53 protein-coding genes and 1 pseudogene (1 of these 54 only partly in view) are annotated in these 56154 nt (G+C 71.8%); 35 read left to right on the plus strand and 19 right to left on the minus strand.

Annotated elements, in window-relative coordinates:
• Window positions 1-113 precede the first annotated feature (113 nt).
• The 9 genes from ACGFT2_RS27175 to ACGFT2_RS27215 all read left to right on the plus strand — a co-directional run bounded on the left by ACGFT2_RS27175 (window position 114) and on the right by ACGFT2_RS27215 (window position 8319).
• Complete coding sequence (locus ACGFT2_RS27175; RefSeq protein WP_393282881.1) at window positions 114-758, plus strand: HAD family hydrolase; 645 nt, start codon at window positions 114-116, stop codon at window positions 756-758.
• A gap of 91 nt (window positions 759-849) precedes the next feature.
• Window positions 850-1653, plus strand: a complete 804-nt coding sequence (locus ACGFT2_RS27180) for a VC0807 family protein (protein ID WP_393282883.1) — start codon at window positions 850-852, stop codon at window positions 1651-1653.
• A 268-nt stretch (window positions 1654-1921) separates the two neighbouring features.
• Window positions 1922-3139 (plus strand): MFS transporter, encoded by a 1218-nt coding sequence (locus ACGFT2_RS27185; protein WP_393282885.1) that lies wholly within the window; start codon window positions 1922-1924, stop codon window positions 3137-3139.
• Window positions 3090-4262 carry an acetoin utilization protein AcuC gene (locus tag ACGFT2_RS27190; protein WP_393282888.1) on the plus strand — a complete coding sequence of 391 codons (1173 nt, stop codon included), beginning with the start codon at window positions 3090-3092 and terminating at the stop codon, window positions 4260-4262. Before ACGFT2_RS27185 ends, ACGFT2_RS27190 begins: the two co-directional genes overlap by 50 nt.
• A 271-nt stretch (window positions 4263-4533) precedes the next feature.
• Window positions 4534-5349, plus strand: coding sequence for a phosphatase (locus tag ACGFT2_RS27195; RefSeq protein ID WP_393282889.1), 816 nt, complete (start codon window positions 4534-4536; stop codon window positions 5347-5349).
• 129 nt (window positions 5350-5478) lie between these two features.
• Window positions 5479-5691 (plus strand): helix-turn-helix domain-containing protein, encoded by a 213-nt coding sequence (locus ACGFT2_RS27200; RefSeq protein ID WP_046417307.1) that lies wholly within the window; start codon window positions 5479-5481, stop codon window positions 5689-5691.
• Window positions 5692-5824: 133 nt separating this feature from the next.
• Complete coding sequence (locus ACGFT2_RS27205) at window positions 5825-5923, plus strand: 30S ribosomal protein bS22 (RefSeq protein WP_003948845.1); 99 nt, start codon at window positions 5825-5827, stop codon at window positions 5921-5923.
• A 234-nt stretch (window positions 5924-6157) separates the two neighbouring features.
• The gene (locus tag ACGFT2_RS27210; RefSeq protein WP_393282892.1) at window positions 6158-7219 is read left to right on the plus strand and encodes an NAD-dependent epimerase/dehydratase family protein; all 1062 of its coding nucleotides are present in this window, start codon (window positions 6158-6160) and stop codon (window positions 7217-7219) included.
• Between the two features lie 14 nt (window positions 7220-7233).
• The gene (locus ACGFT2_RS27215) at window positions 7234-8319 is read left to right on the plus strand and encodes a lysophospholipid acyltransferase family protein (RefSeq protein WP_393282895.1); all 1086 of its coding nucleotides are present in this window, start codon (window positions 7234-7236) and stop codon (window positions 8317-8319) included.
• Window positions 8320-8434: 115 nt separating this feature from the next.
• On the opposite strand, the gene ACGFT2_RS27220 is transcribed toward ACGFT2_RS27215, so the two are convergent.
• The 3 genes from ACGFT2_RS27220 to ACGFT2_RS27230 form a co-directional block, all read right to left on the minus strand.
• On the minus strand, window positions 8435-9667 hold the full coding sequence (locus ACGFT2_RS27220; protein WP_393282898.1) for a DUF5667 domain-containing protein: 1233 nt from the start codon (window positions 9665-9667) through the stop codon (window positions 8435-8437).
• A 251-nt stretch (window positions 9668-9918) separates the two neighbouring features.
• Complete coding sequence (locus ACGFT2_RS27225) at window positions 9919-10698, minus strand: ECF subfamily RNA polymerase sigma factor, BldN family (RefSeq protein WP_393282900.1); 780 nt, start codon at window positions 10696-10698, stop codon at window positions 9919-9921.
• Between the two features lie 439 nt (window positions 10699-11137).
• Window positions 11138-12064 (minus strand): HAD family hydrolase, encoded by a 927-nt coding sequence (locus tag ACGFT2_RS27230; protein ID WP_393282903.1) that lies wholly within the window; start codon window positions 12062-12064, stop codon window positions 11138-11140.
• Between the two features lie 128 nt (window positions 12065-12192).
• Between ACGFT2_RS27230 and ACGFT2_RS27235 the strand changes: the two genes are divergently transcribed.
• The 6 genes from ACGFT2_RS27235 to hemB all read left to right on the plus strand — a co-directional run bounded on the left by ACGFT2_RS27235 (window position 12193) and on the right by hemB (window position 19150).
• Window positions 12193-12474, plus strand: a complete 282-nt coding sequence (locus tag ACGFT2_RS27235) for a glutaredoxin family protein (RefSeq protein ID WP_393282906.1) — start codon at window positions 12193-12195, stop codon at window positions 12472-12474.
• Window positions 12475-12755: 281 nt separating this feature from the next.
• Window positions 12756-13520, plus strand: coding sequence for a redox-sensing transcriptional repressor Rex (locus ACGFT2_RS27240; protein WP_393282909.1), 765 nt, complete (start codon window positions 12756-12758; stop codon window positions 13518-13520).
• On the plus strand, window positions 13517-15232 hold the full coding sequence (locus tag ACGFT2_RS27245; protein ID WP_393282911.1) for a glutamyl-tRNA reductase: 1716 nt from the start codon (window positions 13517-13519) through the stop codon (window positions 15230-15232). Before ACGFT2_RS27240 ends, ACGFT2_RS27245 begins: the two co-directional genes overlap by 4 nt.
• Window positions 15229-16200: a hydroxymethylbilane synthase gene (hemC, locus tag ACGFT2_RS27250; RefSeq protein ID WP_393282914.1), complete on the plus strand. Its 972-nt coding sequence runs from the start codon at window positions 15229-15231 to the stop codon at window positions 16198-16200. Before ACGFT2_RS27245 ends, hemC begins: the two co-directional genes overlap by 4 nt.
• Window positions 16197-17906: a uroporphyrinogen-III synthase gene (locus ACGFT2_RS27255; RefSeq protein WP_393282916.1), complete on the plus strand. Its 1710-nt coding sequence runs from the start codon at window positions 16197-16199 to the stop codon at window positions 17904-17906. The genes hemC and ACGFT2_RS27255 overlap by 4 nt, the downstream gene beginning before the upstream one ends.
• 251 nt (window positions 17907-18157) lie before the next feature.
• Window positions 18158-19150, plus strand: coding sequence for a porphobilinogen synthase (gene hemB, locus ACGFT2_RS27260; RefSeq protein ID WP_393282918.1), 993 nt, complete (start codon window positions 18158-18160; stop codon window positions 19148-19150).
• Between the two features lie 62 nt (window positions 19151-19212).
• Here the strand turns inward: hemB and ACGFT2_RS27265 are convergent, their stop codons facing one another.
• A complete protein-coding gene (locus tag ACGFT2_RS27265) occupies window positions 19213-20013 on the minus strand; it encodes a DUF4232 domain-containing protein (RefSeq protein ID WP_393282920.1) in 801 nt (266 codons plus the stop codon).
• A 192-nt stretch (window positions 20014-20205) separates the two neighbouring features.
• Between ACGFT2_RS27265 and ACGFT2_RS27270 the strand changes: the two genes are divergently transcribed.
• A complete protein-coding gene (locus ACGFT2_RS27270; RefSeq protein ID WP_393282922.1) occupies window positions 20206-21867 on the plus strand; it encodes a helix-turn-helix domain-containing protein in 1662 nt (553 codons plus the stop codon).
• A 195-nt stretch (window positions 21868-22062) separates the two neighbouring features.
• Here ACGFT2_RS27270 and ACGFT2_RS27275 read toward each other — a convergent pair whose 3' ends face one another.
• Window positions 22063-22881 (minus strand): DUF4253 domain-containing protein, encoded by an 819-nt coding sequence (locus ACGFT2_RS27275; RefSeq protein WP_393282924.1) that lies wholly within the window; start codon window positions 22879-22881, stop codon window positions 22063-22065.
• 276 nt (window positions 22882-23157) lie between these two features.
• Window positions 23158-23544: a VOC family protein gene (locus tag ACGFT2_RS27280; RefSeq protein WP_393282926.1), complete on the minus strand. Its 387-nt coding sequence runs from the start codon at window positions 23542-23544 to the stop codon at window positions 23158-23160.
• Window positions 23545-23616: 72 nt separating this feature from the next.
• Here ACGFT2_RS27280 and ACGFT2_RS27285 point away from each other — a divergent pair, with 72 nt between their 5' ends.
• Window positions 23617-24588 carry a helix-turn-helix transcriptional regulator gene (locus ACGFT2_RS27285; protein ID WP_393282929.1) on the plus strand — a complete coding sequence of 324 codons (972 nt, stop codon included), beginning with the start codon at window positions 23617-23619 and terminating at the stop codon, window positions 24586-24588.
• Window positions 24589-24669: 81 nt separating this feature from the next.
• On the opposite strand, the gene ACGFT2_RS27290 is transcribed toward ACGFT2_RS27285, so the two are convergent.
• Window positions 24670-25380, minus strand: a complete 711-nt coding sequence (locus ACGFT2_RS27290) for a chaplin (protein ID WP_393282931.1) — start codon at window positions 25378-25380, stop codon at window positions 24670-24672.
• A 190-nt stretch (window positions 25381-25570) separates the two neighbouring features.
• A complete protein-coding gene (gene argS / locus ACGFT2_RS27295) occupies window positions 25571-27343 on the minus strand; it encodes an arginine--tRNA ligase (protein WP_393282933.1) in 1773 nt (590 codons plus the stop codon).
• Between the two features lie 127 nt (window positions 27344-27470).
• Between argS and lysS the strand changes: the two genes are divergently transcribed.
• Entirely contained in the window at window positions 27471-29210 is a 1740-nt protein-coding gene (lysS, locus tag ACGFT2_RS27300; protein WP_393282935.1) for a lysine--tRNA ligase, read from the plus strand.
• An 87-nt stretch (window positions 29211-29297) separates the two neighbouring features.
• On the opposite strand, the gene ACGFT2_RS27305 is transcribed toward lysS, so the two are convergent.
• The 3 genes from ACGFT2_RS27305 to ACGFT2_RS27315 all read right to left on the minus strand — a co-directional run bounded on the left by ACGFT2_RS27305 (window position 29298) and on the right by ACGFT2_RS27315 (window position 32591).
• Entirely contained in the window at window positions 29298-30581 is a 1284-nt protein-coding gene (locus ACGFT2_RS27305; RefSeq protein WP_393282937.1) for a DUF2637 domain-containing protein, read from the minus strand.
• Between the two features lie 121 nt (window positions 30582-30702).
• Window positions 30703-31605, minus strand: coding sequence for a DUF3558 family protein (locus tag ACGFT2_RS27310; protein ID WP_393282939.1), 903 nt, complete (start codon window positions 31603-31605; stop codon window positions 30703-30705).
• Between the two features lie 128 nt (window positions 31606-31733).
• Entirely contained in the window at window positions 31734-32591 is an 858-nt protein-coding gene (locus ACGFT2_RS27315; protein ID WP_393282941.1) for a DUF3558 domain-containing protein, read from the minus strand.
• Window positions 32592-32821: 230 nt separating this feature from the next.
• Between ACGFT2_RS27315 and ACGFT2_RS27320 the strand changes: the two genes are divergently transcribed.
• The gene (locus ACGFT2_RS27320; protein ID WP_393282942.1) at window positions 32822-34015 is read left to right on the plus strand and encodes an RtcB family protein; all 1194 of its coding nucleotides are present in this window, start codon (window positions 32822-32824) and stop codon (window positions 34013-34015) included.
• A 30-nt stretch (window positions 34016-34045) separates the two neighbouring features.
• On the opposite strand, the gene ACGFT2_RS27325 is transcribed toward ACGFT2_RS27320, so the two are convergent.
• From ACGFT2_RS27325 to ACGFT2_RS27335, 3 genes are read right to left on the minus strand one after another with little or no spacing between them, the layout of a single operon-like run.
• Entirely contained in the window at window positions 34046-34225 is a 180-nt protein-coding gene (locus ACGFT2_RS27325; protein WP_393282944.1) for a hypothetical protein, read from the minus strand.
• Window positions 34222-34998, minus strand: a complete 777-nt coding sequence (locus ACGFT2_RS27330) for an SDR family NAD(P)-dependent oxidoreductase (RefSeq protein WP_393282945.1) — start codon at window positions 34996-34998, stop codon at window positions 34222-34224. Before ACGFT2_RS27330 ends, ACGFT2_RS27325 begins: the two co-directional genes overlap by 4 nt.
• Before the next feature lie 58 nt (window positions 34999-35056).
• Window positions 35057-35395 carry a YnfA family protein gene (locus tag ACGFT2_RS27335; RefSeq protein ID WP_393282947.1) on the minus strand — a complete coding sequence of 113 codons (339 nt, stop codon included), beginning with the start codon at window positions 35393-35395 and terminating at the stop codon, window positions 35057-35059.
• 123 nt (window positions 35396-35518) lie between these two features.
• Between ACGFT2_RS27335 and ACGFT2_RS27340 the strand changes: the two genes are divergently transcribed.
• The 6 genes and pseudogenes from ACGFT2_RS27340 (at window position 35519) to ACGFT2_RS27365 (ending at window position 40621) form a co-directional block, all read left to right on the plus strand.
• Complete coding sequence (locus ACGFT2_RS27340; protein WP_393282949.1) at window positions 35519-35995, plus strand: hypothetical protein; 477 nt, start codon at window positions 35519-35521, stop codon at window positions 35993-35995.
• 126 nt (window positions 35996-36121) lie between these two features.
• Window positions 36122-36334: pseudogene (locus tag ACGFT2_RS27345) on the plus strand (zinc-binding dehydrogenase); the annotation flags it as partial.
• A 141-nt stretch (window positions 36335-36475) separates the two neighbouring features.
• Window positions 36476-37561 carry an LLM class flavin-dependent oxidoreductase gene (locus tag ACGFT2_RS27350; protein ID WP_393282951.1) on the plus strand — a complete coding sequence of 362 codons (1086 nt, stop codon included), beginning with the start codon at window positions 36476-36478 and terminating at the stop codon, window positions 37559-37561.
• Complete coding sequence (locus tag ACGFT2_RS27355; RefSeq protein WP_393282953.1) at window positions 37558-38130, plus strand: FMN reductase; 573 nt, start codon at window positions 37558-37560, stop codon at window positions 38128-38130. Before ACGFT2_RS27350 ends, ACGFT2_RS27355 begins: the two co-directional genes overlap by 4 nt.
• A gap of 244 nt (window positions 38131-38374) precedes the next feature.
• On the plus strand, window positions 38375-39151 hold the full coding sequence (locus ACGFT2_RS27360) for a response regulator transcription factor (RefSeq protein ID WP_393282954.1): 777 nt from the start codon (window positions 38375-38377) through the stop codon (window positions 39149-39151).
• The gene (locus tag ACGFT2_RS27365) at window positions 39152-40621 is read left to right on the plus strand and encodes an ATP-binding protein (protein WP_393282955.1); all 1470 of its coding nucleotides are present in this window, start codon (window positions 39152-39154) and stop codon (window positions 40619-40621) included.
• 300 nt (window positions 40622-40921) lie between these two features.
• On the opposite strand, the gene ACGFT2_RS27370 is transcribed toward ACGFT2_RS27365, so the two are convergent.
• Both ACGFT2_RS27370 and ACGFT2_RS27375 read right to left on the minus strand, forming a co-directional pair.
• Complete coding sequence (locus tag ACGFT2_RS27370) at window positions 40922-41191, minus strand: hypothetical protein (RefSeq protein WP_393282957.1); 270 nt, start codon at window positions 41189-41191, stop codon at window positions 40922-40924.
• A gap of 353 nt (window positions 41192-41544) precedes the next feature.
• Window positions 41545-42438, minus strand: a complete 894-nt coding sequence (locus tag ACGFT2_RS27375) for a LysR family transcriptional regulator (RefSeq protein ID WP_393282958.1) — start codon at window positions 42436-42438, stop codon at window positions 41545-41547.
• Window positions 42439-42518: 80 nt separating this feature from the next.
• Here ACGFT2_RS27375 and ACGFT2_RS27380 point away from each other — a divergent pair, with 80 nt between their 5' ends.
• Both ACGFT2_RS27380 and ACGFT2_RS27385 read left to right on the plus strand, forming a co-directional pair.
• Window positions 42519-43532, plus strand: a complete 1014-nt coding sequence (locus ACGFT2_RS27380; RefSeq protein ID WP_393282960.1) for an EamA family transporter — start codon at window positions 42519-42521, stop codon at window positions 43530-43532.
• A 314-nt stretch (window positions 43533-43846) separates the two neighbouring features.
• Complete coding sequence (locus tag ACGFT2_RS27385) at window positions 43847-44551, plus strand: NAD(P)-dependent oxidoreductase (RefSeq protein WP_393282962.1); 705 nt, start codon at window positions 43847-43849, stop codon at window positions 44549-44551.
• A 171-nt stretch (window positions 44552-44722) separates the two neighbouring features.
• On the opposite strand, the gene ACGFT2_RS27390 is transcribed toward ACGFT2_RS27385, so the two are convergent.
• Window positions 44723-45436 (minus strand): hypothetical protein, encoded by a 714-nt coding sequence (locus ACGFT2_RS27390; RefSeq protein WP_393282965.1) that lies wholly within the window; start codon window positions 45434-45436, stop codon window positions 44723-44725.
• Window positions 45437-45741: 305 nt separating this feature from the next.
• Between ACGFT2_RS27390 and hemL the strand changes: the two genes are divergently transcribed.
• The 8 genes from hemL to ACGFT2_RS27430 all read left to right on the plus strand — a co-directional run bounded on the left by hemL (window position 45742) and on the right by ACGFT2_RS27430 (window position 54091).
• Window positions 45742-47058, plus strand: coding sequence for a glutamate-1-semialdehyde 2,1-aminomutase (hemL, locus tag ACGFT2_RS27395; protein ID WP_393283472.1), 1317 nt, complete (start codon window positions 45742-45744; stop codon window positions 47056-47058).
• Window positions 47059-47117: 59 nt separating this feature from the next.
• The gene (locus ACGFT2_RS27400) at window positions 47118-47777 is read left to right on the plus strand and encodes a histidine phosphatase family protein (protein ID WP_393283474.1); all 660 of its coding nucleotides are present in this window, start codon (window positions 47118-47120) and stop codon (window positions 47775-47777) included.
• Window positions 47778-47926: 149 nt separating this feature from the next.
• Window positions 47927-49219: a hypothetical protein gene (locus tag ACGFT2_RS27405; RefSeq protein WP_393282968.1), complete on the plus strand. Its 1293-nt coding sequence runs from the start codon at window positions 47927-47929 to the stop codon at window positions 49217-49219.
• A 115-nt stretch (window positions 49220-49334) separates the two neighbouring features.
• Window positions 49335-49925, plus strand: coding sequence for a TlpA family protein disulfide reductase (locus tag ACGFT2_RS27410; RefSeq protein WP_393282971.1), 591 nt, complete (start codon window positions 49335-49337; stop codon window positions 49923-49925).
• Between the two features lies 1 nt (window position 49926).
• The gene (locus ACGFT2_RS27415) at window positions 49927-50691 is read left to right on the plus strand and encodes a cytochrome c biogenesis CcdA family protein (RefSeq protein ID WP_393282974.1); all 765 of its coding nucleotides are present in this window, start codon (window positions 49927-49929) and stop codon (window positions 50689-50691) included.
• 4 nt (window positions 50692-50695) lie between these two features.
• On the plus strand, window positions 50696-52528 hold the full coding sequence (locus ACGFT2_RS27420) for a cytochrome c biogenesis protein ResB (protein WP_393282976.1): 1833 nt from the start codon (window positions 50696-50698) through the stop codon (window positions 52526-52528).
• Window positions 52525-53622, plus strand: coding sequence for a c-type cytochrome biogenesis protein CcsB (gene ccsB, locus ACGFT2_RS27425; protein WP_393282979.1), 1098 nt, complete (start codon window positions 52525-52527; stop codon window positions 53620-53622). The genes ACGFT2_RS27420 and ccsB overlap by 4 nt, the downstream gene beginning before the upstream one ends.
• A gap of 25 nt (window positions 53623-53647) precedes the next feature.
• On the plus strand, window positions 53648-54091 hold the full coding sequence (locus ACGFT2_RS27430; RefSeq protein WP_393282981.1) for an SRPBCC family protein: 444 nt from the start codon (window positions 53648-53650) through the stop codon (window positions 54089-54091).
• Here the strand turns inward: ACGFT2_RS27430 and ACGFT2_RS27435 are convergent.
• Both ACGFT2_RS27435 and ACGFT2_RS27440 read right to left on the minus strand, forming a co-directional pair.
• On the minus strand, window positions 54088-55635 hold the full coding sequence (locus ACGFT2_RS27435) for an ABC transporter substrate-binding protein (RefSeq protein WP_393282982.1): 1548 nt from the start codon (window positions 55633-55635) through the stop codon (window positions 54088-54090). The genes ACGFT2_RS27430 and ACGFT2_RS27435 overlap by 4 nt on opposite strands.
• On the minus strand, window positions 55635-56154 hold the 3' portion of the coding sequence (locus ACGFT2_RS27440; protein ID WP_393282985.1) for a hypothetical protein. Its footprint extends 1634 nt past the window's final position; 520 of the gene's 2154 nt are visible here — the last part of the coding sequence; its start codon lies beyond the right edge, outside the window — the gene reads right to left on this strand; it ends in the stop codon at window positions 55635-55637. Before ACGFT2_RS27440 ends, ACGFT2_RS27435 begins: the two co-directional genes overlap by 1 nt.

The raw sequence follows: 56154 nt of genomic DNA on the forward strand, positions 1-56154 counted from the left end.
ACTGCAGGGGGGACCCTGTGGGAGAGTAGGACACCGCCGAACAATTTTTAGGGAAACCCCCGCATCGAAAGATGCGGGGGTTTTCTGCGTTCTGGGTCCATTAAAGTCGGGGCATGCGCCACGACCTCATCATCTTCGACAACGACGGTGTCCTGGTGGACAGCGAGCCCATCTCCAACCGGCTCCTGGCCGCCCATCTGTCCGAACTGGGGCACCCGACGTCCTACGAGGAGTCCATACGGGACTACATGGGGTCGGCGATGCACCGGATCCACGAGCTCGTCCTGGAGCGGACCGGGCAACGGCTGCCCGACGACTTCGACGACGTCTTCCACGCACGCGTCTTCGCCGCCTTCGAACGGGAGTTGAAGCCCGTGGCCGGCGTCGGTGACGTGCTGGAGAGACTGGCCGCGGACGGGGTGCCGTACTGCGTGGCCTCATCGGGAAGCCATGAGCGGATCAGGGTGGGGCACCGGACGACCGGGCTCGACCGGTGGTTCGCCGAAGAGCGGATATTCAGCTCGCAGGATGTCGGACGGGGCAAGCCGGCACCCGATCTCTTCCTGCACGCGGCCGAGCGGATGGGGGTCGCCCCCCGGCGCTGCCTGGTGATCGAGGACTCGCCCCTGGGCGTCCAGGCGGCCGTGGCGGCCGGGATGGACGTGTACGGGTTCACCGCGATGACGCCGGCGGCCAGGCTCACCGGGGCGAACCAACTCTTCACCAGCATGGCGGAGTTGGCTGACCTGCTGGTATGACCCTGGCCACCGGCCGGGCCTGACAATTGTCATGCGGTCCTGCGGACGAACGTTTCTGTCGGCGGACCCCGCCGACGGCGAAGCTGGGGGCATGAAGAAGAACACGGGGGCCCAGGGCCGGCAGCAGAAGCAGAACCCGAGCGTGCTGGACAACTTCAAGCCGCTGCTCGTCGATGTCGCGGTACCGCTCGGCTCGTACTACGTCCTCAAGGGCGTCGGGATGAGCACCTTCGCCGCGCTCGCCTGGAGCAGCGTGGTGCCGGCGGTGCGGACCGTATGGGGGCTGGTCAAGGAGCGGAGGACCAACGCGCTGGCGGGACTCATCCTCGTCGTGAACGTGGTGTCGCTGCTCCTGAGCTTCGTCTCGGGTGACCCGCGGCTGATGCTGGCCAAGGACAGTGGCGTCAGCAGCACGGTCGCCATCGGCATCCTGGTCTCCGTCCTGCTCGGCAAGCCGATGATGACCGCCGGCATGAAGCCCTTCCTCATCAAGGGGGACACGGCGAAGGAGGCCGCCTGGGAGCGGCTGGCTTCCGGAGCGGCGGCCGGGTCGGCCGCCTTCCGCCGCAAGGAGAACGCGTTCTCCGTCGTCTGGGGGCTGGCGCTGTTCGCCGAGTGCGTGGCGAGGGTCGTGGGCGCGTACACCGTCCCGGTGGACACCATGGTGTGGCTCGGCACGGTCATCATGATCGGCACGATCGGGATCGCCATCGTGATCGGCGGCGGCCTGGCCGTCGGGCCGATGGAGAAGATGCTGGCGGCGGAGGCGGAAGCCGTGACCGCCGGTCAGGACGGAGCAACCGGTCAGGACGGAGCAACCGGTCAGGACGGAGCAACCGGTCAGGCCGGAACCGCCGGTCAGGTCGAGGGGCCCGCGGTCGCCGTCGCCGCTTGAGCCTCCCGCCCGGACGACGCCACGGCGCCCGACCGGCCCGGAAGTCTCCGGCCCACCTCAGAACACCCGGCCCACCTCAGAACACCCGGCCCACCTCAGAACACCCGGTCGACATCAGAGCGCCCGGCCCATCCCAGAGCGCCCCGGCCGAAGCCGGGGCGCTCGCCTGCGTCTCCCGCTCGCGCGGCGCCGAACTCAACTGAACCTGAGGGAAATTCATCTTTGGCTGATCTACCCACGGGTAGCCAGGGGCCCTACGCTCGCCGCCATGACTGATGTGCTGCGGCGCGGTAGGGCCTCGCTGGCGTTGAGCTTCTTCGCCCAGGGCGTCACCTTCGCCCTCCTGGTCACGCGCATCCCGGCCATCCAGGACCGGTACGGCATCTCCGACGCGCTGCTGCCGGTCTTCCTGGCCGCCGTACCGATCCTCGCCGGTGTCGGCAGCGTGACCACCGAGCAGCTGGTCAAGCGGGTACGGCCCAGCCGGCTGCTGCGCTGGTCCCAGCCGCTGGTGCTGCTGGCGCTGCTCGGGGCAGGCGCCGGCGGGCCGGGGGAGGTGGCCGCGCCGGCGGTGGCGCTCGGCGCCTTCGGGCTGGCCGTGGGGGTGCTGGACGCCTCCATGAACATGCTCGGGGTGAGCCTGCAGCGGGCGTACCGGCGCAGCATCATGCTCAGCTTCCATGCCGCCTTCAGCCTGGGCGGGATCGTGGGCGCCTCGCTGGCCTGGGCCGGGGCACACTGGCATCTCGCGCTCTGGGTGTCGTACCTGCCGGTGGTCGCCGTGCTGCTGCCGGCCGCGCTGGTGGGCAGCCGGTGGTACGTCGACGGGGATCCGGCGCCCGTGGCGCAGGACCGGGAGCCGGGCGGGAGCCTGGTGTTCAAGCTGCTGCTGCCGCTGTGCCTGGTGATGACCTTCGCGTACATCGGGGACTCGACCGTCTCCAACTGGAGCGCGAAGTACGTGAAGGACGTGCTGGGCGGCTCGGAGCAGCTGGCGACCGTTCCGTACAACGTGTACATGGTGACCACGCTGGTTGGCCGGGGCATCGGGGATCTCGGGGTCCGGCGGTTCGGGGCCGTGGCGGTCGTACGGCTCGGCACGCTGGTGGCGGCCGGGGGATTCGCCGTGGTGGCGGTGGCGCCGGACGCGTGGGTGGGGATGCTCGGGTTCACGCTGCTGGGCCTCGGCCTGTGTGTCCTGGTCCCGCAGACGTTCGCGGCGGCGGGGCGGCTGTTCCCCGGCGCGTCGGACGCCGCGATAGCCCGGCTCAACATCTTCAACTACGTCGGCTTCCTCGTCGGTTCGCCCTTGGTGGGGGCGCTCGGGGACGCGTGGAGCTACCGGGGGGCCATGCTCGTGCCGATGGTGCTGGTACTGGTGACCTTGGTGTATGCCAGGTCGTTCGCCGCTCAACCGGACCGATACGGTGGCGGGCATGAGCGGCCGCGCACAGCTGATGTGGGACGAGGCAGTAACGGGCTATGACTTCGGCCCGGACCATCCGATGGATCCGGTCCGGCTGGCGCTGACCAGGAAGCTGGTGGGCGCCTTCGGACTGGACCGGGAGATGACGGTCGTCGCGGCGAAACCGGCCGGGGAGTCGACGCTGCGGCTGGTCCACCGGGAGGACTACATCGACGCCGTGAAGGCCGCGTCCGCCGACCCGGCGGGGGCACGTGGGGCCTACGGGCTCGGCACGGTCGACGACCCCGCTTTCGCCGGGATGCACGAGGTGTCCGCGCTGATCGCCGGGCAGTCGGTGGGAGCCGCGGAGGCGGTGTGGCGCGGGAACGCGGATCACGCCGTGAACTTCGCGGGCGGACTCCATCACGCGATGCCGGGGGGTGCCTCGGGGTTCTGCGTCTACAACGACGCGGCGCTGGCCATCGCCCGGTTGCTGGAGCTGGGGGCCGAGCGCGTCGCCTACGTGGACGTCGACGTGCATCACGGGGACGGGGTGCAGGCGGCGTTCTGGGAGGATCCGCGGGTTCTGACGATCTCCCTGCACGAGCATCCGCGCACGTTGTTCCCGCAGACCGGGTGGCCGCAGGAGACCGGGGCGGGCGCGGGCGAGGGTGCCGCCGTGAACGTGGCCCTGCCGGCGGGTACGGGCGACGCGGGGTGGCTGCGGGCGTTTCACGCGGTGGTGCCGGAGCTGCTGGCCGACTTCCGGCCGCAGGTGGTCGTGTCGCAGCACGGGGCCGACACGCATTTCGAGGATCCGCTGGCGCATCTCGCCGTCTCGCTGGACGCGCAGCGGGCGGTGCAGGTGGCGTGCCATGAACTGGCGCACGAGCATGCCGGGGGGAAGTGGGTCGCCCTGGGCGGCGGCGGGTACGCGGTGGTGGAGGTCGTGCCGCGCTCGTGGACGCATCTGGTCGCGATCGCGGCGGGCCGGCCCGTCGCCCCGGAGGCCATGATTCCCGAGAGCTGGCGGCAGGAGGTGTTCGCGCGGACCAGGCAGCTGGGGCCGCAGCGGATGACCGACGGCCGGTGGCCGGTGGGTTGGGCGTCCTGGGAGTCGGGGTACGACCCGGCCGACCGCCTGGACCAGGCCGTACTCGCCACCCGGCGGGCGGCGTTCCCGCTTCGGGGCCTGCTGCCCTAGCGGGCTACGCGTCTGCTGCCCCGGCTGTCCCGGGTGCCCTGGCGGGCTACGCGCCTGCTGCTGCCTGCTGCCTGCTGTCCCGGCTGCCCCAGCGGCTGCGGGCCTGTTGCGCCGAGCCTGAAGGCTGCGGGCCTGTCGCTCCGGAGGGCTGTGGCCATGCTGCCCTGGAGGGCCACCGTCCGGCGCCGCTGTGGGCCGTCGTTAGGCCGACCGTGCGGAATTCCCCGCGTTTACGCCCCTGCGTCAGCGGCGATGAGTCACCATCGCACCCGTGTCGACCCCCGCCGAGCTTCGTGAGCACCTTCTGGCCGTCCGGCTGGCCGGGGTCGTGGGGACGTCGCGGGAGGACAGCCTGCGCAGCTATCGGCTGTTCGCGGCGCGTGATCCCCGTGCGCTGATCGGAATCGACCCCGAAGGGCCGTGGGACCAGCGGGACTTACTCGCCTTGATGGCGGAGAGGTGCGGGGTTTCCGCCGATCCACGGCACACCTCCGGCCCGGACGTGATCGATCCGGAGCGGACACTGGCCGCACTGGACGCCTTCGCGGAGCGGATCCACGAGGTCGCCGGGCGCGGCGCGCCCGTGCTGTTCGGCACCGGGCACCCGCAGCGGCTGCTCGGGTTCTACGCCGGCCTGGCGGACGCGCTCTCGGCGGCGGGATGTGAGGTGCTCACCCCGGCGCAGGGCCACTGTGTCGACATATTGACCCGGTTCGGTCTACGTACGTACGACCTCGACTACGTACGAGGGGTTGCCTTGGTGCGGGAACCGGGAGCCGAGCGCCCCGGTTGTGAGCCGGGTGTCCACAGCCATTCCCCGCTCCCGGTTCGCGTCGCGCTCGAGGCCGCCGCGGAGTGCGGGGGGCCGCTGCCGGAGCTGGTCGTCGGGGATCACGGGTGGGTCTGCGGCGCTGGTCAGCTGGGGTTCGAGGCGATCGGCCTGGCCGACACCGATGATCCCGCACTGTTCGTGGGGGAGGCGGAGGGGTGCGTGTCCGTCGTCGTTCCGGTTGACGATGCCGTGCGACCGGCTCACTACGGCCCACTCACCCGCTACGTACTCAAACGAGCGTGTCTGTCACAGTAGGGCGGTGATGGGTGCACCTCTTCCCCACTCGCATCACCCGCCCCTACATTGGGGAGTGAGCACGCAGCGACGAAGAGTCACCGGAAGGGGAAGCCGGTGGCCGTCGAGTGCGGAAGGTTCAGGTGTGTCATGGCTGCAGCTGGCGAGAGGCCTCTGAACGAGGTTCAGTTCCTGACCGTGGCGGAGGTCGCCACGGTGATGCGAGTGTCGAAGATGACCGTGTACCGGCTGGTGCACAGCGGTCATCTGCCCGCGATCCGGGTGGGACGGTCCTTCCGTGTCCCGGAGCAAGCGGTACACGAGTACCTCCGCGACAGCTATGTGGGGGTGGAAACGGCCTGACGGCGCTCCCCGGGAGACCCCGGAGCACCTCGATTACGACCTCGGCGCTCGGTTGGGTAGGCTGGCCCCTCGTAGGTCGTGTGGGCCCATGGCGCCCAAACAACCGAGTGATGAGAAGTGAGCGAGGGTAGTCGTGGGCTCTGTTATCAAGAAGCGGCGCAAGCGGATGGCCAAGAAGAAGCACCGCAAGCTGCTCAAGCGCACGCGCGTTCAGCGTCGCAACAAGAAGTAGGCGACGCCGCCGAGGCGTGTACCTGTGGCCCCCCACCAGCACTGGTGGGGGGCCACAGGCGTGTTGGCCCACAGGCGTGTTCGCCCACGGGTGCCGGTCGCCCGGCACCTTCCGATGGGGGACATTCGGTCACCTCGTGCATCGGGCGGTCATCACAGCGCAACAGCGAACCGCTAAGTTGGCGGCACACGGGGAACCCGGGATACCGGTAACGCGGGAAGGAAGGCGCTGATCTTGGCGAAGGTCGTGCTCGTCACCGGAGTCGCCCGGCAGCTGGGCGGTCGATTCGTGCGGCGGATCCAGCGGGACCCGGAGGTCGACCGTGTGGTCGCCGTCGACGCGGTGCCGCCCGCGCACCATCTGGGCGGGGCCGACTTCATCCAGGCCGACATCCGGCAGCCGACCATCGCCCGGGTGCTCGCGGAGACCGGGGCCGACACGGTCGTGCACATGGACGTGACGGGTACGGCCCTGGGCGGCGGCAACCGGGCCACGGTCAAGGAGACCAACGTCATCGGCACCATGCAGCTGCTCGGCGCCTGCCAGAAGTCGCCGACGGTGACACGGCTGGTGGTGAAGTCCAGCACCAACGTGTACGGGTCTGCGCCGCGTGATCCGGCCGTCTTCACGGAGACGACTCCGCCGAAGTCGCTGCCCAGCGGCGGCTTCGCGAAGGACGCGGTCGAGGTCGAGGGGTATGTGCGCGGGTTCGCCCGGCGGCGGCCGGACGTCGCCGTGTGCGTGCTGCGGTTCGCCAACATCCTCGGGCCGGCGGCGGACACCCCGCTCGCCTCGTACTTCTGCCTGCCGGTCCTGCCGACCGTGTTCGGCTACGACCCGCGGCTGCAGTTCGTGCACGAGGACGACGTCATCGAGGTGCTGCGGATCGCCTCGCACGAGCCGCGCCGGGGCACCCTCAACAGCGGCACCTTCAACATCGCCGGGGACGGTGCGCTGCTGCTCTCGCAGTGCTCCCGGCGGCTGGGCCGGCCCACCGTGCCGCTGCTGCTGCCCGCGGTCACCTGGGCCGGCTCCCTGGTCCGTACGCTGGGTATGACGGACTTCTCGCCCGAGCAGATCCGGCTGCTCACCCACGGACGGGTGGTGGCCACCGCCCAGATGCGCGAGACGCTGGGCTTCACGCCCAGGTACACCACGGCGGAGACGTTCGCGGACTTCGCCCGCGCCCAGGGCCCCGGGCTGCTGCCGCCGGAGGCTCTCGCGGGGGCCGTCGACCGGATCGCCGCGCTGGCCGAGCCGGGCAGCGGCCGGCCCACGACGCACAGCGCCAACTGAGGAGCGCAGCAACGATGGCGGACGCCAAGGTCATTCCGTTCGACGACGACCGCTCCCGCGGGAACGCAGCGCAGCGCCCGGCGCGGCGCCGGAGTCCGGTCGGCCGGCGCAAGGGCGGCGAGAGCGCGGTGCGCGGGGTCGGGGAGGCCGGTGAGATCGGCGAGGTCCAGCCCCTGCCGGGCCGCGCGCAGACGCAGCAGGATGGAGCTGTGAGCCGCGAGGAGGAGCCGCTGGACCGGTCGGAGGCCGGCGGGCACGACGGCGGCCTCGAGCGGCGTGTGGCGGCCGGGCTGGCCTTCCTGCGGCGCCGGCTGACCGGGGAGTACGAGGTCGACGACTTCGGTTACGACGAGGAGCTGACCGACCAGGTCCTGATGTCGCTGCTGCGGCCGGTGTACGAGAAGTACTTCCGCGTCGAGGTGAAGGGCGTCGAGAACATCCCGGCCGAGGGCGGGGCGCTGATCGTCGCCAACCACTCCGGGACGCTGCCGCTGGACGGCCTGATGATGCAGGTCGCGGTGCACGACCACCACCCGGCCGACCGGCATCTGCGGCTCCTCGCGGCCGACCTGGTCTTCGTGCTGCCGGTGGTCAACGAGCTGGCGCGCAAGCTGGGGCACACCCTGGCCTGTGCGGAGGACGCGGAGCGGCTGCTGGCGCAGGGCGAACTGGTCGGGGTGATGCCGGAGGGCTTCAAGGGCATCGGGAAACCTTTCGGCGAGCGCTACAAGCTCCAGCGGTTCGGCCGGGGCGGCTTCGTCTCCACCGCCCTGCGCCAGGGCGCGCCGATCATCCCCTGCTCCATCGTGGGGGCGGAGGAGATCTATCCGATGATCGGCAACGCGAAGACGCTCGCCCGGCTGCTGGGATTCCCGTACTTCCCGCTGACGCCGACGTTCCCGTGGCTGGGGCCGCTGGGCGCGATCCCGCTGCCGACGAAGTGGACGATCCAGTTCGGTGAGCCGATCCCGACGGACGGCTATCCGCCGGAGGCGGCCGAGGACCCGATGCTGATGTTCAACCTGACCGACCAGGTGCGCGAGCAGATCCAGCACACGCTGTACAAGCTCTTGGTGCAGCGCAGGTCGGTCTTCTTCTGACGTCCGGCCGGCCCCGGCATCCCGTGCGGGGCACGGGTACGGGTACGGGTACGGGTGACGACGATGGGGGCGCCCCGCTCGGGACGGGCGCCCCCACTGTCATGGCCCGAGGGCGTCAGTCGGCGTCCTCGCTGTCGATGCCCAGGCCGGGCAGCAGGCCCGGCAGGAGCGGCGGCAGGGTGACGTCCGGTGCGCCCGTCGGCGGTTTGATGATGGACGGTGCGCTGCTGCCGGTGCCGGTCTTGGGCGGGTCGAGCAGGCCGCCGGTGTCGCCGCCGATGAGGCCGTCACCGCTGTTGCCGGTGGCCGAGCCGCTCGGGGTGCCGGTGTTCGTGTGCTGCCCGGCGGACGGGGTGCCGCTCCCACTGGGGGCGGTGGACCGGTGGGAGCCGGAGGAGGAGCCGGTGGACGACGGCCCGGAGCCCTTCTGCCGCTTGCCGTCGCCGGGTTGGGCCGACGGCTGCGGGAGCAGGGACTGCAGCGGGGCGACTTCTTCGTCTATGGCGTCGAAGACCGACGACACCTGCTGTTTGACGTCCCCGAGCTGCATGGGCAGCTTGTCGCTGAGAGCGCTCCACATCTCGCGGTGGGACCGCGAGAAGCTGGAGAGCGCCTGGATGGGGCCCAGGGAGTCGGGGTCGGCCTCGTAGGCGGCGTGCAGCAGGCGGTGGCCTTCGACGACGTCGTGCTGCATCCCGGACAGGGTGCGGCGGATCTCGCCGATGGACTCGTGGTCGAGATGACCGCCGCGGCCGCGGTCCAGCAGCCGGCGTGCCTCGCTGAGCCGGGTGGAGGCCTGGTCGAGGTAGGTCTGACCGCGTTGGTCGTCGCCGTCGGTCAGGTAGTTGAGCCTGAAGTCCTCGATGCCGCGTTTCAGCCCGTACAGCGAGTCACCGGGCAGGGCGTCGGAGCTGGCGGCGGCGACCCCGCCGAAGGCCCCGGCGGCCACACCCACGCTGAGCCCGCCCGCGGCGAGACCCTTGGTCAGTCTGGAACGCGGGCGGAGTTTGCCCAGCGGGCTCGCCCGGTGCGCGCCCTTGGCCCGATGGGAGCGCTGTTCCGGTACGGACGCGTCCGCCCCGGTTCCCTCCTGGAGCATGGCCTCCATCGCGGCCACCAGTTGGGCGCGCTGGACGACCTTGACCTCGGGGTCGAGCTGTGGTCTGGGCAGCGCGCCGAGGCCCGCCGCCAGGGCCAGCAGCGGGCCCTGTTCGGTGCGTTCCTCGGCGGTCGGCGGCGACTGTGCCGCTGCTGCTGACTGCTCGGCCGCCGTGTCCCGGTCGGACTGCTCCTCCAGGGCCTGGGCGAAGGCGTTCGCCCGCCGGTGCGCCGATACGTTCGCGATCACTGGCGGCACCTCCTCTCGTCATGACGGTCGACTCCCCAGGGGGTCCTGAGGGTTGCACGCCCACGAGCACTTCCACACGATCGAGCGATCAGGGTCGGCCAGGACGTGAGACCACAGGGAGCCTGTATCCCGCACAACGACTGGCGCGGCACTTGGGTTACGGACGGCGGATGATCGGCTCGGAAAGGCAACGAGCTTTCACGAAGAGTGAGTTGAAGGTTGCCCTGGGTGGCGCGCCGGGGGGCGTTCGCTCAGCGCGCGTCGTCCGGCAGCAGCCGGGCGAGGGTGCGTACCGCGCGATACTGCAGAGTCTTGATGGCGCCCTCGTTCTTGCCCATGACCCGGGCGGTCTCGGCGACCGACAGCCCCTGGAGGAAGCGGAGCGTGACGCACTCCTGCTGCTGCGGATTGAGCCGGCGTACGGCGTCCAGGAGGGCGGCGTTCGACAGGGACTCCAGCACGGAGTCCTCCGGGGAGCGCTCGACCTCGTTGGCGTCCAGCATCTCGCCGGTGGTGACCTCGAGGCGGAAGCGGCTGGACTTGAAGTGGTCGGCGACGAGGTTCCGCGCGATCGTCACCAGCCATGCCCCGAAGTCCCGGCCCTGCCAGGTGAAGGTGCCGATCCTTCTGAGGGCCCGCAGAAAGGTCTCGCTCGTGAGATCCTCGGCGGTCGCCCGGCCGCCCACGCGGTAGTAGATGTAGCGGTAGACGGTGTCGCTGTACTGGTCGTAGAGGCGCCCGAAGGCCTCGGCCTCACCTGCCTGGGCGCGTTCGACCAGGTCCATCATTCGGGCGCTGTCGCTGTCCGCGGCGGGACGGCGGGCGGTGGGGGCGCCGCCGGCGCGCCCACGTCTGCCGACCGCGGCGCCTCCGTCGGCCAGTGCGTAGCACGGGCCTACGGGTGCGGCGGCGGCGAAGGCGGGGACGGTGTACGCGGTGGGGACGAAGCCGCGCAGCGTCACTTTGACCGTTGCGACCGTTGCGCGCAGCGTAGCCAGGCCCGAGGCGTCAACCCCGACGTGTGGGTACACGGGACTCCCAGAGGCAGAGCTTTCATCACGTGCAGTGCGGGACCTTTCACCCGTCGTAGCGACGGAGGGGTACCGGTTTGCGTCTGAGGAGAATAACGCTTCGTACAGGCACTGCTACACCGAGTTGCTCAAATCATCGATTGCGTCGCTTCTGTAACCGGTTTGCGCCCTATCGGGAGCCACAGAGTGATCGATTGTTGAACGGAAAGAGGCGGTTTTCGGTGAAGTACGGGGCGAGTTGAAGTGGCCGCGGCATAATTCGTGCGCGCGGGCGGGTGCCGTGCGGTGCCGTGCAGGAGCCCTGAGGGCGTGCGGAACCGCACCGACGGTCACGGCGGAACCGTGCGGGAGGCCGGCGCACTCGCGCGTGCGGCCAGGACGGCCCAGCGTGTCCGCGGCCGGTGGTCCTCGCGGTGCGGATGTCCGTGCCCGGGTGGCGCTAGCGGCGCCGGCGGCTCAGGGCGATCGCCGCCGCGGTGCCGCCGGCGACCGCGCCGACGCCGGCCGCCGCCGGAATGCCCACCTTGGCCGCCTTGCGGCCCGTGCGGTAGTCGCGCAGGCGCCAGTCCTTCTCGCGGGCGTGTCTGCGCAGCTTGGCGTCCGGGTTGATGGCGTAGGGGTGGCCGACCAGGGACAGCATGGGGATGTCGTTGTGGCTGTCGCTGTAGGCCGCGCAGCGGGAGAGGTCCAGGCCCTCCGCCGCGGCCAGGGCGCGGACCGCCTCCGCCTTCGCGGGGCCGTGCAGCGGCTCGCCCACGAGCTTGCCGGTGTAGACGCCGTCGACCGACTCCGCGACCGTGCCGAGCGCTCCGGTCAGTCCCAGGCGGCGGGCGATGACCTGGGCGATCTCGACCGGGGCGGCCGTGACCAGCCACACCTTCTGGCCCGCGTCCAGATGGGCCTGGGCCAGGGCGCGGGTGCCGGGCCAGATGCGGTCGGCCATGTACTCGTCGTAGATCTCCTCGCCGATCGTCTCCAGCTCGGCGACCCGGTGGCCCTTGACGATGGACAGGGCCGAGTCGCGGGCGTCCTGCATGTGCTCGGGGTCCTCGACGCCGGCCAGCCGGAACCACGCCTGCTGCCAGGCGAACCTGGCCAGGTCGCGCGTCTCGAAGAACTTCCGCTTGTACAGGCCCCGGCCGAAGTGGAACAGGGCGGCGCCCTGCATCACGGTGTTGTCGAGGTCGAAGAAGGCGGCCGCCCGGTCGTCGCCGAACACCGGGAAGTCCGGTTCCGCAGTGGCGACCTGGGTCTCCTGCGCCTCCTGCGAGGACTTGCGGGCAGCCTCCGCCGAGGCCTCGCCTGCCAACACGCTCCGCGCCGTGGCGGAGCGCCTACGGGGAGTGAGCCATCCGAGAGCGGCCATGGCGTGAGCATAGCCAGTTCGTTCGGTGCTTCCGGAGTCCGGAGGTTGGCGGAGTGTGAACTCTCTGCGACCGCGCGGTTGAACAAGTGCCCGGAAACGACCGGGGTTGTGGTGTCGGAAGCGCGAGAATGGCCGGTATGAGTCCCCTCTTCCGACGTAGGGCCGAGCCGCGCGAGCGGCTGGTCACCCTGGTCCGCAAGCCCGGCTGTCATCTGTGCGACGACGCCGAGCTGGTGGTCGGCAAGGTCTGCGGCGATCTCGGTGTGTCCTGGGAGCAGAAGGACATCACCGAGGACCAGGCCCTGTACGACCGGTACTGGGAGCAGATCCCGGTCGTCCTGATCGATGGTGAACAGCACACCTTCTGGCGCGTGAACGAGCAGCGGCTGCGCCGGGCACTGACCGAGTAGTCCAAACTGGCCCGGAAAGTCGCTTAGGATCGACGGCGGTTTGGTCTCGGGGGCGGGATTCGTGAGGAGAGTGTGCGGTTTTGCCCCCAGTAACGAAGGAACGGCGGTGCGTATGCGCCGGTTCCCGTCAAGGGCGCAGAGGGCGCGTGACCCCGGTCACTTCTGCCGGGCAAATCGGACACCATCTTTGTGCACGCGTTCACAAAGACATAGCCTGCTGTCGACGGGGCGGTCTGGGGACGTACGACCGCCTGCAGCCCCGCTCTACCCGCAGGAGCACCGTGGCAACTGGCCGAACACACCGACCGGCGACCCGTAGCCGAGGGATTCCCGAGGCCACCGTCGCCCGGCTTCCGCTGTACCTCCGCGCACTGACCGCGCTGTCGGAGCGCTCGGTCCCCACGGTCTCCTCCGAGGAGCTGGCCGCGGCGGCGGGCGTCAACTCCGCCAAGCTGCGCAAGGACTTCTCCTACCTGGGCTCCTACGGAACGCGCGGTGTGGGCTACGACGTGGAGTATCTCGTCTACCAGATCTCCCGCGAGCTCGGCCTGACCCAGGACTGGCCGGTTGTCATCGTCGGCATCGGCAACCTCGGCGCGGCGCTCGCCAACTACGGCGGGTTCGCCTCCCGTGGCTTCCGGGTCGCCGCCCTCATAGACGCGGACCCGGCGATGGCCGGCAAGCCGGTCGCGGGCATCCCGGTGCAGCACACCGACGAGCTCGAGAAGATCATCAAGGACAACGGCGTCTCGATCGGTGTGATCGCGACTCCCGCCGGTGCCGCCCAGCCGGTCTGCGACCGGCTCGTGGCCGCCGGAGTCACGTCGATCCTGAACTTCGCGCCGACCGTGCTGACCGTCCCGGACGGCGTCGACGTGCGCAAGGTCGACCTCTCCATCGAGCTGCAGATCCTCGCCTTCCACGAGCAGCGCAAGGCCGGTGAGGGGAGCGCGGCCGGTGAGGGCGCGCCGTCCACCGCCGCCGCCCGTGACGATTCCGCCGACCAGGGGCCCGAGGGCGACGTGCCCGCGGTGATGCCGGCATGAGTCTCCTCGTCGTAGGCCTCAGTCATCGCAGCGCCCCGGTGAGCGTGCTGGAGCGGGCCGCGCTGAGCGCGGACGCCCAGACCAAGCTGCTGCAGGACACGGTCGCCGCCGAGCCCGCCACCGAGGCCGCGGTGCTCGCCACCTGCAACCGCATCGAGCTGTACGCGGACGTGGACAAGTTCCACGCCGGTGTCGCCGAGCTGTCCACCCTGCTCGCCCAGCACAGTGGCGTCGGCCTCGAGGAACTGACCCCCTACCTCTACGTGCACTACGAGGACCGGGCCGTCCACCACCTGTTCTCGGTGGCCTGCGGTCTCGACTCGATGGTCGTCGGCGAGGGGCAGATCCTCGGCCAGATCAAGGACTCCCTGGCCAGGGCGCAGGAGCTGCACACCGCCGGACGCCTGCTGAACGACCTGTTCCAGCAGGCCCTGCGGGTCGGCAAGCGCGCCCACTCCGAGACCGGGATCGACCGCGCCGGGCAGTCGCTGGTCACCTTCGGCCTGGAGCAGCTGGCCGCGGGCGGTGACGTGCGGGAATGGGCGACGGGCCGCAAGGCGCTGATCATCGGCGCCGGCTCGATGTCCTCCCTGGCCGCCGCCACGCTCGCGCGGGCCGGGGCCGGCGAGATCGTCGTCGCCAACCGCACCTTCGAGCGTGCCGAGCGCCTCGCGCTGCTGCTCGAGGAGCAGTACGGACCCCGCCCCACCGGGGGCGACGGCACGGCGGTGACCGCCCGTGCGGTACGGATGGACGCCGTGCCGGACGAGCTGACACGTGCCGACGTCGTCGTCTCCTGCACCGGGGCGACCGGCCTGGTGCTCACGGCGGACGCGGTCGCGTACGCGGTCGAGGGCCGCACCGGGCGCCCCGCCGAGATCGCGGGCAGCGCCCGTACCAGCGCGCAGCCCAAGGTGCCGCAGCCGGCCGGCGGTGTCGGCAACGACGACAACTGCCCCCTCGACCTGGCCGCCGTGCAGCCGGGCTTCTCCGTCATGGGTGAGGCCGCCGTGGCCGGCATGGACGCCGCCACGCTGGAGCAGCACGCGGCCTGGGCCGCGGGCGGGACGCTCGACCGCCGGGACCGCCGTACGCCCGAGACGGACGCCGAGCTGATCGCCGCGCTCGCCACGACCGCCGCCACGATCGGCCGTGTCCCGGAGCGGCGCAAGCCCGAACCGGTCGCCGTGATCCCGCGCCCGGCGCCCTCCCTCTTCCTCCTCGACCTGGCCATGCCCCGCGACATCGACGCGGCCGTGCACCGGCTGGCCGGGGTGCGGCTGGTGGACATCGAGTCGCTGGCCGAGGCCTCGGCCGACGCGCCGATGGCGGCCGACGTGGACCAGGTCCGGCGTATCGTCTCCGACGAGGTCGCGGCCTTCGGCGCGGCGCAGCGGGCGGCGCACATCACGCCGACCGTGGTGGCGCTGCGCACCATGGCCGCCGACGTGGTCGCCGGAGAGATCGCACGGCTCGACGGCCGGCTGCCCGACCTGGACGAACGCCAGCGCGGCGAGATCCGGCAGGCCGTCCACCGGGTCGTCGACAAGCTGCTGCACGCGCCGACCGTACGGGTCAAGCAGCTCGCGGCCGAGCCCGGCGGCGCCGGGTACGCGGACGCGCTGCGCACCCTGTTCGACCTCGACCCCGAGACGGTCGCCGCCGTCTCCCGGGCCGTGGACAGCACGGAGGAGAAGGACCGACCGGCATGACTGAGAAGGCACTGCGACTGGGGACCAGGCGGAGCAAGCTCGCCATGGCCCAGTCCGGGCAGGTGGCGAGGACCGTCCAGCAGGTGACCGGGCGGCCCGTCGAGCTGGTCGAGATCACCACGTACGGGGACACCTCCCGCGAGCATCTGGCGCAGATCGGCGGCACCGGCGTCTTCGTGACGGCGCTGCGCGACGCACTGGTCCGTGGCGAGGTCGACTTCGCGGTTCATTCGCTCAAGGACCTCCCGACGGCCCAGCCCGAGGGACTGGTCCTGGCCGCCGTACCGCTGCGCGAGGACCCGCGGGACGTGATCGTCGCGCGCGACGCGCTCAAGTTCACCGACCTGCCGCGCGGGGCCCGGATCGGAACCGGCTCCCCCCGCCGCATGGCGCAGCTGAACGCGTACGCCCGGGCCCACGGCCTGGACATCGAGACGGTCCCGATCCGCGGCAACGTCGACACCCGCATCGGATACGTCCGGGACGGCGAGCTGGACGCGGTCGTCCTGGCCGCCGCCGGACTGAGCCGGATCGGCCGGATCGACGAAGTGACCGACTTCCTGTCGGTCGACACGGTTTTGCCCGCCCCCGGCCAGGGGGCCCTGGCGATCGAGTGCAGGGCGGGGAACACCGCCCGAGACACTGCCCTCATCGCTGCGCTCGGCGAACTCGACGACCCGTCCACACGGGCCGCCGTGACCGCCGAACGGTCACTGCTCGCCGCCCTGGAGGCCGGTTGCAGCGCCCCTGTGGGTGCGCTGGCCGACCTTCTGGCCGACGGGCAGGTTGTCAAGGAAATGCGCCTGCGCGGCGTCGTCGGCACGACCGACGGCACCCGCATGGTGCAGCTGTCCACCACCGGTCCCGTGCCCCAGACGCACGACCGGGCGACGGCACTCGGGCGCGAACTCGCCACCGAGATGCTCGCCCAGGGCGCGGCCGGTCTGATGGGGGAGCGAGCACAGTGAGCCCCACCAACCTTCCCGCCGGCCTCGAACACGGGCACGTCACCTTCCTCGGTGCCGGACCCGGGGATCCGGGACTGCTGACTCTGCGCGCCGTGGAGGCGCTGTCGGCCGCGGACGTCCTGGTCGCCGAGCACGAGGTGCTCGACGTGATCCGGACGCACGCCCGACAGGGCGTCTCCATCGTGCCGATGGACGCGGACTCCTCCTCGGTGTCACCGCCGGGCACGGGCACGCCCCAGCTGACGGTGGTTGACGGCACGTCAACACCCGTCGCTGCCCCGGCTGCTGTTCGGGATGCCGCTCATCTTGTCATGCAGGCCGCGCGGGGCGGCAGGCGGGTCGTCCGCGCGGTGTCCGGGGACCCGGGACTGGATACGTTCGCGGCCGAGGAAATGCTCGCCTGCGCCGCCGCCGGTGTGCCCTTCGAGGTCGTACCGGGTGTGGCGGCCGCGGTCGGGGTGCCGGCGTACGCCGGTGTCCCGCTGCGGGACCCGCAGGGCGCGGACGTCAGGTTCGTGGACGCCCGTACCGCCTCCGACCGCTGCTGGACGGAGGTGGGCGCCTCGGACGGCACGGTCGTCGTCTCCACGACGCTGGACTCCGTGGCGGCCGCGGCCGGTGAGCTGGTCGCGGCGGGCCGCAAGCCGGACACCCCGCTGACGGTCACCGTCGCCGGTACGACGACCCGTCAGCGCACCTGGACGGCGACGCTCGGCACGATCGCGCAGACGCTGAAGCAGGCGAAGGTGCTGCCCTCTCCCGAGGGCGGCCGGCCGGTGATAGCCGTGGTCGGTGAGCGTTCCGCCGCCGCCCAGCGCGACCAGTTGTCGTGGTTCGAGTCCAAGCCGCTGTTCGGCTGGAAGGTCCTCGTGCCGCGCACGAAGGAGCAGGCGGCGTCGCTCTCCGACCAGCTGCGGTCCTACGGCGCGGTGCCGCACGAGGTCCCCACGATCGCGGTGGAGCCCCCGCGCACCCCGCAGCAGATGGAACGGGCCGTCAAGGGCCTGGTGACCGGCCGCTACGAGTGGATCGCCTTCACCTCGGTGAACGCGGTCAAGGCGGTGCGCGAGAAGTTCGAGGAGTACGGTCTCGACGCCCGTGCCTTCGCGGGCATCAAGGTGGCCGCGGTGGGCGAGCAGACGGCCAAGGCGCTGATCGCCTTCGGCGTGAAGCCCGATCTGGTGCCGAGCGGCGAACAGTCGGCCGCCGGACTGCTGGAGGACTGGCCGCCCTACGACCCGGTCTTCGACCCGATCGACCGCGTCTTCCTGCCCCGCGCGGACATCGCCACGGAGACCCTGGTCGCCGGTCTGATCGAGCTGGGCTGGGAGGTCGACGACGTCACGGCCTACCGGACGGTGCGCGCCTCGCCGCCGCCGGCCGAGACCCGGGAGGCGATCAAGGGCGGCGGCTTCGACGCGGTGCTCTTCACGTCGTCGTCCACCGTGCGCAACCTGGTCGGCATCGCCGGCAAGCCGCACAACGTCACGGTGATCGCGTGCATCGGCCCGGCCACGGCCAAGACGGCCGAGGAACACGGGCTGCGGGTCGACGTCATGGCTCCCGAGCCGTCCGTGCACAAGCTGGCGGAGGCGCTGGCCGACTTCGGCATGAAGCGGCGCGCCGCGGCCCTGGAGGCCGGCGACCCGGTGACCCGCCCGAGCGAGCGCCGGCCCGGCGCCCGGCGCCGTCGTTCGACGACCTGAGAACCGTCGGGCGCCTCTCGCCGAGGCGTCCGGATCGAGACCGGCGGAGTGCCTTCACGAGGCGCTCGACCTGAGACCGGCGGAGTGCCTCTCACCGGGGCGCCCCGCCGGTCTCAGACGTATACGCCCCGGTCGGGCAGGGCGGGTCATCTGCCAGGCCGCCTGGCTGTCGCATCCTCCGCGAGTGCCGGGGCGGGTGTTCGACAGGGCGTCGGCAAAGGTGGGGGGTGGGCGGGCGTAGCGTAGGAGGCATGACGAAGTACGGATCTTTTCCCGGTACGCGTCCCCGCCGGCTGCGGACCTCGCCCGTCATGCGGCGGATGGTCGCCGAGACGCGGCTGCACCCCGCCGACTTCATCCTCCCGGCCTTCGTCCGGGAGGGCGTCGGTGAGCCGGTGCCCATCGCGGCGATGCCGGGGGTCGTGCAGCACACCCGGGACAGCCTGAAGAAGGCCGCGCTGGAGGCCGTCGAGGCCGGGATCTCCGGGATCATGCTCTTCGGCGTGCCGGAGGAGTCCAAGAAGGACGCCCTGGGCACCGCCGGCACCGATCCGGACGGGATCCTGCAGGTCGCGCTGAGCGATGTGCGGGCCGAGGTCGGCGACGACCTGCTCGTCATGTCCGACCTGTGCCTGGACGAGTTCACCGACCACGGGCACTGCGGCGTGCTGGACGCCGAGGGGCGGGTCGACAACGACGCCACCCTGGAGCGGTACGCCGAGATGGCTCAGGTGCAGGCCGACGCCGGCGCCCATGTCGTGGGCCCCAGCGGGATGATGGACGGGCAGATCGGCGTCGTCCGCGACGCGCTCGACCAGATCGGCCGCGAGGACGTGGCGATCCTCGCCTACACCGCCAAGTACTCCTCCGCCTTCTACGGCCCCTTCCGCGAGGCCGTCGGCTCCTCGCTGCAGGGCGACCGCAAGACCTACCAGCAGGACCCCGCCAACTGGCGCGAGTCCCTGCGGGAGGTGGAACAGGACCTCGCCGAGGGCGCCGACATGGTGATGGTCAAGCCGGCCGGACCGTACCTGGACATCCTGGCCCGGGTCGCGGACAGCGTGGACGTCCCGGTCGCCGCCTACCAGATCTCCGGCGAGTACGCGATGATCGAGGCCGCCGCCGAGAAGGGCTGGATCGACCGGGACCGGGCCGTCTTCGAGACCCTGACCGGCATCAAGCGGGCCGGGGCGCGCAACATCCTCACCTACTGGGCGACCGAGGTGGCCCAGAAGCTGCGCTGAGCGCCGCTCGGCCGTGACGAGCGGCGGGCGCCGTTCAGCCGTGACGAGCGGCGCCCCGGGGCTCACCAGTTGAGCGCGTCGGCCGCGTTCTGCTGCCAGTACGTCACCTCGAGCGAGCTGTCGTAGTAGACCCCCTTGGCCGGCAGGGCCGGGATCGCGGTGGGGCCGCCGCCGCTGTTCGGCGTGCGGCCCTGGAAACCGACCGTAAGTTTGTGGCCGGTCATGCCGCCGCTGCCGCTGCCGTCGGCGGCCGACAGCAGCACACCCGCGTAGCCGGACTCGCCGGGAGCCAGGCTCGTCACGGCCTGCGGACGGGTCTCCTCGGCCGCCTGCGGCACCCACTGCATCTCGTCGAAGCGCAGGATCGGGTAGTACGTCAGCCGGCAGGTCCTGCTGCCGGTGTTGGTGACCGTGAGCAGCATGTGGTTGAGGGGCCGGGCCACCTGCTTCGTGCTGACCGCCGTGTTGGAGCCGTTGCACAGGACGAACGACCCGCCCTGGTCGGAGGAGGAGCCGGACGCCTTCGCGGTGCCGCCCGACCCGGAGCCCTTGCTCGATGCCGAGTCGCCTCCCGAGCCGCCGCTCACCGACGCGTTCTTCGCGCCGCTCGTGCCCGCGGTGCCGCTCGTGCCCGTGGTGCCGGTTGTGTTCGCGGTGCCGCTCGTGTTCGTCGAGCCGGTGGAGCCGGCCCCGCGGTCGGCCGCGGGCTTCGCGGTCGAACCGGAGGACGGGCCGGCCGACGAGGCGGACACGGGCGACGCCCCTTCGTCCTTCGTCCCCGTTCCGTTGTCGCATGCCGTCAGCGCGAGGGCGGCGAGGGCCACGCCGGTCGCGGCGAGCAGGGAGGTACGGCCTGTGCGCATGTCAGATCCTCTTCGTGTACGAGTCGATGGGACCGCCGGGCCGCTCGACCGGTCGTCGGGAGCGGCGTGCTCGGCTGTCCACAGCCTGTGGGACGATCCGTCCCGTCCGCCACGACCGGCGGGCGATCAGGGACGCTGGAACGCCGAAACCGGCTGTGGGCTGGGAAGACGTGCCGTCCCTGGAACGGGGGGATGAAACGGGAGGTGGGGGAAAGGGTGTCGGAAGGCGCTACGGGTGACCGCTTCGCGGCGCTGCTGCGGGAGTTGAAGGACCGTTCGGGGCTCAGCTACGGCGCGCTCGCCAAACGGCTCCACACGAGTACGTCGACGCTGCACCGCTACGTCAACGGGGACGCCGTCCCGGCGGACTACGCGCCGGTGGAGCGGCTGGCCCGCATCTGCAGGGCCAGCCCTGAGGAATTGGTCGAGCTGCACCGCCGGTGGGTGCTGGCGGACGCGCTGCGCGGACGCAGGACGGACGTCCGGACCCCGCCGGTCGGGAAACCGGCCGATCGTGGGCCGGTCGGGAAACCTGCCGATCGTGGGCCGGTGGGGGAAGCGGCTGATCGCGGGCCGGTGGAGGAAGCGGCCGATCGCGGGTCAGTAGAGGAGGCGACCGATCGCCGGTCGGTCGCCGACGCGGCTCTTCGTCCGCCGGTCACGGAAGCGGCGGATCGGCCTCCGGCCCCGGGACCGGACGACGGTCCTGGCTCGGAGACGTCGGACGACGGCCCGAGCGCGGGGACGTCGGACGGGCGTGGCTCGGTGGCCAGCGCGGTTGCCGGGGCCGCCGAGCCGGCATCGGCGGGCCTCTCCCCGGGGCCGGCCCCGGTCCCGGCCCCGGCCCCCGCCCCGGAAGCGGGAGCCGGAGCCGGGCGCAAGGGCTTCGCCGGGGCGGGTGGGACGGGTGGCCGTCGCCGCGGTCGGACCGTGCTCGTCGCCGGCGTCGCCGTCGCCGCCGTACTCGGTGCCGTCGCACTGGCGGTGGGCCTCCCCTCCGGCGACCCGGCCGACGGCGGGGGCAAGCCCGTCGGGGCGGCCGGCGCGGACGGGGTGCCGGACCGGTCGACGGGCCGCCAGCACGCGTCGGTGCCGCCGAAACACACCGGTTCGCCCTCGGCGTCCCCGTCGGCTTCCGCCTCCGCCTCCGGGCCGGCCTCCGCCTCCGGGGCGGCGAAGGGCGAGCCGGAGCCGGAGGGAGGCGGCGGGCGCGGCGCCTCGCCGGGCAACGCTCCCGGCCCCGCTCCGCTGAGCGTGTCCACCGACGCGTACACCTGGGACAGTCCGTGCACAGCGCGCTACCTGATCGACCGGTCCCCGGCACGGGTCGCCCCGCCGCCGAACGAGTCCGACGCGACCGCCTGGGCCGCCGCGCACGGCGCCGTCTCCTCCGGAAGTCAGTACGTCACGCTCACCGTGCAGGGGACCGGGGACGAGACCGTGGTGGTCAAGCGCCTGAGGGTCGTCGCTGCCACCAAGCGGGCCCCGCTCGCCTGGAACGACTACGCCATGGGCTACCCCGGCGTCGGCTGTGGCGGTGGCGTGCCCAGCCGCTCCTTCACCGTCGCCCTCGACGCGGCCCGCCCGGCCGTCGTACCCGAGGCGGGCCACCGCGACTTCCCGTTCAAGGTGAGCGAGTCCGACCCGGAGGAGTTCCGCGTCGAGGCCGCCGCCTCCGCGTACGACGTGAGCTGGTACCTGGAGCTGTCCTGGTCCAGCGGCTCACGCCAGGGCGTGCTGCGGGTGGACGACCACGGCAGGCCGTTCCGCACGAGCGGCGCCGCCGGCCGCCCGGCGTACGAGTTTCCGCTCGGCGGCTCGGGATGGGTCAAGGAGGGCACGACCGAGCCCTGACCGCCCGCCCGAGCCGCCGTGTCTGGGCCCCGGGCCCGCCCGGAGCCGCCGAGCCTGGGCCCCGGCCTGCCCGGAGCCGCCGTGTTTGGACCCCGGCCCGCCCGAGCCGCCGTACGTGGACTCCGGCCCGCCCGGAGCCACCGTGGTCCCGGGCGGGGTCGTCGGGCGGGAACCGGCGTCCGGGCGGGGTCGGGATCAGTCCCACCAGAAGGACCAAGTGGACTGCCCCACAAGGTCCTTCGCGTACGCGCGCAGCGTGTCGTGGTCGCCTTGCAGGATGTTGTCCGGGCAGAACGCGAAGTGCTCCGCCGCCACGGCCTCGGCTTCCGCCCTCGTGGCCGGCGGGGCCGCCACGGACACGACGAGGGTGTCCAGGCCGAGGGCCACGACCCGGATCCCGAACCGGTCCTCCCAGGAGCGCAGTACCGCGCAGAGCCGGGCGACGTCGCCCTCGTAGTTCACCGGGCCGCTCCAGCCGATCGCGGCCGGTATGTCGGCGGAGCGGCGGGCCGGTACCAGGGCGAGGTGGGGCTGCTCGACGTAGGAGTCGGGGTCGCCCTGCAGTCCGTCGGCCACCTGCGCGGCACGGGTGTCCGGGTCGGCCAGGAGGACGCCGCCCGGGGCCAGGCCGGGCCACTCGGATCCGAACGGCTCGATCTCCTCGGCGATGTCGCCGTCCGCCGTCTCCTCCTCCCAGTACTCCGCGAGGACGTCGTCGGCGTCGTGGTCTCCCGGGTACGAGGTCTCCTCGGGCAGCAGCCCCCAGTCCTGCGGGCCGCCCTGGGAGTCGTCCAGGTCCACCAGCACCGGAAGCAGACCGACACGGGCCGCCGGCGCGCCCAGGGCCTTCCACGTGCCCGGCGCGGCCGGCTTCTCCGCATGCCACAGCAGGGGCTCGTGCCACCGGCCCTCGTGCGTGGTGTCGATCAGTCTGCCGGGCGGGAGCCGCAGTCCGAGGGTGCGCCCGCTCGGGTCGGTGGTCAGCTCGGGCAGCGGGTTGGGAAGAGTCGCCATGGACGTGACTGTAGGGGCAGCCACTGACAGTGCGTCGGCCGCGGGACCCGCCGAGGCCGGCCGGCGTACAGGGCGCCCACCGGCCGGACTTCAGGGCGCACCACCCGTGCTGCCCCCCTGCCGGACTTCAGAGCGCACGCTCCTCCACGCCGGCCCGACTCACGCACCTCCGTGCCGGCCGGACTCACGCTTCTCCGCGCCGGCCGGACTCACGCTCCTCCGTGCCGGCCGGACTTCACAGCGCCCCCGGCGAATCCGCGGGGGCGGGCTCGCGGTTCAGACGAGCGTGGTGATGCAGAACGGGTGGCCCGCGGGATCGAGCAGGACGCGCCAGCGGTCGGGGGACGGCTGGAAGTCCGGCTTCTTGGCGCCGAGGTCCAGCAGCCGGGCCTCCGCGGCCTCCAGGTCGTCGACGCCCAGTTCGATGTGTGCCTGCTTCTCCTGGGCCGGGTCCGGCCAGGTGGGCGGGCGGTAGTCGGCCAGGCGGTTGAAGGCGAGGCCGGCCGCGCCCTCCCGGCCGACCATGACGAAGTCGTCGGAGGAGAAGAGGACCGGGAAGTCGAGCAGCTCACCGTAGAAACGGGCGAGTTCGGCCGGGTCGGCGCAGTCGAAGGTGATGGCGGCGTAGCGGAACGCGGGTGCGGAGGTGGTCTCTGTGCTCATGGTCAGGACGCTAGGACATGACCAGGACAGTTCCGGTCCTGGTCATGGGAGCCGTGTGGAAGACTTCGCGGCGTGATCAGTGCGTCCGCCCGCCTGCTGCGACTGCTCGCGCTGCTGGCCGCCCGGCCCTCCTGGACCTGCGCCGAACTCGCCGACCGCATGGACGTCACGGACCGCACGGTGCGCCGGGACATCGCACGGCTGAGGGAACTCGGCTACTGCGTCGACTCCGACGCGGGCCCCTGGGGCGGTTACCGGCTGCGGGCCGGCTCCCGGGTGCCTCCGCTGATCCTCGACGACGAGGAAGCCCTCGCGGTCGCCCTCGGGCTGCGGGAGGCTGCGCGCAGTGGCGCGCTCGGCGGCGACCAGGCGGCCCTCTCCGCCCTGCTGAAGCTGCGCCAGGTGCTGCCCCGGCGGATCGCGGAGCGGCTGGGGGAGTGGGACGACGCCTTCGTGCGGCTGCCGGGGTCCGGGGAGCCGCAGCTCAGGCCCGGCATGCTGCTGGAGCTGGCCGTCGCCTGCCGCCGGGGCGAACGCGCCCGGCTGGCGTACTGCGACGGAGAGGGGACGGCCACGGTCCGGGACGTCGATCCGTACCGTCTCGTCCACACGGGACGGCGCTGGTACTTCGTCGCGCGGGACGTGGCCCGGGGCCAGTGGCGGACGTTCCGGGCCGACCGGGTCGACCGGCTTCAGCCGACCGGTCACCCGGTGGAGATCACCGATCCGCCCGACCCGGCGCTGCTGGTCTCCCGCAACATCGCGAACGGTCCCTATCCGCTGACCGCGACCGTCCGCATCCCGCTGCCCATGGACCGGGCGCTGCGGCTCGTCCCCGCGACCGTCGGCACGCACCGCGCCGACGGGGCGGACGCCACCCTCGTCGACATCGGCGGTCCCGACGCGGACGGCCTCGCCCGCTATCTTCTCGGCCTGGCGATCCCGTTGCGCGTCCTCGCCCCGGATTCCGTACGGCAGGCCCTGCTGAGCCTTGTCGACGACGTCCGGCGCCACAACGCGGACGCCGATCAGCCCCCGCGGTGAGGCGGCGCCAGCGCCGAGGAAGGTCGCCCCGCCGTGCGGGCGCCGGGGAACGGCCGGTGCAGCCGCTCCCCGGCCCTCGGGTTACCCCTGTCCGTGGGACACCCTGGAGCGGAAGCGCCGGTAGAGCACCGTCCCGCCGAGCAGCGAGGCCACGCTCGCGGCGACGGCCGTCATGGTGCCGTCGGTGCCGGTGCTGGCGAGGGTGCCCACCGGCCGCGGACGCTCGACCCTGGGCGCCGGCTTCGGCTCCGGACGCTCTTTGGGCGGGGTGTGCGGCTGGGCCGGCGGCACGACGCGGGGCGGCGGAGTGACCGGCGGCGGCGTCGGCTTCACGGGCTCCGCGGGACGGTCCGTCGAGGTGTTCGTGGACGTGTTCCCGAAGACGGGGTTGCCGACGCCCACGACGTCGACGGTGTTGCCGCTGATGTTCACCGGCAGGTCGACCGGCAACTGGATCCCGTTCCCGGAGACCACGCCCGGGCTGTCCTTCGTGACGGCTTCGGCGGTGGCCCCGCTCGAATCGGTGGCCTGGTCGCTCTTGGCCGCGCCGGCGCCCTCGTTGGCGCACTTGTTGCCCATGGCAGGGTTCAGCAACCCTGCCACGTTCACGGTGTTGCCGCACACGCTCACCGGGACGTGCACCGGTAGCTGCAGCGCGTTGCCGGAGATCAGACCGGGCGAGCCGGCCGCGGCGGCGCCCGCGGTGGAGTCGGCGTACGCCGCACCTCCCACGGCCATCGCACCCGACGCGGCGGCGATGGCGATCACACTGTTCCGGGTAACCCGTTTCATGGCTCCCTGCCTCCCAGACATGGATGCGGGCACTCGCCCGCATCCGGTCAAACGCAGGGGAAACCGTCTGAGTTATGGCTTATCCACCTTTGGCCCGGTGCTGGGGGAATCTTCACTTAAATCGCCACTCCCCGGCACCGGACAGACCTTCGGCCTGCGAAGGCGCGCTCCACAGGCCGAAGGGGGATGCTCAGAGCTTCTCGGGCGTCCTGATGCCCAGGAGATCCATGCCCTGGTGCAGGGTGCGGGCGGTGAGGTCGACCAGGAACAGGCGGTTCTCCACGACCTCGGCCGGGTTGTCGGCGGACAGCACCTGGCACTGGTCGTAGAACGTCGTCAGGTGCGACGCCAGCTGGTACAGGTACGCGGCCAGCTTGTGCGGCTCGTAGGTCGCCGCCACCTCCAGGACCGTCTCGGCGAACCGGTCCAGGTGCAGGCCCAGGGCACGCTCGGCGGGGGCCAGGTCCAGCTCCGGGTGGGCGGTGGGGCGGGCCTCGCCGGCCTTGCGCAGGATGGACTGGATCCGGGCGTACGCGTACTGGAGGTAGACGGAGGTGTCGCCGTTCAGGGACACCATCTGGTCCAGGTCGAACTTGTAGTCCCGCACGGCGGACGTGGACAGGTCGGCGTACTTCACCGCGCCTACGCCGACGTGGATGCCGTTCTCGACGATCTCCCGCTCCGCCAGGCCCACCTTCCCGGCCTTCTCCCGGACGACCGCCGTGGCCCGCTCGACGGCCTCGTCCAGGAGGTCCTGGAGCTTGACCGTCTCGCCGGCACGCGTCTTGAACGGCTTGCCGTCCTTGCCGAGGACCGTGCCGAACGCCAGCTGGTGTGCCGTGACGTCCTCGCCCAGCCAGCCCGCCCTGCGCGCCGTCTCGAAGACCATCCGGAAGTGCAGGGCCTGGCGGGCGTCCACCACGTAGAGGAGGGTGTTCGCCTTCAGGTTGAAGACACGGTCGCGGATCGCCGAGAGGTCCGTCGCCGCGTAGCCGTAACCGCCGTCGGACTTCTGCACGATCAGCGGGACCGGGTTGCCGTCCGGGCCCTTGATGTCGTCGAAGAAGACGCACAGGGCGCCCTCGGAGCGGACCGCGACGCCCGACTCCTCCAGCAGGCGGCAGGTCTCGGCCAGCATGTCGTTGTAGCCGGACTCGCCGACGATGTCGGCGTCCCGGATCTCCATGTCCAGCTTCTCGAAGACGGAGAAGAAGTAGATCTTCGACTCGTCGACGAACTTCTGCCACATGGCGAGCGTCTGCGGGTCGCCGGCCTGGAGGTCGACCACCCGGCGCCGGGCGCGCGTCTTGAACTCCTCGTCGGAGTCGAACTTCTTGCGCGCGGCCTTGTAGAGGCGGTCGAGATTCGACATCGCCTCCTCGCCGGTGACCTGGCCCTCCTTGTGGTCCAGTTCGTGCGGGTGCTCGTCCAGGAACTGGATGAGCATGCCGAACTGGGTGCCCCAGTCGCCGATGTGGTGGCGGCGGACCACGTTCTCGCCGGTGAACTCGAGGAGCTGGACCACCGCGTCGCCGATCACCGCGGAGCGCAGATGGCCGACGTGCATCTCCTTCGCCACGTTCGGCTGCGCGTAGTCGATCACCGTGGTGCCGGGGTGCTCGGCGTGCGGCACGCCGAGGCGGCCGGTGTCGTCCGCGTACCGCTCGGCGAGGTTCCGGGTGATCGCCCGGTCCGCGATCGTGATGTTGAGGAAGCCGGGTCCGGAGACCTCGACGTCCTGGATCAGGTCACCGGTCACCACCTGGGCGACGACCTGGGTCGCCAGCTCCCTGGGGTTCGCCTTCGCCTTCTTGGCCAGGGCCAGGATTCCGTTGGCCTGGAAGTCGGCCCGGTCGCTTCGTCGCAGCAGCGGGTCCGCGCCGGCGGCCTCCGGCAGGGTGGCCGAGAGGGCGGACGCGAGGTGCTGCTGGACGTTGTCGCTGAGGGACGTGACCGAGGCCATAGGAATGGGTGCCGTTCTCCTCGTGGGGATGGATAGTCCCGGCCAGTATCCCATGGGGGGTAAAGCCGTTTTCCCGGTCGCAAGTGGGTCTGTGACAATGGAGTGTCACCCGTTCAGAAAGAAGGACGTGCCGATCGTGGCTCAGAGCACCGAGACCACCGACTGGGTCTCCCGTTTCGCGGATGAGGTCATCGAGGAGTCGGAGCGCCGGGCCCCGGGCAAACCGGTCGTCGTCGCGTCCGGCCTCTCCCCCTCCGGGCCCATCCACCTGGGCAACCTCCGTGAGGTCATGACCCCGCACCTCGTCGCCGACGAGATCCGCCGCCGCGGGCACCGGGTCCGGCACCTGATCTCGTGGGACGACTACGACCGCTACCGCAAGGTCCCGGCGGGAATCGCCGGCGTCGACGACTCCTGGGCCGAGCACATCGGCAAGCCGCTGACCGCGGTCCCGGCGCCGGAGGGCTCGCCGTACCCGAACTGGGCAAAGCACTTCAAGGCCGCGATGACCGAGGCGCTGGCCCAGATGGGCGTCGAGTTCGACGGGATCAGCCAGACGGCGCAGTACACCTCCGGTGCCTACCGCGAGCAGATCCTGCACGCGATGAAGCACCGCGGCGACATCGACGCCGTCCTCGACCAGTACCGGACGAAGAAGGCCCCCGCCAAGAAGCAGCAGCAGAAGCCGGTCGACGAGGCCGAGCTGGAGGCCGCCGAGGGCTCGGGCGCCGCGGCCGAGGACGACGGCAGCTCCGGCTCCGCGGGCTACTTCCCGTACAAGCCGTACTGCGGCGGTTGCGGCAAGGACCTGACGACGGTCACGTCGTACGACGACGACACCACCGAGCTGGCGTACACCTGCGCCTGCGGCTTCACCGAGACCGTCCGGCTCAGCGAGTTCAACCGCGGCAAGCTGGTGTGGAAGGTCGACTGGCCGATGCGGTGGGCGTACGAGGGCGTGATCTTCGAGCCGAGCGGTGTCGACCACTCCTCGCCCGGGTCCTCCTTCCAGGTGGGCGGCCAGATCGTCGGCATCTTCGGCGGCGAGCAGCCGATCGGCCCGATGTACGCCTTCGTCGGCATCTCCGGGATGGCGAAGATGTCGTCCTCGCGCGGTGGCGTGCCGACCCCGGCCGACGCGCTGAAGATCATGGAGCCGCAGCTGCTGCGCTGGCTGTACGCCCGCCGCAGGCCCAACCAGTCCTTCAAGATCGCCTTCGACCAGGAGATCCAGCGGCTCTACGACGAGTGGGACAAGCTGGCGGCCAAGGTCGCGGAGGGTTCCGCGCTGCCCGGCGACGTCGCCGCGTACACCCGTGCCGTCGGCACCGCTGCCGGTGAGCTGCCGCCGACGCCGCGTCCCCTGCCGTACCGCACGCTCGCGTCCGTCGCCGACATCACCGCCGGCCACACGGACCAGGCCCTGCGGATCCTCTCCGAGCTGGACCCGGAGCAGCCGCTGGGCTCGCTCGACGAGGTCCGGCCGCGGTTCGACAGGGCCGAGGCGTGGATCAACACGCAGGTGCCCGCCGACCAGCGGACCATCGTGCGCGACGAGCCCGACGCAGAGCTGCTGAAGTCCCTCGACGAGGCGTCCGCGCAGTCGCTGCGGCTGCTGCTCGACGGGCTCGCCGAGCACTGGTCGCTGGACGGCCTGACCCACCTGGTCTACGGCGTGCCGAAGGTGCAGGCCGGGTTCCCGGCCGACGCGACGCCCAAGGAGCTGCCGCCGGAGATCAAGACGGCCCAGCGATCGTTCTTCGCGCTGCTCTACCACCTGCTGGTGGGCCGGGACACCGGGCCCCGGCTGCCCACGCTGCTGCTGGCCGTCGGCCAGGAGCGGGTGCGCGAGCTGCTCGGCGAGTAAGCGGTACGGGAAAGGGGCCCTCCCGCCGGAGGGCCCCTTCCTCATGTGCCGGTGCGCGTGTCCCTGCGCGGGCACTCGTCCGCGTCGTCAGGCGATGTGGTCTTCCTGCAGTTCCGCCGTGTGGCGGTTGGTGAACCGGTTGACCATCCGTTCGGCCTCCCCCTTGGGCAGTGCCACGCCGAAGGTCGCCGCCACGTCGTCCTTGAGCTGGGCCGCGGTGGGGTAGCTGCCGTCTATGGACTTGCGGAAGACCAGGTAGAAGTCCTCCTCGGTCGGCTCCGGCTCCGGGAGCCCGCCGCCCCCGCCGAGCTCCCGGGTGCGGTTCGGGCCCACCGGGATGGGGAAGCTGCCGGTCTCCTCGGGGGAGGGCTGCTGGAACTGCTCCGGGGGCTGCTCCTCGTACCAGTCCTCGTACTGCTCCTCGGGCTCGTACTGCGGCTCCGGGGGCGGCTCGTAGGCGGGGTCGTAGCCGCCCTGGTACTCGATCTCGCGCGGGGCCTGGAACCAGGGGCTCTGCTCGTCCTCGGGCGGTTCGGGGTGCTGCCCGCCGGGAGGTGCCGCCTGCCGCGGGACGGCCGCCGCCCCGTCGGCACGACCGCTCGCGGCCGCCCCGTCGGCACCGCCCGCGACCGGGCCGGCGCCGGACGTGAGCCGCGCGGTGGCCGCGGCCGGCTGGGGCAGTTCGGGCGCGGGCGGCAGGAGTACCGGCTCTATGCCCGCCGCCGCGAGCCCCGCCGGGGCCGTCCGGGCCAGCGGGACGCCGTAGCGGGCCAGGCGCAGCGGCATCAGCGACTCCACCGGGGCCTTCCGGCGCCACGCCCGGCCGAAGCGGGAGTGCAGCCGGGCCTGGTAGACGAGACGTTCCTGCTCCAGCTTGATGACCTGGTCGTAGGAGCGCAGCTCCCACAGCTTCATACGGCGCCACAGGAGGAACGTCGGGACCGGGGAGAGCAGCCACCGGGTGAGGCGGACGCCCTCCATGTGCTTGTCGGCCGTGATGTCCGCGATCCGGCCGACGGCGTGGCGGGCCGCCTCGACGGCGACCACGAACAGGATCGGGATCACCGCGTGCATGCCGACGCCCAGCGGGTCCGGCCAGGCGGCGGCCCCGTTGAAGGCGATCGTCGCCGCCGTCAGCAGCCACGCCGTCTGGCGCAGAAGGGGGAAGGGGATACGGATCCAGGTCAGCAGCAGATCCAGGGCCAGCAGGACACAGATGCCCGCGTCGATGCCCACCGGGAACACGTAGGAGAAGTTCCCGAAGCCCTTCTTGATGGCCAGCTCACGGACGGCCGCGTACGAACCGGCGAAGCCGATGCCGGCGATGATCAGCGCGCCGGTCACGACCACACCGATGAGAATGCGGTGCATCCGAGTCAGCTGCAGTGGCGCGGCCACTCGTACTCCCCTCCCATTGCGTGTTGTTGCGCGCAACAGAGTGGCACACGTGTGCGGCGAACGTGGTGCCGGTCAGGCCTTCCGTCCCTCCGGCTCAGTCCTTCCCGGCAGCCGGCTTGGACGCGGAGGCACCGGCGGAGGGGGACTTGCCGGCCGGCTTGGACGGCGACTTCGAGGCGCCCTCGGAGGGGGAGGCGGAAGCCGTCGGGGACGAACTCTGCCCAGAACCTTCACCGTTGGCCGCCGAGACGGACGCGACCGCCTCCTTCAGCGCCTTCTCCGCGGCCTTCGCCAGGTCGTTCGCGCCCGGGGTCTTCCCGCCCGCCAGGCCGGCGCCGTTGTAGTCGAGGGTGACGACGGCGTTCTCGACCCGGGCCACGACCGTCTGCTGCTTGAAGAGGCCTTCCTTCTTCTTCAGGTCGTAGCGCACCGCCGTCGCCTCCGCGCCCGTGCCGGACAGCGGGACCACCTTGGGGCTCTTGGCGCCGTCCACCGACTGGGCGTCCTTGACCTGCCGGGTGAAGTACGAGTGCGCCTGCGCGTCGCCGGAGCCCCGCGTGGCGTCCGAGTCGAAGCGGAGCAGGGAGACGTTCAGCCAGCGGAACTGGGAGCCCTTGACGCCGTTGTTGTCCAGGCTGCTCCACGCGCAGGAGGCACGGGACGACGGATTGTCCGAGCCGCCCTTCTTGCCCGACTTGCCGCTCTCGGGCACCAGATCGGAGAGGGTCTTCTTCGACAGGACGCCGCACGGGTCCGGGAGCTTCTTGTACGCGGCCGCCTGCACGGTCGGGGAGGCGCTCGCGGAGGGCCCGCCCGAGGTGTCCGCGGACTGCTGGACGGAGTCGTCGCCCTTGGCCTTGGAGTCGCCGGAGTCCGAGGAGCATGCGGCGGTGATCAGTACGGCGGGAACGGCCGCCGCGCAGACAAGCGCGCGGCGGAGGCGCTTGGCTCGCTGGTCTCGCTGGGCACGGTCGTCTCGCTGGGCTGCTCGCTGCATGGTTCCTTCACTCGTGACGCTCGGTGTTCGTGCGGGTTCCTGCGGGGCCCCACGGTACGCGGTGAAGGAGCGGTGCGGTTTCCGTTCGACTGCTTTGCGGGCGGGGCCGGCTGGGTCCGCGGACGGCGTCAGCCGCCCAGTGTGTCGGCCAGTTGGGAGGCGAGATTACGCGCTCTGTCCTGCATTTCCTTGCTGTCGGGAGCCGCTCCCATGGCCATCGGCTGCTCCTCGTACTGGATGGTGACGATGACGTTGGACGTGCGGAACACCACAGTCACGGTCCGCGGTTCGGCGGTCGAACCGGAGGTGCTCAGCTCGTCGTCGAGGTACGCCTCGTCGCCGAGGTCGGGGAGGGTGCGCGGCTGCAGCTCGGCCGGGCCGGCGCCGGCCGGGGGCCCGGCGGCGGAGCCGGAGCCGGTGGGAGAGCCCGAGGGGGAGCCGGAGGGGGAGTCCGAGGGGGCGGCCTCGTCGCTCGCGGAGTCCGAGGGCGACGGGGATGCGGTCGAGGTGCCCGGCGCCGTGCCGGTGCCGCTCGGCTCGGGCAGGTCGGCGGCGGTCTCCTGCTCCTGGAAGAGCTTCCCCGCCTGGTCGTCGTCGCTGACCGCGTTGTCGTACGACACCACGCGCTCGAAATCGACCGAGAGGCGGTCGGTCGCGGTGGCCGACTCCACCTTCCAGTGGCAGCCGACCTTGCGATCGGTGTCGTAGGTGAGCGCGGCCTCGCCCCGGTAGGCCTTGTCCCGCTGGGCCGGGTCGGTGATCTGCCTGACGCCGGGCAGGAGCGCGTCGAGCGTGTCGTGGCCGACCGCGGCGCAGGGCTCGGGCAGGGTGCGGTACTTGCCGGGCTGGGCGGTGGCCACGGCCGTGCCGGTGTCCCCCGGGTTGGCGTCGTCCGTCGGGCTGTCACCCCCGGAGCCGCCGGTGCACCCGGCCAGCAGCGCCGCGAGGAGGGCGGCGGTGCCGGTTACGTACGCCTTGCGCTGCACGCTCGGTCTCCTCTCGACGGTGTGCGATCCGGCGGTGGCCTTTTCGCCCGGTGCTCCAGTGTCCCCGCTGGTTAATCGCTTGCCGGGGCGGGGCGCCCCCAGCAGACAATGTGTATCGCACGCACTGCCGTGAACGCCGGTCCCCTGTCTCTTTCATGGACCTTGGCGTCGCATTTGCGTTTTGTCTGTTTTAAGTCATTTGCTGTCTTTCTCGGGGGAATGAGGAACGTATGTCGTACGTGGAGATGCCGGGCGCGAAGGTGCCCATCCGGATGTGGGCGGACCCCGCCACGGTCGAGGACGTGGCCCTGCGCCAGCTGCAGAACGTCGCCACCCTGCCGTGGATCAAGGGCCTGGCCGTGATGCCGGACGTCCACTACGGCAAGGGCGCGACCGTCGGCTCGGTCATCGCGATGCAGGGCGCGGTGTGCCCGGCCGCCGTGGGCGTGGACATCGGCTGCGGGATGTCGGCGGTGCGGACCTCCCTGACGGCGAACGATCTGCCGGGCGACCTGTCGCGGCTGCGCTCGAAGATCGAGCAGGCGATCCCGGTGGGCCGCGGGATGCACGAGGACCCCGTCGAGCCGGGCCGCTTCCACGGGCTCGCGACCAGTGGGTGGGACGACTTCTGGGGGCGGTTCGACGGGATCGCGGAAGCGGTCAGATTCCGTCAGGAGCGCGCCTCGAAGCAGATGGGAACGCTCGGTAGCGGCAACCACTTCGTCGAGGTGTGCACGGATACGGACGGTGCCGTGTGGCTGATGCTCCACTCCGGTTCCCGGAACATCGGCAAGGAACTCGCCGAGCACCACATCGGCGTGGCCCAGAAGCTCCCGCACAACCAGGGGCTGGTCGACCGGGACCTCGCCGTCTTCGTCGCGCAGACCCCGCAGATGGCGGCCTACCGCAACGACCTGTTCTGGGCGCAGGAGTACGCCAGGCACAACCGCACCCTGATGATGGCGCTGCTGAAGGACGTGATCCGCAAGGAGTTCAGGAAGGCCAAGCCGGCCTTCGAGCCGGAGATCTCCTGCCACCACAACTACGTGGCGGAGGAGCGGTACGAGGGCATGGACCTGCTCGTCACCCGCAAGGGCGCGATCCGGGCCGGGTCCGGCGACTACGGGATCATCCCGGGCTCGATGGGCACGGGGTCGTACATCGTCAAGGGCCTCGGCAACGAGAAGTCCTTCAACTCGGCCTCGCACGGCGCCGGCCGGCGCATGAGCCGGAACGCGGCCAAGCGGCGCTTCTCGACGCGGGACCTGGAGGAGCAGACGCGGGGCGTGGAGTGCCGCAAGGACTCCGGTGTCGTGGACGAGATCCCCGGCGCCTACAAGTCGATCGACCAGGTCATCGACCAGCAGCGGGACCTGGTCGAGGTCGTGGCGAAGCTGAAGCAGGTCGTCTGCGTGAAGGGCTGACGTCTTCCGCCGGCCCCCCGCACCCCGCCCTCAGGGCGGGCCGGAACCGCACCGGCCCGCCCTGTTGCGCGTGCCGGACCGCGTAGCGCGGACGACGGCCGGGAAGTGGATGCCGAAGAGACGGCAGGCGAGGAAGTACCAGACCCGGCGTTGGTCCTTCGTCACCCGGGCCAGGCGGCGTTCTGCCAGGGAGTGCCCGGCGGACGTCACCGCTCCCGGTGCACCTTGGTGTTGGAGGCCTGGGCGCGGGGGCGGACGACGAGGAGGTCGATGTTGACGTGGCTGGGGCGGGTGACCGCCCAGGTGATCGTCTCGGCCACGTCGTCGGCGGAGAGGGGCTCGGCGACGCCCTCGTAGACCTTCGCCGCCTTCTCCGTGTCCCCGCCGAAGCGGGTGAGCGCGAACTCCTCCGTCCGCACCATGCCGGGCGCGATCTCGACGACCCGGACCGGCCGGCCGACGATCTCCAGGCGGAGGGTCTCGGCGAGCACATGGGCACCGTGCTTGGCCGCGACGTAGCCTCCGCCCCCCTCGTACGTGCCGTGGCCCGCGGTCGAGGAGACGACGACGACCACGCCGTCCCCGCTCGCCTCCAGCTTCGGCAGCAGGGCCTGGGTGAGGTGCAGGGTGCCGAGGACGTTCGTCTCGTACATCGTGCGCCAGTCCGCCGGGTCTGCGGTGGCCACCGGGTCGGCCCCCAGGGCGCCGCCCGCGTTGTTGACGAGGATGCCCACCGTCTCGAAGGCCGTGGCGAACTCGTCGACAGCGGCGCGGTCCGTCACGTCCAGCGGGTACGCCACCGCCGAGTGGCCCGCCCGCGTCAGCTCCTCGGCGAGCGCTTCGATGCGGTCCTTGCGGCGGGCGGTGAGGACGACGCGGTAGCCGGACTCGGCGAGCTGCCGGGCGGTGGCGGCGCCGATGCCGCTGCTCGCACCGGTGACGACGGCGATGCGGGAGGCGACGGACGGGGCTGCGGTGGCCATGGGCTGCTCCTGGGGTCGGAACGCGGTCGGGTCCTGTTCCGTCCAGCGTAGGCGAGCCTCAGACGCCGTTCCTCGGGGCCCACATGATCACGGCCATGCCGGCGAGGCAGATCAGCGCGCCGGCGAGGTCCCAGCGGTCGGGGCGGAAGCCGTCGGCGACCACGCCCCAAAGGATCGAGCCGGCCACGAAGATCCCGCCGTAGGCGGCGAGGATGCGGCCGAAGTGGGCGTCCGGCTGGAAGGTGGCGACGAAGCCGTACGCGCCGAGGGCGAGAACGCCTCCCGTGATCCACAGCCAGCCGCGGTGCTCGCGCACGCCCTGCCAGACCAGCCAGGCCCCGCCGATCTCGAACAGCGCGGCGAGGACGAACAGGGCGGCTGAGCGGAGGATCGGCATGGGGGCAGCTTCGCACGCGGCCGGCGTGTCACCTGTTGGAGGGCGCCTGGCCTTCGGCTCGCGTGGCATACATCCGTACGGCAGGCGGGAACGCGGGCGTGCGGCGGCGAGGAGTGGTGCGCGGTGGCGAAGGGGATGCGGGTGCGGGCGTGGGTGGTGTCCGGGGTGTGCGCCGGTGCCGCCATGGTGCCCGGCACCGGGACGGCCGCTCCGGCCCCGGAGGCCGACCTGGCCTATCACGGGACCGCGGTGATGACCGGGGACCAGGTGGAGGTGCGTCTCACCCCGCGCAACGACGGGGCCGTCGCCATCGCCGACGCCACGGTGCGGCTGCGCTGGCCGGTGGCGCTGGCGGAACGGCAGCGGCTGCCCGGCCGGTGTGCCCGCGAGGACGAGCGGACGGTGCTGTGCGGGACCGGGGCGCTGGCCGTCGGCGCGGCGGGGGAGCAGTTGCGCGTGCCGGTACGGCTGCGGGAGCCGGCGCCGGAGCTGACGCTGGAGCTGGAGACCGCCTGGAGCGGGGACGTGGTCGACAAGGACCGCACGAACGACCAGCTGAAGGTGCTGGTGCTGGCCACGGGGGACGCGTACGCCTTCTGAGCCCGCGGACCGGCCGGGTCCGGCCGGCTGAACCCGTCCCCCCCCCGACCGGACCGACGGCTGGGGCGGGATTTCGCCGGCCGGGCTCATGGACCGGGCGACGCCCCCCGCCGAGTCCGCGGATAACCCGGCCCGCGGCCCGCCTCCGCACGCGGGGTGCGGACCACGGCCGTGGCGGTGACCGCGGACGGGGCGCGGCTGGCGGAGCTGGTCCGGCTGGTGGACGAGGGGGTGCCGACCCTGCGGGTGGCCGGGACCTTCGGCCTCGCGGACGCGGCCGAGGCGCCCGCCCGGCCGGCCGGAGGAGGGGTGCGGGGCCGGCTGGTGCGGGTGCACTGAGTGCGCCGGGCCCCTGGTGGGCGGGCTGGTGCGGGTGCCCTGAGGGCGCCGGGCCCCTGGTGGGCGGGCCGGAATATCCGGGGCCCGGGGACCGTTGGCGGGATATAGTTGAACCGTCAACAAGCTGGAGGGTGAGCGACCATGCAGTTCGGGATCTTCACGGTCGGCGACGTCACGCCGGACCCCACCACGGGGCGCACCCCGACCGAGCGCGAGCGGATCAAGGCCATGGTCGCCGTCGCGCTGAAGGCCGAGGAGGTCGGCCTGGACGTCTTCGCGACCGGTGAGCACCACAACCCGCCGTTCGTGCCGTCCTCACCGACCACCATGCTCGGCTACATAGCGGCCCGGACGGACCGGCTGATCCTGTCCACCTCCACCACCCTGATCACCACCAACGACCCGGTGAAGATCGCCGAGGACTACGCGATGCTCCAGCACCTGGCCGACGGGCGCGTCGACCTGATGACGGGCCGCGGCAACACCGGGCCGGTGTACCCCTGGTTCGGCAAGGACATCCGGGACGGCATCGACCTCGCCATCGAGAACTACGCGCTGCTGCGCCGCCTGTGGCGCGAGGACGTGGTCGACTGGGAGGGCAAGTTCCGCACGCCCCTGCAGGGGTTCACCTCGACGCCCCGCCCGCTGGACGGCGTACCGCCGTTCGTCTGGCACGGCTCGATCCGCTCCCCGGAGATCGCCGAGCAGGCCGCGTACTACGGCGACGGCTTCTTCCACAACAACATCTTCTGGCCCGCCGACCACACCAGGCGGATGGTCGACTTCTACCGGACCCGGTACGCCCACTACGGGCACGGCACACCCGAGCAGGCGATCGTCGGACTGGGCGGCCAGGTGTTCATGCGCCGCAACTCGCAGGACGCGGTGCGCGAGTTCCGGCCGTACTTCGACAACGCGCCGGTGTACGGCCACGGGCCCTCGCTCGAGGACTTCACCGAGCAGACACCGCTGACGGTCGGCTCCCCGCAGCAGGTCGTCGAGAAGACGCTGGCCTTCCGCGAGTACGCCGGTGACTACCAGCGCCAGCTGTTCCTGATGGACCACGCGGGGCTGCCCCTGAAGACCGTGCTGGAGCAGCTCGACCTGCTCGGCGAGGAGGTCGTACCGGTGCTGCGCAAGGAGTTCGCCGCGGGGCGCCCGGCGGCCACGCCCGAGGCCCCGACCCATCGGTCGCTGCTCGCCGCGAAGGAGGCGACCACCGTATGAAGCTCGTCGTCGTGTCCGCGGGGCTGAGCGTCCCGTCCTCCACCCGGCTGCTGGCCGACCGGCTGGCCGCCGCGGTGGACCGGCGGACGCCGGTGGACGTCCAGGTGGTCGAGCTGCGCGACCTCGCGGTAGAGATCGCGCACAACTTCACCAACGGGTTCGCCGGTACGGCCCTGACCGCCGCGCAGGAAGCGGTGGCGGGGGCGGACGGGCTGATCGTCGTCACGCCGGTGTTCAGCGCGTCGTACAGCGGACTGTTCAAGTCGTTCTTCGACGTGCTGGACAGGGACGCGCTGGCCGGGAAGCCCGTGCTCGTCGCGGCCACCGGGGGTTCGGGCCGGCACTCGCTGGTGCTGGAGCATGCGCTGCGTCCGTTGTTCGCCTACCTGCGGGCCGTGGTGATGCCGACCGGCGTCTACGCCGCGTCCGAGGACTGGGGCGCGGAGGGGCTGGCCGAGCGGATCGAGCGGGCGGCGGAGGAGCTGTCCGCCGCCCTGCCGAGGACCGCGCGGCGGGCCGAGGCCGCCGTCGTGCCCTTCGCCGAACGGCTGGCGGCGCTGCGGCCCTGACCCGGCACCGGCCGGGCGGGCCGGGGGCTGCCGGTCCTGGTCGCTGTCGCCGCCGGGCGCCCCGCCGGTTCCGGTTGCCGCCCCGGCCGGATCCGGGAGCTGCCGGTCCGGGTGCCGGTCCGGGGTGCTGTCCCGGGCGGGCGGACGTCATGGCCGGGCGGTGACGGTGAGAGGGCGGTAAAAAGGCCGATCGCGGGTTCGCTCGGCCCGGCCGGACCGCCGGGGGCCTTGGCAGACTGGAGGCGTGCCCCAGACTGTGCTGCTCGCCGAAGACGACCGTGCCATCCGCCATGCCCTGGAGCGTGCCCTGACGCTGGAGGGGTACGAGGTGACGGCGGTCGCCGACGGCGTCGAGGCGCTGGCCCAGGCGCACAAGAACCCGCCGGACGTGCTCCTGCTCGACGTGATGATGCCGGGCATCGACGGCCTGCAGGTCTGCCGGGTGCTGCGCGCCGAGGGCGACCGCACCCCGATCCTCATGCTCACCGCCCTCGTGGAGACCGCCGACCGCATCGCGGGCCTGGACGCCGGGGCCGACGACTACGTGGTCAAACCGTTCGACGTGGAAGAGGTCTTCGCCCGGCTGCGGGCCCTGCTGCGCCGTACCAGCCCGGCGCCCGCCCCGGCGAGCGACGCCGACCTCGGCGGCGGTCACGGCGGCGGCCACGGCATGGACCGCGGCGGCGCGGAGCCCGGCCGGCCCGACGTCCAGGTCTCCGACCGGCAGCTCGAGGCCGCCGGGATCCGCATGGACCTGCAGGCCCGCCGGGCCTGGCGCGGCAGGCGCGAGCTGGAACTGACCCGCACCGAGTTCGAGCTGCTGGAACTGCTCGTGCGCAACGCGGGCATCGTGCTCGACCACTCGACGATCTACGACCGGATCTGGGGCTACGACTTCGGGCCCGGCTCCAAGAACCTCGCCGTCTACGTCGGCTATCTGCGCCGCAAGCTGGACGGCCCCGGCGCCCCGCAGCTCATCCACACCGTCCGTGGCGTGGGTTACGTGCTGCGGGAGGACTGAGTGGGCCGCCCGCGCAGGCCGCCGGTCCCGCGCCGGCCCAAGCTCGTGTCCCTGCGCACCACCTTCGCCGTGTCCTTCGCGGCCGTCACCGCCGCCGTCACGATCCTCGTCGGCATCCTCTCCTACGGCTCCGCCGCCCGGCTGGTCCGGGTCGACCAGCAGTCGGTGTTCACACAGGTCGTGCAGGACGTCCAGGACGAGGTACGGCAGCACGCGATGGTCCCGGAGGACTTCTCCTCCTCCCGTCCGGGGCACGACCTGGTCCGGCCCGCCCGCACCGACGTCCAGGTGCTCGGTGCGCGGGGGCAGATCGTGGACCACGGCAGCCCGGTACTGCCCGTCACCTCGCACGACCGGGCCATGGCCGTCGCGCGGACGGCCGGGGAGGTCGCTCAGCACAAGGACGTACGGGTCGACGAGGACCTGTTCCGCATCGCCACCGTCTCGCTCGGCGACGGCCGGGGCGCGGTCCAGGTGGCGCAGGAGTTCAGCGACACCGAGGACCTGCTGCGGGCGCTGCAGCAGCGCACGCTGATCCTGATGGCGGCGGTCGTGGTCGGCGCCGGTCTGTTCGGCTGGTGGCTGGCCCGGCGGATCACCCGGCGGCTGGTGATCCTGACGTCCGCCGCGGAGAACGTGGCCCGGACCAGGCAACTGGGTATCCAGGTGCCGGTGGCGGGACTGGACGAGGTGGGGCGGCTCGGGCGCGCCTTCGACCGCATGCTGGGCCGGCTCGCCCAGTCCGAGGAGGACCAGCGGCGGCTCGTCCAGGACGCGGGGCACGAACTGCGTACGCCGCTGACGTCTCTGCGGACCAACATCTCGCTGCTGCGCCGGATCGACGAACTCCCGCCGGCCACCCGGGAGGACCTGGTCGCCGACCTCACTCAGGAGGCCCGGGAACTGACCGACCTGGTCAACGAGCTGGTCGACCTCGCCGCCGGGCAGTCCGACGCCGAGCCGCCGCAGCGGGTGGACCTCGCCGACATCGCCGAGGACGTGGTGGGACTGGCCGGACGGCGCACCGGCCGGGAGATCGTGCTGCGGGCGAGCGGTGACACGACGACCGACGGACGGTCCGGGATGCTCCAGCGGGCCCTGTCCAACCTGGTGGAGAACGCGGCCAAGTTCGACAGGGACGGCACGGCGCCGATCGAGGTCGCCGTCACCGGGCCGGCGCGGCCGGGGACCGTGCGCGTGGAGGTGCTGGACCGGGGGCCCGGGATCGCCGACGGCGACCTCATCCGCATCTTCGACCGCTTCTACCGGGCAGCCGACGCGCGGTCCCTGCCGGGTTCGGGGCTCGGCCTCTCCATCGTCCGCGAGGTCGCGATGGCCCACGGCGGAGCACCGTTCGCCTACCGGCGCGAGGGCGGCGGGGCGGTCATCGGCTTCACGGTGGGCGGCGGATTCGGGGGGAGCGGCGGATTCGCGGGGAGCGGTGGCGGTGCGCGGGGCGGGGGCGGCTGAGGACGCTCCGGCGCGGACCGCGGCAGAGGCGGGAGGCCGGCCGCCGACAGCGACAGCGACAGCGGCAGCGGCAGAGGCGGCGGCAGCGGCAGAGGCGGCGGCAGCGGCAGGAGGCCGGCCGCCGGCTGCCAGGGGCCACCGGCCGGCTGTCAGCGGCCACTCGCCCGTAAGGGGTAAGCCGCAGGCGTCAGAGACTTGCCGTCAGCCGTCAGCCGTCAGCCGTCAGCCGTCAGCCGTCAGCCGTCAGCTTGCAGAGGCTGGCCGTCGTCCGGCGCCGTCCGGCCCGTCCGTCGCCGGCCGTCAGCCGTCGGTACGGCGCCGGGCCGCCGCAAGGGACCAGGCCAGGTTGCCCACCGCCGCCCCGGCCGCCACCACGGCGACGATCACCCCGCCGGTCGCGAGGCCGTCGCTGAACAGGTGCGGGCGCCGGTCGAGGCTGTGCAGCCCGAAGCCGCACAGCTCGTACACACCGACCGCGGCGATCACCAGGCTGACGACCAGCACGGTCAGCGTCGGGGCGAGACTGCGGACACCGACCTGCGCAGTGGGTTCCGCTTCCGTGTCCTGCATGGCTCCCCCGATGAACAGACGTGTGACCGCTGGCGGTTGGGAACCTACAATACGTAGGGTCGGCGACTCCGATGCCGTGCGGATCCGCACCAGCGTGCCATGGAAGGCGGCGCCGGGTGGGCCGACCGCACCACGCCGGGCGTATCGGGCGTGCCCCCGTGACCCGCCGTGGCCCTCACGGGTGACGATGTGGCGGCTGCGGTGATGACCCGCACGGTGATGACCCCGCACGGTGATGACGGAGTGCGGTGATGACCCCGCACGGTGATGACGGAGTGCGGTGCTGACGGCGTGCGGTGCGTCGATCGGCACGGCTCCGTGTGACGTACGGACCGAGATGCCGAGGCGTCGGGCTACCGGTCCCGGAGGCGGACCCCGAGGACGTCGAGCATCGCCCGGGTGGCCGGGCTGGGGTTGAACCGGCTCCACACCAGATACTCGACGCGGTGCGGTCCGTCGACCACCGGGACCAGCGCCAGCTCGGGGTCCTCGGCGGCCACCGGCCGGATGAACGCCGACGGCAGCAGCGCGACACCGAGCCCTCGCGTGATCAGCCGGGTGATCAGCTCGACGACACCGGCCTCGTACGCGACGTCCCGGACCAGGCCCGCGGCGGCGAACGCCCGGTCGGACTGGGCCCGGCCGGGCGTCCCGTGCACGAAGTCCACGAAGGTCTCCCCGGCGATCTCCCGGAGCGTGACCCGGTCGGCGCCCGCCAGCCGGTGCCCGGCCGGCACGACCAGCACGTGTTCGTCGTGATCGAGTACGACGGTCTCCATGCCGGAAGGCCGTTCGCCCTCCGGCAGGCCGAGGAAGGCGATGTCCAGGTCACCGGTCCGGACCGCCGCCGCCAGTTCGTCGCTGCGTCCGGAGCGCAGGACGACGCGCACGTCCGGGTGCTGGGCACGGTACCGCTGGAGCAGCTCGGGTACGTCCACGGCGGCCGTGGTCACGATCACGCCGACGGCGAGCCGGCCGCGCACCACGCCGGTCGCGGCGGCGGCGTCGGCGACCGCCCGGTCGGCGGCGGCCAGGCACTCCCGCGCGCCGACCAGGAACGCCGCTCCGGCGCTGGTCACCTCCACGCGACGACTGGACCGGGCGAACAGCCTGACCCCCAGCTCTCCTTCGAGGTCGGCGATCCCGTGACTGAGCGACGACTGCACCACGGAACAGCGCTCCGCGGCGCGCGTGAAGTTGCGGGTTTCGGCGACGGCGACGACGTACCGCATCTGCTGGAGGTCCATACGATCAATCGTCATCATGCATTGCTGTGATGGCAACCATGCTTTGGAGCCATGCGGGGTCATTGCCGAGACTTCGTGGCATGAACTCCTCGACCGAGCGGACACCGGGCCGACTGCGCGGCGCGTCCGCGCAGCAGGTGGCAACCGTCGCACTGACCGCACTCGCTCCCGCCTCGTGGGGCACCACCTACGTCGTGACCACGGAGCTGTTGCCGCCCGGGCATCCGCTGTTCGCCGGGCTGATGCGCGCCCTGCCCGCAGGGTTGATCGGACTGGCGATCACCCGGGTGTTCCCGCGCGGGGACTGGTGGTGGAAGGCCGCCGTGCTCGGCGTGCTCAACATCGGTGCGTTCTTCCCGCTGTTGTTCCTGACGGCGGAACGACTGCCCGGCGGTGTCGCCGCCACGCTCGGCGCCGCCCAGCCGCTGCTGGTCGCCGGCCTGGCCGTCGTACTGCTCCGGGACCGGCCGACTGCCTGGCGACTGGCCTGGGGTGTGCTCGGTGTGCTCGGCGTCGGGCTGGTCGTGCTCGGTCCGCAGGCCCGGCTGGACGCGGTCGGGGTACTCGCCGGTCTGGGCGGTACGGCGGCCATGGGCGCCGGGGTCGTCCTCACCAAGCGCTGGGGCCGTCCCGAGGGTGTCGGACCGATGGCTCTGGCCAGCTGGCAACTGACGGTCGGTGGACTGCTGCTGCTCCCGCTCACCCTGTCGACCGAGGGGATACCGCAGCGGATCGACGCCGGCGCCGTCGGTGGCTACCTGTGGCTGGGCAGCATGGGCGGGCTGATCGCGTACACGCTGTGGTTCCGGGGGATCGGCCGGCTGCCGGTCGGCGCGTCCGCTCCGATGGTGCTGCTGTCTCCGGTGGTCGCGACCGTCATCGGCATCGCACGGGGCGAGTCGCTGAGCGTGCCGCAGACCCTGGGCCTCCTCCTTGCCCTGGCCGCCATGCTGGCCGCCCAGCTCGCCCCGCCGAACCTGTCGGCCCGGCACGCACCGCGGAGCGGTCGGAGGCCAGGACGCGAACGAGCAGCCGAGCCGCAGGAACCCGGGCCGACCGAGGACCAGCGGATCCGGGAGGGCCAGATCCGATGAAGGTGACACGGATGAAGGCGGCACCGATGAAGGCAAGTTCGGCGGTAGTGGATTCGATGGGGTCGGACGGGACGGAGGCTGGTTCGGTGAGGTCGGACGGGACGGAGGTTGGTTCGGTGAGGTCGGACGGGACGGAGGTTGGTTCGGTGACGGTGGTTTCGGCGGAGGCTGGTTCGGTGACGGCGGGTTCGGCGGAGGCTGGTTCGGTGACGGCGGGTTCGGCGGAGGCTGGTTCGGCGATGACGGGTTCGGCGGCGGCGGTTGGTTCGATGGCGGGCGGCTCGGCGGAGGCCGGCCCGTTGGAGGCGGGCTCGATGAGCGCGGGTCCGGTGCGGTCACGGAGGACGATCGCCGTCATCGGTGCCACCGGCATGGTCGGCAGCCGGGTGATCGACGAGGCCGCCGCACGCGGACACCGGGTGCTCGCCCTGTCCCGCAGGGCCGCGAGTGCGGATCGGGCGGACCTCGACGTGACGCCGGTCGCGGTCGATGCGCGGGACCCGCAGGCCGTACGCGAGGCGCTCACGGGTGCCGCGTCGACCGGCGCGGCGGACGCCGTCGTGCTGGCCCTGCGGACCGTACCGGTCGACGAGGAGTTCCTGGTCGGAGCCACCCGCACGGTGCTGGACGTCGCCGCGGAACTGGGGATCCGCGTTCTCGTGGTCGGCGGCGCCGGTGCGTTGCGCAGCCCCGGCGACCGGGATCTGCTGGTCGCCCACAACCCCGCGTACGTGCCCGTCGAAGTGCGGTCCGTCGCCGCCGCCGGCATAGCTCAGCTGCGGACCTGCCGGGCCCATGCCCACGACGACTGGAGCTACCTGAGCCCGCCGGCCCTGCTGCAGCCCGGCGAACGGACCGGCCGCTACCGGCGCGGCACCGACACCCTGCTCACCACCGCCGACGGAGGCTCGTGGATCAGCGCCGAGGACCTGGCCGTCGCCGTGCTCGACGACCTCGAAACGCCGGGCCGCGAACACCACATCACGGTCGCCCACCACGACGAGTCCGCACAGGCCTGAGACCGGCCGCGGCCGCGGCCCGCGCCCCGTGCCCGATACGGGCCACGGGGCGCGTCCGCGTATGCCGAGGGGTGCAGGCGGGCGCGTCGTCGCAGCGGGTGGACGGCGACCGGGACAGCGACGTCGAGGAACATCGCCGGCCCGCTCCGTCCCCGTCTCCGCGCCTTCGGATCAGGGCCACACCAGGCAGTACGGCTGATGCCCGGCCTCGTGCAGCCGGTGGCTGAAGTCCTGCCACTCGTGCAGCAGCTGGTACACGTTGAACGCGTCGCGGGGGCCGCCGCGGTCCGGGACCGTCGACCAGATGAAGGCCGCCGCGCCGACCGCTTCCTCGCCTATCCCGCGCAGGGGGTCGACGACCGTCATGGGGAGTTTGACGACGGCGTAGTCGGGGTGCAGGACGACCAGTTCGAGGGGCGGCACCTTGTGCAGGGGTACGCCCTCGATGCCGGTCAGCACCATCGCGGCCATGGTCTCCGGCTTGATCTTGGTGAACATGCCGTTCATGCCCAGCTCGTCGCCGCCGAGCTCCTCGGGGCGCATCGAGATGGGGACCCGGGCCGCGGTCGCGCCGTCCGGCGCCCCGAAGTATTTGTACGTCACCCCCACCCGACCACCATTCCTGCTCTCCGCCCGCGGGCGATCGGCCCGGTGGTCGAGCCGGCGGTCGACCGGTCGGTCCAGCCGGCGGTCCAGCTGCTGGTCGATCTCACGGTCGAGCTGCCGGTCGTACCGCTCAGGCTCACTCGGTACACCCTGTGTCTGACGTGCGTCAGTCTGACGTGTTTCGGTCGCTTCCTCCGCGTCGCGCCGGTGCCTTCCCCGCCGGGCACGCCGAGGACCCAGGTCATCGGTCCCCTCGCCCAGTCCGCCACCGCGATGCATATCTCCACCCGACTGCTTTTCTAGGACGCGTGGCCCCCGCCGCGCAACCCGATCATCGTGTCAGTGACCTCCCCCACGGCCGCACGCCGAAACGTGCGGTGGAACAACAGTCCACGGGGAACTACCGGCCCCTGATCATTACGTGCGTATGAGCTGTGTGTATCAGGTCTCAGTCTCGCAGATGGCGGATGGCACCGCTTTGATCACGAGGTGGACCGCGGTCCGTCCGGGGCGCGGCCTACCCTGAGGGGGTCACCACGCAACCGGAGTCCGAGAAGTCGGAGAAGTCGCACGTCATGAGTGCCCTGAGCGAAACGCCCTATCCCTACGATGCGCCGGCCTCCCAGGCGCTCTTCGACCGCGCCTCCGTCGTCACGCCCGGCGGCGTGAACTCCCCGGTGCGCGCCTTCCGCGCCGTCGGCGGCACCCCGCGGTTCATGGTGTCCGGGAAGGGGGCCTGCCTCACCGACGCCGACGGGCGCGAGTACGTCGACCTCGTGTGCTCCTGGGGGCCCATGATCCTCGGACACTCCCACCCCGAGGTCATCGCCGCCGTCCAGGAGGCGGTGGCCCGCGGCACGTCCTTCGGCACGCCCGGTGAGGGCGAGGTCGCGCTCGCCGAGGAGATCGTCGCCCGGGTGGCCCCCGTGGAACAGGTCCGGCTGGTCAGCAGCGGGACCGAGGCCACCATGTCCGCCATCCGCCTCGCCCGCGGATTCACCCGGCGGACCAAGGTGATCAAGTTCGCCGGCTGCTACCACGGGCACGTGGACTCGCTGCTGGCCGCGGCGGGCAGCGGTGTCGCGACCTTCGCGCTGCCCGACACCCCGGGCGTCACCGGCGCCCAGGCCGGCGACACGATCGTGCTGCCGTATAACGACCTGGAGGCCGTGCAGGAGGCCTTCCACCGGCACCCGGGCGAGATCGCCTGTGTCATCACCGAGGCCTCGCCCGGGAACATGGGCGTCGTGCCGCCGGAGCCGGGGTTCAACCAGGGGCTCCGGGACGCCTGCCACAAGAACGGCGCCCTGTACATCTCGGACGAGGTGATGACCGGGTTCCGCACCAGCAGGAGCGGCTGGTACGGGGTCGACGGTATCGCGCCCGACCTGATGACCTTCGGCAAGGTCATGGGCGGCGGCTTCCCCGCCGCCGCCTTCGGCGGCCGCGCCGACGTCATGGCCCACCTCGCCCCGGCCGGGCCCGTCTACCAGGCCGGCACCCTCTCCGGGAACCCGGTCGCCACCGCCGCGGGGCTCGCCCAGCTGCGGCTCCTCGACGACGCCGCCTACGAGAAGGTGGACGCGGTCTCCGCGCAGATCCAGTCCCTGGTCACCGAGGCGCTGAGCAAGGAGGGGGTCGCGCACCGGCTGCAGAGCGCCTCCAACATGTTCTCGGTGTTCTTCACCGACCGGCAGGTGCGGAACTACGAGGACGCCAAGCGGCAGGAGTCGTTCCGCTTCACCGCGTTCTTCCACTCGCTGCTGTCGAACGGCGTCTACCTGCCGCCGTCGTCCTTCGAGTCCTGGTTCGTGTCCACGGCCCACGACGAGCGGGCCATCCAGAAGATCGCCGACGCCCTTCCGGCGGCGGCCCGGGCGGCTGCGGAGGCCACCGCGTGAGCAACAGCACCGGCAACACCGGCGATGCCGGCCGCAAGGACGTCACGGTCGTCCACCTGATGCGGCACGGCGAGGTCGAGAACCCGGACGGGGTCCTGTACGGGCGGCTGTCCGGCTACCACCTGTCCGAGCTGGGCCGGCAGATGGCCGACCGGGTGGCCGAGCACCTCGCCGCCCGGGACGTCACGTACGTCGTCGCCTCCCCGCTGGAGCGGGCGCAGGAGACCGCCACCCCGATCGCCAAGGCGCACGGGCTCGACCTGGACACCGACGCGCGCCTCATCGAGGCCGAGAACGTCTTCCAGGGCAAGACCTTCGGCGTGGGGGACGGTGCCCTGCGCAAGCCGGACAACTGGAAACACCTCGTCAACCCGTTCCGGCCGTCCTGGGGCGAGCCGTACGTCGACCAGGTCGTGCGGATGATGGGCGCGCTGAACGCGGCCAGGGACCAGGCGCGCGGGCACGAGGCCGTGCTGGTCAGCCATCAGCTGCCGATCTGGATCGTGCGGTCGTACGTCGAGCGGCGGCGGCTGTGGCACGACCCGCGCAAGCGGCAGTGCACGCTCGCCTCCCTGACGACCTTCACCTACCAGGGCGACAAGATCGTGTCCGTGGGCTACAGCGAGCCGGCCATCGATCTCGTCCCGGCCCATCTGCGCGCCGGTGCCAAGCCCCAGAAGGGCAAGGGCGCGGCTCAGGGAAAGGCCTTCGGGGCCTGACGGACGACCGTTTCTGACGGCCCGTTTGACATTGTTTGACGGGCTTTTACGGCATTCGTTACGGAAAGCGCACAAATGAACGGAACCTCGCCGATCGTCGCGCCCTCTCACTGGGTGACCAGCAGCAGGCGCGACGATCGGGGATCTCCATGCGCACCATCTCCCGGACCCTCTCCCGGCGAGGCATACTCGGCCTCGGCGCGGGCGCGGCGGCCGCCGCCGGTCTCGCCGGCTGCGGGGGTCTCAAGTCCTCGGACGGCGCCGGGCGTCCGGACGGTTCCGGCAAGGGCGGGAGCAAGGCGGACGGCGGGAACGGCGCGCAGCCGGCCCGGCCCATCGGTGACGGCTCCACCTCCTTCACCGGCAGGCAGCCGCACCAGCCGGCCAAGCCCGAGCCGCTCGAGCCGGGGCAGACCCCGCCGCAGTTCGTGATCTTCTCCTGGGACGGTGCCGGCGAGGTCGGCAACGGACTCTTCCCGCGCTTCCTGGACCTCGCCAAGCGGCACGGCGCGAGCATGACCTTCTTCCTCTCGGGGCTGTATCTGCTGCCCGAGTCGAAGAAGCGCCTGTACGAGCCCCCGAACAACCCGCGCGGCGCCTCCGACATCGGATATCTCACCGACGACCACATCAAGGCCACGCTGGCCAACGTCCGGCGCGCCTGGCTCGAGGGCCACGAGATAGGCACCCACTTCAACGGGCACTTCTGCGCCGGCAGCGGCACGGTCGGCAACTGGACCCCGAAGCAGTGGCAGAGCGAGATCCGGCAGGCCAAGGCGTTCGTGAAGGAGTGGCGGACCAACAGCGGCTGGACCGATCTGCCGTCGCTGCCCTTCGACTACGACAAGGAACTGGTCGGCGGCCGTACGCCCTGTCTGCTCGGCCAGAACAACCTGCTGCCCACCGCCCGCGAGCTGGGCTGGCGATACGACGCCTCCTCGCCCGGCGGCCGTCAGACGTGGCCGGTGAAGCGGATGGGGATCTGGGACCTGCCGCTTCAGCAGATACCTTTCCCCGGACACTCCTTCGAGGTCCTGTCCATGGACTACAACATGCTCGCCAACCAGTCGGTCAACTCGACCAAGGCGCCCGCCTACAACTACCCGGGCTGGCGCAAGCAGTCCGCCCAGGCGTACATCCAGGGCTTCAAGCGGGCATTCGAGACAAACCGGGCGCCTTTCTTCATCGGCAACCACTTCGAGCAGTGGAACGGCGGCATCTACATGGACTCCGTCGAGGAGGCCTTCACGCACATCGCCCGGGAGAAGGAGAAGGGCGCGGACGTGCGGCTGGTCTCCTTCCGGCAGTTCGTGGACTGGATGGACGTGCAGAAGCCCGAGGTGCTCGCGAAGCTCCGGACGCTGGAGGTCGGGCAGCGGCCCACCGGCGGATGGAAGGAGTTCCTGCGGGACACGAAGTCGGCCTCCTCGGACGCCGCCTGAGGGCGGTCCGGGCGCACTGCCCGAAATGCCCCGTGTAAATACGCCCTGAAATGCGGTTTTCCGCCCGGCAGGGGGGCGCGCGAGATCCCCGGAACAGGCATGCGAAACTTTTCACATGAGTACCCGTAGCCGCGCCGTCCTGCTCGGCGCCGTGGCCGCCCTGTCCGCCCTGACCCTGTCTGCGTGCGGCAAGGGCGGTGTGTCCGGCGGCGGTGGCGACACCCACTTCGTCACCGGCCACAACGGCATCGACACCGCGCCCCGGGGCGAGCGGGCGGCGGCTCCGGACCTGTCCGGCAGGACCATCGACGGCAAGCCCCTGGACGTCGCCGACTACAAGGGGCAGGTCGTCGTCGTCAACGTCTGGGGTTCGTGGTGCGGGCCGTGCCGCGAGGAGGCCAAGTACTTCGCCAAGGTGTCCGAGGCCTACTCGGGCAAGGGCGTGCAGTTCGTGGGCATCAACACCCGCGACACCAGCACCACCCCGGCGGTCGCCTTCGAGAAGGAGCACGGGATCGGCTACCCGAGCCTGTACGACCCCACCGGCAAGCTGATGCTCCGCTTCGGGAAGGGCACCCTCAACCCCCAGCTGGTCCCGTCCACGCTCGTCATCGACAAGGACGGCAAGGTCGCCGCGCGCGCACTGGAGCCGCTCGACGACGGGGCCCTGCTGAAGATGGTCAAGCCGGTCCTGGCGGAGAAGTGACGTGAGCGCACTCGTCACGCTCGCCGCAGAGAACCAGACCGTGAAGAGCGGTGCGCTGCTGGTCGCCCTGCCGATCGCGCTGCTCGGCGGCCTCGTCTCCTTCTTCTCCCCGTGCGTCCTGCCCCTGGTGCCCGGATACCTCTCCTACGTCACCGGGGTCGCCGGCACCGATCTGGGCGATGCCCGGCGGGGCCGGATGGTCGGCGGCGCCTCCCTGTTCGTGCTCGGGTTCAGCGCCGTGTTCGTCTCCAGCGGGGCGCTGTTCGGCTTCTTCGGCTGGACGCTGCAGGAGTACAAGGACACCCTGACCCAGGTGCTCGGCGTGCTCATGATCCTCATGGGCGTGTTCTTCATGGGGCTGATGCCCTGGTTCACCCAGCGCGAGTTCCGCTTCCACAAGCGGCCGACGACCGGCCTGCTGGGCGCGCCCATACTGGGTGCCCTGTTCGGCATCGGCTGGACGCCCTGCATCGGCCCGACGCTCGCCGCCGTGAACACCCTCTCCATCCACGAGTCGAGCGCGACGCGCGGTGCGGTACTGATGACCGCCTACTGCGTCGGTCTCGGCGTGCCCTTCGTGCTCACCGCGGTCGCCTTCCGCAAGGCGCTCGGCGCCTTCGGCTGGGTCAAGCGCCATTACGTCTGGGTGATGCGGATCGGCGGCAGCATGATGATCGTGACCGGTGTGCTGCTGCTGACCGGTGCGTGGGACAGTCTCGTGCAGCAGATGCAGACCTGGTCCAACGGCTTCAGTGTGGGGATCTGACTCGATGAGCACGACTTCCAGGACCCGGCCCGGCGATTCCCCGGGTGCCTCCGAGAGCCAGGAGCAGGAGGAGCTGGGCGCGGCGGGCTCCCAGCTGTCCACCGCACCGCGGGAGGAGCCGGTCAGCCTGCCGGGCCTCGGCGTGATCGGCTGGGCCCGCTGGTTCTGGCGGCAGCTGACCTCCATGCGGGTCGCGCTGCTGCTGCTCCTGCTGCTCTCGCTCGGCGCCATCCCCGGCTCGCTGATCCCGCAGACCGGCGCCGACGCGGCCAAGGTCGAGGACTTCCGCAAGGCACACGAGACGCTGGCGCCGGTCTACGACAAGCTCGGCCTGTTCCACGTCTACAGCTCGGTGTGGTTCTCCGCGATCTACATCCTGCTGTTCGTCTCCCTCATCGGCTGCATCGTCCCGCGCACCTGGCAGTTCGTCGGCCAGCTGCGCGGCCGCCCGCCGGGCGCCCCCAAGCGGCTGGACCGGCTGCCCGCGTACACCACGTGGCAGACGCAGGCCGACCCCGAGCAGGTCCGCGAGGCTGCGCTCGCCCTGCTGAAGAAGCGCCGCTTCCGCGCCCATGTCGCCGGTGACGCCGTCGCCGCCGAGAAGGGCTACCTGCGCGAGGTGGGCAACCTGATCTTCCACACCGCGCTGATCGTGCTGCTGGTCGCCTTCGCGTCCGGCCAGATGTTCAAGTCCGACGGCACCAAGCTGATGGTGGAGGGCGACGGCTTCTCCAACGCGCTGCCGATGTACGACGACTTCAAGTCCGGCAGCCTGTTCCACAGCGACGACCTCGTGCCGTTCAGCTTCGACCTCAAGGACTTCAAGGGCACCTACGAGGTCAGCGGCCCCAACCGGGGCACCCCGCGCACCTACGAGGCGAGGATCACCTACAGCGAGGGCGCCTACGGCAAGGAGCGGTCGACCACCGTCAAGGTCAACCAGCCGCTGAGGATCGACGACTCCAAGGTCTACCTGGTCAGCCACGGCTACGCGCCCGTCGTCACCGTCCGCGACGGCAGGGGCAAGGTCGTCTACCGCGACGCCGTACCGCTGCTGCCGCTCGACGGCAACGTCAGCTCCAACGGCGTGATCAAGGTGATGGACGGTTACCGCGACGCCCGGGGCAAGAAGGACCAGCTCGGTTTCCAGGCCTTCTTCGTCCCGACCTTCGACGCCAGGAGCGGCACGATGCTCTCGCAGTTCCCGGCGCTGGTGAACCCGCTGCTCGCGGTGAACGCCTACCACGGCGACCTGGGTGTCGACTCGGGCATCCCGCAGAGCGTGTACCAGCTGAACACCAAGCACATGAAGGCGTTCGAGAACGGCAAGGGCCAGCTGCTGAAGAAGCTGCTCAAGCCGGGCGACACGATGCGGCTGCCGAACGGCGCCGGGTCCATCACCTTCGAGAAGGACATCAAGGAGTGGGCCGGCTTCGAGATCGTCCAGGAGCCGGGCGGCGGCTGGGCGCTCGGCGGTGCCTTCGCCGCGATCTTCGGTCTGGCCGCGTCCCTGTTCATCCAGCGCCGCCGCGTGTGGGTGCGGGCGGTGCGCGGCGCCGACGGCGTGACGGTCGTCGAGATGGCCGGCCTCGGCCGCAGCGAGTCCGCCAAGGTGCCCGAGGAACTGGGTGACCTGGCCGGAACGCTCTACGACCGGGCGCCGGGTGCGGACACCTCCGAGGACGCTCCCGACGCCGCCCCCGCCGACGGACCCGCCCGGGGCTCCGACGCCTCCACCGGCGTGTCCACCGGCGTCTCCACCGAAGCCTCCGCCGGCGTCTCCACCGACGCCTCCGCGAAATCCCCAGCCGTACCTGCCGAAGGGGCCGAGAAGTGACTCTCGCCGCCGCAACCGACCTCGCCTCCGCGACCAACGAGCACCTGGCGAGCGTCAGCAACACACTGATCTACTCCTCGATGGCCGTCTACACCCTGGCCTTCTTCGCGTACATCGCCGAATGGCTCTTCGGCAGCCGCAGCAAGGTCGCCCGGACCGCCGCCGCGCTGACGTCGCAGACCACGGCCGCCAAGGCGCCCGCGATCAAGGTCAAGCAGGCCGGCGGGACCGCCGTACTGGAGCGGCCCAAGGTCGTCGTCCGCTCGGCGCCCGGCGCCCGGGACGTGCCGGACGGCCCCGGCGCGCACGGCGGCGACGTGCAGGGCGACCTCTACGGGCGGATCGCCGTCTCGCTCACCGCGCTCGCCTTCATCGTGGAGCTGGCCGGGGTCGTCTCCCGAGCGGCCTCCGTGGGGCGGGCGCCGTGGGGCAACATGTACGAGTTCAACATCACGTTCTCCACGGTCGCCGTCGGCGTGTACCTCGGGCTGCTGGCGCTGAAGAAGAACGTGCGCTGGCTCGGGCTGTTCCTGATCACCACGATCCTGCTCGACCTCGGTCTGGCCGTCACCGTGCTGTACACCGCGAGCGACCAGCTGGTCCCCGCCCTGCACTCGTACTGGCTGTACATCCACGTCTCCACCGCGATCTTCTGCGGTGCGGTGTTCTACGTCGGCGCGGTCGCCACGATCCTGTACCTCTTCAAGGACGGGTACGAGAACAAGCTGCAGTCGGGCGGCAAGCCGGGTTCCTTCGCCACCTCGGTGCTGGAGCGGCTGCCCGCCTCCGCCTCGCTCGACAAGTTCGCCTACCGGGTCAACGCGGCCGTCTTCCCGCTGTGGACGTTCACGATCATCGCGGGCGCGATCTGGGCGGGCGACGCCTGGGGCCGGTACTGGAACTGGGACCCGAAGGAGACCTGGTCCTTCATCACCTGGGTCGCCTACGCCTGCTACCTGCACGCCCGCGCCACGGCCGGCTGGAAGGGCCGCAAGGCCGCCTACCTGGCCCTGCTCGCCTTCGGGTGCTGGCTGTTCAACTACTACGGCGTCAACATCTTCGTCACCGGCAAGCACTCCTACGCGGGCGTGTAATCGCCCGTTCGGTGACACTGGTGTCATGAGCGGTTCCATCGAACAGGGCACCAGCCAGACGCACGGGAACACGCACATACTCCACTTCCTGGTGCGGGTCCCGCGGCCGATGCAGGACGTCTGGGCGGCGGTGGCCACTCCCGAGGGGATCGGGCGCTGGTTCACCGCCGTCGACGTGCTGGAGCCCCGCCTGGACGGCCCGGTCACACTGCGTGACCTGGGGGCCGGGCGGGTCACCGCGTGGGACGTGGACCGGGTCGCCGAATACACCCTCGACAGCGGGGGCCGGCTCCGGTTCCACCTGGAACGGGACGGGGACGAGGGAAGCGTCCTGCGCTTCACCCACGAGTTCCAGGGCGAGGGGGAGTCCCAGTCCGGCTGGCACACCCGCTTAGAACGCCTGATCGAGCATTTGGGATACCCGGCCGACCTCCCCGGTCAGGAGCCCCTCCCCGGACAGTTCACCTAGGACGGCGGCAGGCACTCCTTGCCCGGGGGCCTGCCCTCCGGCCAGGCGATCCGGACGAAGCGGGAACCGCCTCGCGGGGTGAGTTCCACGACGGGTACGGCCTTGTCGTACGGATTGCCGTGCACGTCGAGGCAGATCCAGCCGGCCGCGCCGTCCACCCGCAGCGAACCCTTCACCTGCGGCCACTGCAGACCCACGTCCCTCAGCGCCGGCACGCTGCCGCCGCCCGGCACCGCCTCCCGGATGCCGTGCACGGCCAGCCGCAGGGTGTCGTACCCGATGATCAGCTGGCCGTCGTCCAGGGAGGTCGCTCCGATCGGGCCCAGCGGCTCCCGTGCGGCGGCCGTCAGCAGCTCCCGCAGTGCGGTGAAGTCCGCGGCCGAGCCGCCCGTCGGCGCCGGGTCCTTCCGCCACGCGTCCGGGTGGGCCAGGGACGTGTAGCGCACGGAGAGGTGGTGCTCCAGGGCGGCCCGGTCCAGCTTCCTCTCGTGGGTCAGGTAGGACGCCTCGTCGCCGGTCAGCACCGTGAACTTCCGGTCCTGGCAGCCGCGGCCGCCGAGCGCGTTGATGAACTGCCGCAGCTGGGTGTGCCGGCCCGCGAACAGCAGCGTGTCCGTCTCCCGGGAGGTGTCGCACACCAGGTGCGTGATCTGCCGGAAGGTGTTGGCGGTCGTGCCCTCCGCACTGCGGTCGGCGGGCGGGGTGAACGGCTGCGGCTCGTACGGCGAACCCTTGATCAGCGCAGCGAACGACTTCTGCAGCGTCCGTGTGTACGGGTCGCCGGGCTTGTCGTACACCAGCAGCGCCTTGCCCGCGCTCACCTTGGCGAAGGAGGCCAGCGCGCGGGCCTCGTCGGTGTTGGTCGGCGAGACCCGGGCGAGGCCCGGGAAGGGGTCCTCGCCCCGCTGCCCGTTGGCGAGGTCGTCGGCGGTGATGGAGGAGCCGATCACCGGGATGTGCCGGCGGGTCAGCTCCCTGACGGCCTGCTTGTTGGCGTCGGTGCTCTGGCCGATGCCGGCGACCGCGCGCAGCCGGTCCGCGCTCGTGGTCATCCGGGTCAGCTGGTCGACCGTCTGCCGCCAGTGGCCGCCCGTCGCCCCCGGGTTGGCCAGCACCAGGCGGATCTGCGGCGCCTCCCCGTTGGACGCGTGGTTGGCCTGGTACTGCGCGAGATAGGCGCCCTGGAGCTGGTGCTGGATGTCGTTCAGGTTGGTCGGGGAGGTGGAGGTGTACGGCAGCATCAGCGCCACCGACACATAGCCGCCGGGCGTCAGCCGGTCGTTCTCCCGCCCGATCGCGCCGACGACCGCCCGCAGCTGGGCCTGCCCGAAGTCGTAGGGGCCGGTCGCCACCCCCACGCACTCGTCGCCGTCCTGCGGCCGGCTCACCCCGGGCGCGCAGGAGCGGTCCTCGTGGGCGAGGGCCCGTACCGCGTACACCAGGCCGGCCGCCAGGGCCGCCGTCACCAGCAGGGCGAGATACCGGCGCAGCGGAATCTCCCACACGCCCTCCCGTATCCACGCCCCCACACCCCTGCGCGCCATCACGCCTCCCCGCTGCGGTCGTCCGGGCCGTCGTCCGTGTCATCGGCGGTGTCGGCGTCATCGGTGTCATCGGCGGTGTCGGGGCGGCCCATCGGGCGCCCGGCGAGCGCCGCCGCCGGCCAGTCCCGCGAGGCCCGCCACAGCGACGCGTTGCCCGCGGGCCGCAGGTTGGACAGCTGCTCCAGCTCGAAGCGGAGCCGGTCGCACACCCGCGGGTCGGGCACCACCAGCGGGTCCGCCAGCTGCCACACCGCGTGCAGCAACCGCCGCACCCGCAGGTGCAGTACGGCGTCCACGCCGTCCGCAACGGTCTGTTCGGCGTCCGTGCGGCCCAGCGCCACCGCGGTCCGCCGGTCCCCGTGGCCGCCGGCGTCGTGGCCCTCGGCGTCGTGGGCGTGGAAGTAGGGTGCGGACGCGACGAACCGCAGGGTGCGCAGCCAGCTCCGGGTGTCCGAGTCCGCGAAGGTGTCGCGCAGGTGGGCCACCGCCGGCTCCTCCACGCCCAGGGCGAGTTCGTGG

Source organism: Streptomyces sp. NPDC048514 (genome assembly GCF_043199955.1).
Taxonomy (GTDB): Bacteria; Actinomycetota; Actinomycetes; order Streptomycetales; family Streptomycetaceae; genus Streptomyces.

Bases quoted from the DNA above. Each gene is read 5' to 3' on its own strand.
- ACGFT2_RS27175 (WP_393282881.1), top strand. From the start codon at position 114: ATGCGCCACGACCTCATCATCTTCGACAACGACGGTGTCCTGGTGGAC.
- ACGFT2_RS27180 (WP_393282883.1), top strand. From the start codon at position 850: ATGAAGAAGAACACGGGGGCCCAGGGCCGGCAGCAGAAGCAGAACCCG.
- ACGFT2_RS27185 (WP_393282885.1), top strand. From the start codon at position 1,922: ATGACTGATGTGCTGCGGCGCGGTAGGGCCTCGCTGGCGTTGAGCTTC.
- ACGFT2_RS27190 (WP_393282888.1), top strand. From the start codon at position 3,090: ATGAGCGGCCGCGCACAGCTGATGTGGGACGAGGCAGTAACGGGCTAT.
- ACGFT2_RS27200 (WP_046417307.1), top strand. From the start codon at position 5,479: ATGGCTGCAGCTGGCGAGAGGCCTCTGAACGAGGTTCAGTTCCTGACC.
- ACGFT2_RS27215 (WP_393282895.1), top strand. From the start codon at position 7,234: ATGGCGGACGCCAAGGTCATTCCGTTCGACGACGACCGCTCCCGCGGG.
- ACGFT2_RS27230 (WP_393282903.1), bottom strand. From the start codon at position 12,064: ATGGCCGCTCTCGGATGGCTCACTCCCCGTAGGCGCTCCGCCACGGCG.
- ACGFT2_RS27235 (WP_393282906.1), top strand. From the start codon at position 12,193: ATGGCCGGTATGAGTCCCCTCTTCCGACGTAGGGCCGAGCCGCGCGAG.
- ACGFT2_RS27245 (WP_393282911.1), top strand. From the start codon at position 13,517: ATGAGTCTCCTCGTCGTAGGCCTCAGTCATCGCAGCGCCCCGGTGAGC.
- hemC (WP_393282914.1), top strand. From the start codon at position 15,229: ATGACTGAGAAGGCACTGCGACTGGGGACCAGGCGGAGCAAGCTCGCC.
- hemB (WP_393282918.1), top strand. From the start codon at position 18,158: ATGACGAAGTACGGATCTTTTCCCGGTACGCGTCCCCGCCGGCTGCGG.
- ACGFT2_RS27265 (WP_393282920.1), bottom strand. From the start codon at position 20,013: ATGCGCACAGGCCGTACCTCCCTGCTCGCCGCGACCGGCGTGGCCCTC.
- ACGFT2_RS27270 (WP_393282922.1), top strand. From the start codon at position 20,206: ATGAAACGGGAGGTGGGGGAAAGGGTGTCGGAAGGCGCTACGGGTGAC.
- ACGFT2_RS27275 (WP_393282924.1), bottom strand. From the start codon at position 22,881: ATGGCGACTCTTCCCAACCCGCTGCCCGAGCTGACCACCGACCCGAGC.
- ACGFT2_RS27280 (WP_393282926.1), bottom strand. From the start codon at position 23,544: ATGAGCACAGAGACCACCTCCGCACCCGCGTTCCGCTACGCCGCCATC.
- ACGFT2_RS27290 (WP_393282931.1), bottom strand. From the start codon at position 25,380: ATGAAACGGGTTACCCGGAACAGTGTGATCGCCATCGCCGCCGCGTCG.
- argS (WP_393282933.1), bottom strand. From the start codon at position 27,343: ATGGCCTCGGTCACGTCCCTCAGCGACAACGTCCAGCAGCACCTCGCG.
- ACGFT2_RS27305 (WP_393282937.1), bottom strand. From the start codon at position 30,581: ATGCACCGCATTCTCATCGGTGTGGTCGTGACCGGCGCGCTGATCATC.
- ACGFT2_RS27310 (WP_393282939.1), bottom strand. From the start codon at position 31,605: ATGCAGCGAGCAGCCCAGCGAGACGACCGTGCCCAGCGAGACCAGCGA.
- ACGFT2_RS27320 (WP_393282942.1), top strand. From the start codon at position 32,822: ATGTCGTACGTGGAGATGCCGGGCGCGAAGGTGCCCATCCGGATGTGG.
- ACGFT2_RS27330 (WP_393282945.1), bottom strand. From the start codon at position 34,998: ATGGCCACCGCAGCCCCGTCCGTCGCCTCCCGCATCGCCGTCGTCACC.
- ACGFT2_RS27335 (WP_393282947.1), bottom strand. From the start codon at position 35,395: ATGCCGATCCTCCGCTCAGCCGCCCTGTTCGTCCTCGCCGCGCTGTTC.
- ACGFT2_RS27350 (WP_393282951.1), top strand. From the start codon at position 36,476: ATGCAGTTCGGGATCTTCACGGTCGGCGACGTCACGCCGGACCCCACC.
- ACGFT2_RS27355 (WP_393282953.1), top strand. From the start codon at position 37,558: ATGAAGCTCGTCGTCGTGTCCGCGGGGCTGAGCGTCCCGTCCTCCACC.
- ACGFT2_RS27370 (WP_393282957.1), bottom strand. From the start codon at position 41,191: ATGCAGGACACGGAAGCGGAACCCACTGCGCAGGTCGGTGTCCGCAGT.
- ACGFT2_RS27375 (WP_393282958.1), bottom strand. From the start codon at position 42,438: ATGGACCTCCAGCAGATGCGGTACGTCGTCGCCGTCGCCGAAACCCGC.
- ACGFT2_RS27380 (WP_393282960.1), top strand. From the start codon at position 42,519: ATGAACTCCTCGACCGAGCGGACACCGGGCCGACTGCGCGGCGCGTCC.
- ACGFT2_RS27385 (WP_393282962.1), top strand. From the start codon at position 43,847: ATGAGCGCGGGTCCGGTGCGGTCACGGAGGACGATCGCCGTCATCGGT.
- ACGFT2_RS27390 (WP_393282965.1), bottom strand. From the start codon at position 45,436: ATGCATCGCGGTGGCGGACTGGGCGAGGGGACCGATGACCTGGGTCCT.
- ACGFT2_RS27400 (WP_393283474.1), top strand. From the start codon at position 47,118: ATGCGGCACGGCGAGGTCGAGAACCCGGACGGGGTCCTGTACGGGCGG.
- ACGFT2_RS27405 (WP_393282968.1), top strand. From the start codon at position 47,927: ATGCGCACCATCTCCCGGACCCTCTCCCGGCGAGGCATACTCGGCCTC.
- ACGFT2_RS27410 (WP_393282971.1), top strand. From the start codon at position 49,335: ATGAGTACCCGTAGCCGCGCCGTCCTGCTCGGCGCCGTGGCCGCCCTG.
- ACGFT2_RS27420 (WP_393282976.1), top strand. From the start codon at position 50,696: ATGAGCACGACTTCCAGGACCCGGCCCGGCGATTCCCCGGGTGCCTCC.
- ACGFT2_RS27430 (WP_393282981.1), top strand. From the start codon at position 53,648: ATGAGCGGTTCCATCGAACAGGGCACCAGCCAGACGCACGGGAACACG.
- ACGFT2_RS27435 (WP_393282982.1), bottom strand. From the start codon at position 55,635: ATGGCGCGCAGGGGTGTGGGGGCGTGGATACGGGAGGGCGTGTGGGAG.